Origin of the sequence: Planococcus koreensis, from assembly GCF_004761975.1 — a bacterium.
GTDB classification, from domain to species: Bacteria; Bacillota; Bacilli; order Bacillales_A; family Planococcaceae; genus Planococcus; species Planococcus koreensis.
The window spans coordinates 1-47,897 of record NZ_RQII01000067.1 but is presented as its reverse complement, the minus strand read 5'-3'; the positions used below and the strand labels follow the sequence as shown (position 1 = coordinate 47,897).

Here is a 47,897-nt window from a genome sequence, read left to right as displayed (position 1 = left end):
AGAAGTCGATCCGCTGCTTGGCATTTACGCAGCGGTAGCGAGAAGAAAAGCCGTACGAAACACACGAAGGCTATATGCCGCACGAAAAGCTCAGCCAGCTTCGAAGCGATTCAATTGTATACAAGCGGCAGTGCAGCGGCAATCTGCAAAAGAGCATGAACGCGGCCGGATCCCTGGTCGGTTTTTGACGACATAGACAGCGCTTGACTTAATTCACATTAAACGCTGGACTGAGCGCAGCGAGGGAAGCGGCTGAGGCCGTGCCCGCGGAAAGCGTCCGTCTGTCTCTGCATCGCCTCGCTAGCTTCGAGACAATAAAGTGCGCTGCAGCGAAATGAAAAAGATGGGGCAATATGGGTTGATGCTTTGGCTTTCTGGCAGTAAACTAAGAGGGATGGCAAATCCTGACTACAAAGTGGGTGTGCCGCTTTGTTTTACTGGCCTTCTAAAAAGGGTAAAGAATAGCTTACAAGGACTCTGCGCAAAACAGATAGGCCTGTTATGCCTGCAGATGTGCAAGGGACCTGATAATCGATTCAAGCGATGAAGGAGAAGTGATTTGCTTATGACAACGGAGCAGCAGTATTTTGAGAATGGCATTTCCATTGAAAGCTATATGGCGCAAATGGAGTCCAACCAAGAAAAGTCCTATTCGATTTATGAGAAATTCAATTTGCCTGAAGACCCGGAATTGACGGCGTTGCTGAAAGAAAAGCAGCCGCATATTCTGGTGATTACAGAAGACTGGTGCGGCGACGCGATGATGAACAACGCGATACTGCGGAAGATCGCAGAAGCTTCGGGCATCAAGGTCCGCTGCATTGCAAGAGATGAGAATTTGGAGTTGATGGACCGCTATTTGACGAATGGCGGCCGGTCGATTCCGAAATACTTGATCTTATCGCCGGATGGCGATGTGCTGGGAACGTGGGGCCCGAGAGCGCCGCAAGTCCAGGAGTTCGTGGACGAACAAAAAGCGAAGCTCCCGGAAAAAAGCGATCCGCAATACGAGATCCACACGAAAACGATTTACGGGGAAATTTCAGATGGCTTTACATGGAACAGCGATTTTTGGCAAATGGTATATGATGATTTACGGAAAGCGTTCATGGAAAGTTTGAAGTAAGGGAAGGCCGGCTCAATGTCGGTTTTTTTCTTGGCTGGAACTTTTTCGGGCGCAATGAATCCTATGGAGTATAAAGAACGTTGAGAAAGGCTGAATCTGGTATGAAACGTGCACGAATCATTTACAATCCGACTTCCGGGCGGGAACTTTTCCGCAAACATTTACCGGAAGTGCTTGAGAAAATGGAAAAGGCAGGGTATGAAACGTCTTGCCACGCTACAACAGCCGAAGGCGACGCCACAATTGCTGCTGCTGATGCAGTGAAACGGAAGTTTGATTTGATTGTCGCGGTGGGCGGCGATGGAACCTTGAACGAAGTGGTGTCAGGCGTATCCGGATTTGAAGAACGCCCGAAAATCGGCTTGATCCCGATGGGGACGACGAATGATTTTGCGCGTGCTGTCCATATCCCGCGGGATATCAACAAAGCGGTCGACATCATCATTGAAGGCAATTCGATTCCGGTGGATGTCGGGCTCATGAACGACCGCCATTTCATCAATATTGCCGGAGGCGGCAGGTTGACTGAATTGACGTATGAAGTGCCGAGCAAGCTGAAAACCGTGCTTGGGCAAATGGCGTATTATTTGAAAGGCATTGAAATGCTGCCTTCCATCCGTTCTTCGAAAGTCCGCATTGAATACGACGGGCATGTGTTCGATGACCATGCGATGATGTTCTTGATTGGTTTAACGAATTCGGTTGGCGGTTTTGAGAAATTGGCGCCTGATGCCAGCATCAACGATGGAAAATTCACCTTATTGATCTTGAAAGAATTGAATATGGCTGAATTTATCCGCGTCGCTTCACTGGCTTTGCGCGGGGAACATTTGTCTGATCCGCATGTCATTTACGCAAAAGCCAGCAAAATCTCGGTGTCCTCCGATGAGCGGGTCTTGTTGAATCTTGATGGCGAGTACGGTGGCTTGCTGCCGGCGACTTTTGAAAATTTGGGACGCCACATTGAAGTGATGGTGCCGATCGATTCCATCAATGAAAAAGACCGCAAATAAGAACTAGGCACACCAATTCTTGCGCCAATACGAAAAAAGCTGCACCAAAACGTCATTTTAAATGACCTTTTGGTGCAGCTTTTTCAATGGATTCTATAGTAATTCGATTGCAGCATCCTGTTCAGCCGCCAGTTTCGGCAGGTTGTCGATCGGCTCCCAGTGGAACTCGAACGTACGGCCATTGTCCCGGCCGTCGCTGACAATCGTATGTTCCCATGATTCGATCGGCTCGCCGGTATATTCAAAATGGAAGATGTTCCGCTCGTAAGCTTTGTCCTGATGTTCAGGATAATACGTATATTTGTGGATTTTCCCTTCGAATTCCAGCACCATACGAGGCAGTCCCGTTTCTTCCTGGACTTCGCGGTACAAGGCGTCAATGAGCATTTCGCCTTCTTCGATGGTTCCGCCGGGAACTTGCAGACCGGCTTCCGGTTCTCCTTTATGGGTGAAAACCAATAATTCTTTTTTCTCTTGCGGTCCCCGTGTAATGTAAGCAAATACTTTCCGTCTTGTTCTCATGCTGAATCACCCTTTAATTAGTTGTGTTACTAGAATACTAAATATTTAGAAATTTTTCAATCATTTCATTTTATTGTTTGTCACAAGTTATTCAAAGCTGGTGAAAATATCCTGCTGCAAAGGAGTTTAGAAATCGAGCGGCTGGGAGAGATAAGGTACAATAGGGTTATAGCAAAAGCACGGCAATCTTTCGGATTCTGAGAGGGGTAATACGAGATGGGTTTTGAAGACACGGCCTTATTAAGCCGGATTTTAACGTTAATGACACTTTCTTTCCATATTCTCTATGCGACAGTCGGCGTCGGGATTCCATTAATGATCATGATTGCACAATGGGTAGGGATCAAGAAAAACGATGAACATTATATTCTTCTGGCACGCCGCTGGGCACGCGGTTTTGTTATTACCGTAGCAGTCGGAGTTGTGACCGGGACGGCTATCGGCCTTCAATTATCGCTGTTGTGGCCAGAGTTCATGCAGCTCGCGGGCAACGTCATCGCGCTGCCGTTGTTCATGGAAGTATTCGCATTTTTCTTTGAAGCGATTTTCCTCGGCATCTACTTGTATACGTGGGACCGTTTTGAAGACCAGCGCAAGCATTTATTAATCCTTATTCCTGTTGCGCTGGGCGCAGCGGCATCATCGTTATTCATCACGATCGTCAATGCCTTCATGAATTCTCCGCAAGGGTTTGAAATCCTTAACGGCGAATTCGTCAATGTGCAGCCGCTGCTCGCCATCTTCAATCCGGCAGTGCCGACAAAAGTGGCACACGTCATGTCAACGGCTTTCATGACTTCGGCATTCGTGCTTGCGTCAATAGCAGCGCTGCGGATGATCGGCGGCTCTGACCACGTCTACCACAAAAAGGCGTTGTTCCTGACGATGAAAATCGGGTTGATTTTCTCGATTGCAACAGCCATCATCGGCGATTTTTCTGGGAAATACTTAGCTGAATACCAGCCTGAAAAATTAGCCGCTGCTGAATGGCATTTTGAAACGGAAGGGGATGCCGGGCTCATCTTGTTCGGCGTACTTGACGGCCAAGAGCCGAAATACGCCATCAAAATTCCGTATGCGTTAAGCATCCTGGCACACGGTACGCCGGGTGCGGAAGTAATTGGGCTCAACGAGTTCCCGGAAGATGAACGGCCGCCGCTGTGGATCCATTATCTATTCGATACAATGGTCGGCATCGGTATGTGGCTTGCGTTCTTCTCGATGGTCTATGTCGTCGGCGCTTGGCGCGGCTGGGCGATTGTCCGTGCAAAATGGTTCCGCTGGCTGCTGCTTGCAACAGGGCCGCTCGCATTAGTGGCCATTGAAGCCGGCTGGTGGTTCACGGAAGTGGGCCGGCAGCCTTGGATTCTCCGCGGCTACATGAAGACGGCAGATGCTGCAACCACGAGTGGCCAAGTTGATCTGATGATCATCTTGTTCGCAGGCTTGTACATCATTCTCGGAATCGGGACGGTTGTCGTCTTGACCCGTATGTATAAACGCAATCCGGTCGAAAAGGAATTGGCTGACCGTGAAGCGAAAAAAGGCGGTGTCCAAGAATGACGTTAGAAATTATCGGAATATCGGTGCTCTGGCTGTTCTTGTTCCTGTATGTCATTGTTGCTTCCATCGATTTCGGTGCAGGATTTTTCAACGCCTATAGCGCGTTCACCAATAAACAGCATATCCTGACCGGTATCATCCAACGCTATTTGTCGCCGGTGTGGGAAGTGACGAACGTCTTTTTCGTCTTCTTCTTCGTCGGCGTCATCGGGTTCTTCCCGCAGACAGCATTTTATTACGGTACGACCTTGCTTGTTCCGGCCAGCATCGCATTGATCCTGCTGTCGATCCGAGGCTCTTATTACGCCTTTGCGACTTACGGCGCTAAGATCAACCACCGCGGCTATATTTATATGTACGGCTTGTCCGGGCTATTGCTGCCAGCATCGCTATCGCCGGTGCTGGCAATGTCGGAAGGCGGCTTTATCAAAATGGACGGCGATTCTCCGTATCTCGATTATCTGGCGCTCTTCACCAGCCCGTTGACATGGAGCATCGTTGTCTTGAGCTTGGCGGCAGTGCTGTATATCTCGGCGGTGTTCCTGACTTGGTATGCGAGCAAAGCCGGCGACGCGAAAGCAACGCATCTCATGCGCAAATACGCTTTGCTTTGGGCAGGTCCGACAATCATCACCGCAACGGGGATCATTTTTGAACTGCGCAGCCACAATGCGGAACATTACAGCCGGCTGCTCGATCTTTGGTGGATTTTCGGCTTGTCGTTCCTGCTGTTTCTTGGAACGGTCTACCTGCTTTGGAAACGCCGCAACTACGGTTGGGCGTTCATCTTGCTGGTCGGCCAGTTCTTCACAGCCTTTTTCGCTTACGGCGTTTCCCATTACCCGTACCTGCTGTATCCGTACCTGACAATCTACGACAGTTTCACCAATGAAGCCATGGCCATTTCCTTGATCATCGCATTTATTGCAGGGCTCGGCTTATTGCTGCCTTCGCTGTATCTGTTGTTCCGGTTGTTCCTGTTCGATAAAGATTACGTCAAAGGGAAATCGGATTATCACGCATAAAGGAGGAAGCAGAGATGCAGGATTTTCTAATATTCTATGCGCCATTCATCGTTCTGGTCAGTGCCATTATCGGTGCTTTCTGGATTTCCCTGAAAGACGGGATTGTCACAAACGATAAAAAATAACAAGCGCGTGCGGGCGTTTCGCCTGCCGCGTTTTTTCTTTGGCTGCGCATCAGGAAATATGGATTCATTAGTGAATATTGCCTTGGCCCTATGTTATAATGACGGAATGTGAAATGGAGTGAACGAATTGAAACCAGTACAGAAAAATGACAGGCTGCTTGTCCACGTGGAAGACTTGACGCACGACGGCGCAGGCGTAGCGAAAGTGGACGGCTACCCGCTGTTCATCCAAGGCGCGCTGCCGGGTGAGGATGTGCGTGTGCACGTTCTCAAAACCTTGAAATCATACGGCTTTGCAAAATTGCTTGAAATAGAGAATGCCTCACCCCATCGAGTGGATGCACCATGTCCGGTATTCGATACGTGCGGCGGCTGCCAGATCCAGCATTTATCGTACGAAGGCCAAAAAGGGTTCAAACAGAAAATGGTGCGCGATGCGATTACACGCATCGGGAAATTGCCGGACGTTCCGGTGCACGCCGTAAAAGGCATGGAAGACCCGTGGCGCTATCGCAACAAATCACAGATTCCGTTCGGCATCCAAAACGGCCGCACGGTTGCCGGATTTTATGAAAGCCGCTCGCATAATATCGCGGATACGGATGTCTGCCTGATCCAGACCTTCGAAGCGGATGCGATCATGGTGGGTTTGAAAAAAAGCTTGCTTGAAATGGGCATCGAGCCGTTTGAAGAACAAACACATCGCGGCCAGCTGCGCCATGTTGTGGTCCGCAAAGCGCGTGCGACCGGTGAAATCATGGTTGTGCTCGTGACGAAGAAAAAGAAATTCCCTCAGGCAGAGCAGGCGATCGCGTTGATCCGCTCGCTTGTGCCGGACACCGTCTCAATCGTCCAAAACGTCAATCCCGAAAAGACCAACGTCATTTTCGGCAATGAAACCCTCGTATTATGGGGCAAGGAAGTCATCGAAGACCGCATCGGCGATGTGCGGTTCGAGATTTCCGCGCGTTCTTTCTACCAGATCAACCCGGTCCAAACCGAGGTGCTTTATGGGCAGGCGCTCGAGTACGCAGCGCTGACGGGCGAGGAAACGGTCATTGACGCTTATTGCGGAATCGGTACGATTTCGCTGTTCTTGGCGCAGCAAGCAAAATTCGTCATGGGTGTGGAAATCGTCCCGCAAGCGATTGAAGATGCCAAACGCAACGCGGAGCTGAACGGCTTCACGAATACGCTATTCGAAGCAGGACCTGCAGAACAAGTGATTCCGCGCTGGTATAAAGAAGGCAAGAAAGCGGACGTGCTGGTCGTCGATCCGCCGCGCAAAGGCTGTGACGAGCAATTGCTGCGGACTATCTTGCAGCAGCGGCCAGGACGCGTCGTCTATGTATCGTGCAATCCGGCGACATTAGCGCGCGATTTGAGAATCCTCGAAGACGGCGGATACCGCACGAAAGAAGTGCAGCCCGTTGATATGTTCCCGCAAACAACCCATTGCGAAGCGGTGGCTTGGCTCGAATTGGCTTAATGAACGATTAATTGAATGAAAAACCAGGATGCCGGGCGGCGAGCCCGGCATTTTTTTATTAAAAAAACTGCAATGGTGAATTTAAAAAGGCAAAAAAGCTCCAAAGCTAGACGAATGGTTGATTTTTCACTATATTTAGCGCATGGATACAAAACAGCGCCGTGTTTTTTTGAAAGATTATTTAATGCTCTATTTCTAAAATTTGTGGGAGATGCTGGGTGGAGTAGAGAGGGAAAAGCTTTTTTATTGGAGATTATCGACTTGTTTGATAAGCGAACTAAAGAGGTGGACATGCGATGATGTACTGGATTGTTTGTATCACGGCGCTGCTTGCTTCAGGACTGACGCTATTTTCGGGTTTTGGTTTAGGCACAATTTTAATGCCGGCATTCGCTCTATTTTTCCCTATAGAAATAGCCATAGCTATGACAGCAATCGTGCATCTGGCAAACAATGTTTTCAAATTGTTTCTGATTGGAAAAAAAGCGGACAAGCAAGTTTTGATCAAATTCACGCCCACCGCAATTATCGCTGCTTTTGCTGGGGCTTGGCTGCTGACATTATTGACTGGCATGCCTGCAATCGCAAGTTACATGGTTGGAGAACGGCAGTACCATATAACGATTGTGAAAGCGGTCATCGGACTGCTTATGATTGGTTTTGCATTTGTTGAACTGCTGCCGCGATTTGAAAAGATGGAATTTAATAAGAAATATTTGCCTGTGGGCGGCTTAATCAGTGGCTTTTTTGGAGGGTTATCAGGCCATCAAGGAGCGTTGCGTTCAGCATTTTTAAGCAAGGCAGGACTCGATAAAGAAGCGTTCATCGCCACGGGAGTGGTTACTGCCGCAATTGTTGATTTTACAAGATTGTCCGTCTATTTCAGCCATGCTGCCACCGCAGGGCTAGATGCCAATTGGACATTGATTTTAGCGGCGATATTGACTTCGTTTGCCGGTGCCTTTATAGGCTCACGACTAATAAAAAAAATCACTTTGAAAACCGTTCAGCTGATTGTCGGAATCATGCTGATGCTAATTGGTCTTTTCCTTTGTGTCGGATTGATCTGATGGGGAAGGCTGAATTTGATTACCAAGCGCGAACGGTTAATGAAGGCAACTTTATGATGGCGGGACTGGCATGAACAGACCCTAAAACCAGTTCAATAAAGAATGAGTATGCCGAGCGGCGAGCCCGGCATTTTTTTATTGTCCGGATATAAGCGAAAGCGAGCATGCCGAAAAGGTGGACAAAAGTGTGAATTTTCAATATATTTAGCATCAGGAGATAAATATGGCGTGAGGTATTAAGGGGATGGAGGAACAGGGGATGGACAGGGCCAAACTTCTTTACCGTCTAGGTATGCGCCGTGCAAAAGAGCGGATGCTGAATGACTTCGGGAATGGATTTTGGGAGGAATTCAAAGCGAACGCCGATGGCTGGATGCAAGAGATTCTGCCGAGAGTGCCCGATATTGGCAATAGTGTGTTCCGGACGAGCTACGATATGTGCCCATCCTATATTGCCTGGTACAAATCGTTGATGGCAATGGGCTTTTCAAGCGAAGAAGCGGGTGAAGAATTGTGGGTCATGTCGGAGGATCTGCTGAAGCTGATTCCAAAACGGTTGCTTAAGGTGCCGATGAAAGGATATATGGCCGGATTCCGGGATGATGCGGCGCTGCACGAACAGCGGGGCAAAGCAGGGAAGTTGCATCCATACGATTGGCAAATCGTCTTCACCGATCAGGATGACGACCATTTTGAGATTGATATAACGGAATGCGCGATGATGAAACTCAGCAAGGATTTTGATGCGCTCGGCATGTTTCCGGCCGTATGCCGAATCGATTTTCTGGCAGCCAATATTATGGAAAGCGGCTTTTCACGCACAAAGACGCTGGCAGATGGGGACGATTGCTGCAATTGCATGTACGAAGTCGGAGGAACCTGTGAATGGAACCCTGAGCGGGGATTTACAGATAGGAAATAAAAAGCGGAAGGGGCGGGGCATGATGAAAATCGGCATTATCATCCATTCCATGACCGGGCACACATTTAATGTAGCGGAGGAACTGAGCCAAAAGCTGATGGACAAAGGGCATACGGTGGAATTGAAAAAAGTGGTGCCAGTGGAAGAGCAGCCGAAAAATCCGAAAAACGTGCAGCTGAAGGAAATTCCGCCTGTCGAGCCTTACGAACTAGTCGTATTCGGGGCACCCGTCCATGGCATGGCAGTTTCCCCCACGATGCGCCTGTATTTGGAACAGCTTCCGGATCTGGGTGACAAAATGGTGGCGATTTTCGTCACGCAATCGTTCCCGTTTCCGTTCATGGGTGGCAGCCGCTCTGTGGGGCAGATGAAGAAAATCTGCGAATCGAAAGGTGCAGACGTCTATGAGACAGGTGTCATCAACTGGTCCCGCAAGACGCGGCAGGCAAAAATCGAAGACATGATTGATCGATTCTGCGACTTTTCCGATCGGCCTCTTAAGGCGCCGGCTGGCAAATAAGGCGGACAAAAATAATTGTTTTATTTCTGCAGTCGAAAGGTTTTAAGACCGTGTGTTCGAGGTAAAGAAAAGAGAGTAAATTGCTAAGGAGAGAACGGCCATTATGGAACACATACCAGAATCGAAATTCGAAGATAAACGCTCGATCATCATCGATCATTTAGTTGAACAGAATGTATTTAAAATAGATGGAAGACAGCTGTACGAATTGTCTCTGTATGAATTGATGAAAAGCTATACTGAAGAAGTTTAAGCCGGCCAATCCGGCTTTTTTCAATGGCGGGAAATAATAGAGTGGAATCAGCTGTACATCCGGAAATGGAGGGAACCTGATGCATCATAAAAAATTGGAACAATACCGGCTTGAACAATTGGATGAGAAAACAATTGCAGAACTTCAGCAGGAAATGGCTGAAGGGAAACTGACTTCGGAAGAACTTGTTTTAATGTACAAAGAGAATATTTCACTTTCGGGTGGAAGCCTCAATGCGGTGCTGGAACTCAATCCTCAAGCGGTGCAGATTGCACAGGCGATGGATTTTGAACGCCTGCATAAAGGCGTACGTTCGCCGCTGCACGGCATCCCGGTTTTGCTGAAGGACAATATAGACACAGGCGACATGATGCATACAAGCGCAGGTTCTCTTGCGTTGAAAGACCATTACGCACGATGTGATGCCAAAGTTGTTGAAATGCTTCGCCATGCCGGCGCCGTAATCATCGGCAAGACGAACATGACGGAATGGGCGAACTTTATGACAGATAAAATGGAAAACGGCTTTAGTTCGCGCGGCGGACAAGTGAAAAATCCTTATGGCGCTTTCGATGTCGGCGGCTCGAGTTCCGGTTCTGCTGCAGCAGTCGCAGCCAATTTAGCAGCTGCAGCAATCGGCACAGAAACGTCAGGCTCCATTATCGATCCGGCTGCCCGCAACAGCCTCGTCGGCATCAAGCCGACTGTCGGACTGATCAGCAGAAGCGGCATCATTCCAATAGCGTGGACACAAGACACCGCGGGGCCACTTGCCCGCACTGTCGAAGATGCGGTTACAGTTTTCGCCCAATTGATCGGGCAGGACCCGGAAGATGCCATAACGGCATTCGCCAAGCCTTTCGAATCCTACGACTGGAAGCAGCATTTCAATAAAGATGGCTTGGCGGGAACGAAATTGGGTGTGCCGAGAAATCTTTTTCAAGACAAGCTGTCCACTGAAGAATTGGAGTTGTTCGATGAATCGTTTGAAAGGCTGCGGCAATGCGGGGCAAAAATCATCGACGGCGTCGATTTAGGGGTCACGCAGGAAGATCTCGGATTTGCGGTGCTGCTCCATGAATTCAAAGCGGGCATCAACCACTACCTAGCGAAGACCAACCCGGAAAATCCAATCCGTTCGTTGGATGATGCCATCGCATTCAATCTTGCGCATGCAGAGGAAACATTGAAATTCGGGCAGAATCTTTTTGAACAAGCTGCCGGCACGAGCGGCAATTTAACTGAACGTGAATATGTTGAAGCACTGGAACGGAACCGGTTTTTGGCTGGCAAGCAAGACATCAGCGCGACCTTGGAAAAGACCGGCGTAGATGCCCTTGTTTTGCCGAAAGATTATGGCTGCAACATCGGAGCTGCGGCAGGATTTCCATCCATTACCGTCCCGTTCAGCTACAGCCGTGAAAATGAACCGTTCAATATAACATTCGCAGGCAAAGCTTTCAGTGAACCCGAGCTGATTGAATACGCCTATGCGTTTGAGCAAGCTGTTCAAGGGCGCCGAAAACCATAAAATGAAAAGGACAGAGCAAGAGCCATGAATTCGGCTTTCGCTCTGTCCTTTTGTGTTTAAAGCTTCGCTAGCTGTTTCCATACTTGTTCGAGCAAAGCCAGCAATTCGGCATCGTGTCCGGTTTTGTTGGCGACAGTGCCAAGAACGCTTTCAATCACAGCTTTGCGGGGCTTATTCGCTTGCAATTCGCTGCCGAGGAACGCCACGAGCTGAGCTGTTGCATCACCATCAGCCACTGATTTGCTATAACTTTCGAGCTGGGCGCCGAGTTCAGTTGGTGACAGGTTTTCAGCATGTTTTTTCGGATACAGCCCGCTTATTCGCATGAAGCGGTCTCCTGTAGCGATTTGATGGGCCATGGTCACTTCTAAACGCCTCACGACGAATGAAGCAAGTTCATCGGTCGGGAGCATCTCGTGAGATGTCACTTTCCATAGATGGAAAAGCTGCTGGATTGAGCCGTGCAGCGATGCCGCATTGTCGAGTGCATACGGTTTCGCTTCATTGCCGAAAACATCGACAATCCGGGAAGCAATCCAATCAAGTTCCTTCAGGTAAGTGAGCTTGGAAAACTCCTTCAGTTCCTGATCCTGTGAGTAAAAGATGCTCTCATAAAGTGAAAAGATATTTTTTTCCCGGTTTAATTTAATGCGGATGCTCAATTGTTCAGCGAGTACTTTGGGGTCGTTGACGGGCCTGCCGGCAGCTGCTGCCATCCGCAATTGGCTCAGTTCACTGCTGATCGATTCCATGATGGCGATGAGGCATTGCGTTTTGGAAGTGAAGTAATTATAAAATGTGCCTTTTGAGACGCCGGCTTCATCGAGAATGTCCTGGATCGACGAAGCGTTATAGCCTTTATTGATGAAAAGGGTGTAAGCGGCGTTGATGATGTTCTGTTTTTTTGGATTCATTTTTTTCACCTTTATACTTTCAGTCTAGTTACATAATAGCTTGAAAACCTTTTCAAATCAATTTTATTATACTGACAGTCTATTTCTCTTGATATAAATAGACTGGCGGTATAGAATAATGCAATGAAGTAATGGAGAAATAAAATAAAGAAGAAATTTACGGAGGAATCAACAGTATGACAGAACAGAAAAAACCGCCTTATGGCATAATAGCCATCCTTTTTACCGGAGCATTTGTGGCTATCTTCACGCAAACTTTATTGAATGTCGCTTTGCCTTCCATTATGGCCGATTTGAATATTAAAGATGCCTCGACTGTACAATGGCTTGTCACCGGATATATGCTGGTGAACGGCATCTTGATACCGGCTAGCGCATATTTCATTCAGCGCTATTCGAACCGCTCTATTTTCATCGTTGCGATGTCGCTTTTCTCTATAGGGACATTGATCGCAGCGTTATCACCGACATTCGGCGTCTTGCTTGCCGGCCGGATGATTCAGGCGTCGGGGTCGGCATTGATGATGCCGCTTCTGATGAATGTAATGCTCGCTGCTTTTCCAGTTGAGAAAAGAGGGTCAGCGATGGGATTCTTCGGATTGGTTATGGTTGTGGCACCGGCAATCGGTCCGACGCTTTCCGGCTTTATCGTAGAACATTATTCGTGGCGCGTCCTGTTCTGGATTGTCTTGCCTATTGCTTTGATTTCACTGGCGCTCGGCGCAGTGAAACTGAAAAACCTGACATTCCAAGACCGCGAAATCACGTTGGATAAAGCTTCTGTGATTTTATCCAGCATCGGGTTCGGCGGCGTTTTATACGGCTTCAGTTCTGCCGGCTCGATGGGATGGCAGACCCCGGCAGTCTACGGAACGATTTCAGTGGGGCTGTTGGCGCTGGCAATCTTTATCTGGCGCCAGCTGAAACTGGACAAACCTTTGCTTCAAGTCCGCATCTATAAATATCCGATGTTCGCTTTGTCTTCCGTGATATCAATTGCACTGGCGATGTCGATGTTTTCCGGCATGATTTTGATGCCGATCTATGTCCAGACCATCAAAGGGATATCACCCATTGAGTCTGGTCTGCTGATGCTGCCAGGGGCTTTGCTGATGGGAATCATGTCGCCGATCACCGGCCGACTGTTTGACCGTTTTGGCGCGAGGGTGTTGGCCATTCCTGGGCTGGCGATTGTCGTCATCACAACGTTCCTGTTCAGCCAATTATCGATGGAAACCAGCTTCCTTCAAATCATGGCAATTTATACATTCCGCATGTTCGGGATTTCAATGGTCATGATGCCTGTTATGACGAACGGGCTCAATACGCTGCCAATCAAGTCTTATCCGCACGGCACCGCGATCAATAATACATTGCAGCAGGTGTCAGGCGCTATCGGATCCGCGTTCCTTATCACATTGATGAACATGCGGACCGAATCAGTGGCGCAGGATTTGGCGGCTAGCGGGGCAGCGCCTGAGAGCATCATGAATTCAGCGCTCCTTGAAGGCATCACCTACGCGTTTGAAATATCGACGCTCATCGCAATAGCCGCATTGTTACTGGCGCTGTTCATTAAAAAACCAGCCCGTCCAGTCGAAGAAGCGGAAAAAGAAGAAGTTTACAAGCGCACGAAAGTTGCGGAATCACAATGAAATACCTCGGCTGCCTTCTTTTTCTGAAGGCAGCTTTTTCGTTTGAAAAAGGCGGAGCAGCGCCGGATATGTTACACTAGAGGCATCGAAAAGAAGGTGGAATAGGACATGAATTTTATAGAACAGTTAAGCCCGATTTGGCAAGAAAAATGGAAAAAAGCAGGATATGAAACGGCGATGCCGATTCAGGAACAAATGATTCCGGAAATGCTCGCAGGAAATGACATCGTTGCGGAATCTCCGACAGGAACAGGAAAAACATTGGCTTATTTATTGCCGATTTTGCAGCGCATCAACCCGGAGAAGCCGGCTATCCAAGCGATGATCATCGCCCCGTCGCAGGAGTTGTCGATGCAAATCGTCAATGTTGTGCGCGAATGGATTGAAGGCACCGATATTACGGTAACGCAATTGATCGGTGGAGCAAATATGCAGCGCCAGTTGGAAAAACTGAAGAAAAAGCCATCGATCGTTGTCGGAACGCCAGGGCGATTGAATGAGTTGGTGAAAAACAAGAAATTGAAAATGCATGAAATCCGTATGCTCGTACTTGATGAAGGCGATCAGCTGATGGCACGCGAACACCGCAATATCATGAAAGACTTGATTGAAAAAACCCAGCATGGCCGCCAGCTTATCCTGGTATCGGCGACGATCACTGAAGAAGTGGAGCTCGTAGCTGACCGTATGATGCAGCATCCGACACGCCTTAAGGTGAAAGCTGAAGATATGCCGATGCAAGGCAAAGTGACCCATTCGTTCATCAAAGTGGACGAACGGGAAAAAACTGAAATGCTGCGCAAGATTTCCAATCTGGAAAACGTCAAAGCACTGGCATTTGTCAATAACTTGGACCAATTGCTGATGAAAGAAAACAAATTGAAGTACCGCGATGCGAAAATTGTCGCACTGCATTCTGAAATGAAAAAAGACGAGCGCAAAAAAGCGCTTGACCAGTTCCGCAAGGGCGAAGTGTCTGTCCTGATTGCGACAGAGGTGGCTGCACGCGGCCTTGATATCGACCAGGTGACGCACGTCATCCACGTCGATGTACCGCAGACAATCGAACAATACCAGCACCGTTCAGGCAGAACCGGCCGCGCCGGAGCAGACGGGGAAGTCCTCACACTGCTTGCTTATGCAGATGAACGCCATTATAAAAAATTCACCAAAGAGCTTCCGTCAAAACCGGTCCAGAAGATTCTCCACGGAGGCCGTCTGGTTGAAGGGAACAGCAAAACAATTTCTGAAAAGGGGAGTAAAAGATGACTTTCCAACAAAAGCTGGAGCAGTATGCTGAACTGACTGTCCAAGTCGGCTTGAATGTCCAAGAAGGCCAGCTCGTCATGATCAATACAACGATTGACACGGTCGATTTCACGCGGCTGGTTGTAGAGAAAGCATATGCAGCGGGTGCGAAGCGGGTCCATGTCAATTACACAGATCCGCTTCAGACAAGAATCCATTTCGAAATGGCTCCAGACGAAGCGTTCAATGAATATCCACAATGGTCCGTCATGCAGCGTGATGAAATTATCGATACGGGGGGCTCATTCTTGTGGATCGATGCCGAAGACCCGGATTTGCTGACAGGCATTCCAGCCAAGCGATTATCCGATTCCCAGAAATCCGCCGGTAAAGCATTAGAACGCTACCGCCAAGCGGTGGGGACGGATAAGATTGCCTGGTCGATCGTTGCCATTCCGTCAAAAGGGTGGGCACAGAAAGTCTTTCCGGAACTTGATGAGGAAAAACAGCAGGAAGCGTTATGGGAAGCGATTTTCAAAACAGTGCGAATTGGCGAAGGCGATGCTGTGGACCAATGGAAACAGCATATCGGTTTGCTTGAACAGCGGGCTTCGCAATTGAACAGCAAAAAGTTCAGCAAGCTGCATTACCGTGCGCCGGGCACAGATTTGACGATTGGGCTGCCGGACAAACATATATGGATGACGGGCGCTGCAAAAACACCGCAGGGCAATCCGTTCATTGCAAATATGCCGACAGAAGAAGTTTATACGGTGCCGTTGAAATACGGCGTCGATGGTGTGGTTTCGAATACAAAACCTTTGGTTTACCAAGGCAATATCATCGACGGTTTCAAACTTGAATTCGCCAAAGGGAAAATTGTCAATGCGACAGCGGAGCAGGGACAGGAATTATTGGACGAAATGATCCGTTCGGACGTTGGAGCGGCCTATCTTGGCGAAGTGGCTTTGGTGCCGCATCATTCGCCGATTTCGGATTCAGGCATCCTGTTTTTTAACACATTGTTTGATGAAAATGCTTCGAACCACTTGGCAATCGGCGATTCTTATCCGACGTGTTTTGAAGGGGGCCGTGATTTGGAACGCACCCAGCTTGAATCGGTCGGTTTGAATACGTCCATCGTCCATGAGGACTTTATGATCGGCAGTGCGGAGATGGATATCGACGGAATCCATGAAGACGGCACGAGCGAACCGGTTTTCCGCAATGGAAACTGGGCATTTTAAGAGGTGGATAATGTGAAGAAGAGCTTGATGATGATGCTGATATTCATGCTATTGGCGAGCGGTGCCGCAACTTCACACGCGGCGGTTCGTGTGCCTGCAAGCTATGTGGCAATCGGCGACTCCTTAGCAGCTGGCCAGACGCCGAATTCAGAAATTGATGCAGGCTATGCAGACATGATTGCACAGGAATTGGCGCGGCAGCAACCCGTCGCTTTTTATACGAAAGATTTAGCGTTTCCCGGTTTTACGACACAAGATGTTCTTGACCGGATAACTTCCGAAGAAGCACAAGATGTATTGAAGAATGCGAACATCATTACGGTGTCAGCTGGCGCAAACGACTTGCTGAGGCTGGTGTCAGCTGACCCTGCGGAAGGATCATTGTCGTTCGGGCAGATCCAAGTGGATTTTGCGTTGAATGGCGCACGAGCGAATTTGGAAAAAATCCTTGCAGAGCTGGAGCAGCGCGCTCCGGAAGCGGACGTCTATGTTATGGGCTATTATTTCGCCTATCCGCATGCCCGGGAGTCCCAGAAGGCAGGGACTGCTTTGCAGCTCGACCGGCTTAATGAAATCCTGGAAACGACCGCACAGAAAAATGGTGCGGAGTTTGTGCCTGTGGCTGATGGATTCGGTGATGACGCAGTTGGCCAGGTTCCAAACGCAGCGGATGTTCATCCGAATTTGAACGGCTACCAGACAATGGCGAACGCTTTTTTCGATGTTTACCAAAAAGGCTGGACAGTGGAAGACTGGGAAGTGCCTGCCGCGGCTCCGGTTTCTTTTGAAGAAATCCAGGCTCAGCAGGATGAAGAGTCTTCTGGTGAAATGGAAGGAAGCTCAGCGGCCATGAATCCGTCGCGGCAGAATGCTGCTGGACTATTGGCGCTGAAAGAAGCCATTCCTTATAGTTGAATAGAAAAAAGAGTTGCAGCGAAATCGCTGCAGCTCTTTTTATTTTATCGTTTTGATTGTGGTGTTTTATATTGGCCGGCGTTGCTGGCTTTTTTTTTGTTCATAGCTTTGCGGATAATCGGGTAAGCGATTGGTGCGAATTTAATCGCAGTTTTCAATATACGTCCTAATGCCATTTAAATCTCTCCTGTCATCGGTAAGTTAGTTTATTATTCCCACTAGGTGCTTGCTTTAAACATTGGCAGGCGATAGGGCGAGTGCCAATAAGATATCTTTATACTGATGAACGCTTTCAATTTCTACATATTCCGCATTTCCATGCCAGTCATCGCCGGTCGGGCCGAACTCGATTGCCCCTTCGCCGCCATTGACCTCCGCATAATAGCGGGTGTCAGCTGCACCATGCTGCCCAAATAAGACAGGGGTGTCGCCGGTTGTATCTAAAATCGCTTTTTCCAAAGACTGGATGGAGCGGTTTTCTTTTGTGGTCGTCAACGCCGGCGTAGAGCCGCTGGCTTTGTATTCCATGTCGACGTTGAGGCGCTCTGCCAATTCTTTCATCTGGCGGACGATTTCCTCTTTGTCCTGTCCCGGCATGAAACGGATATCGTAAGACATTTCACAGATTTCCGGCACAACGTTGTAGCGGTCGCCGGCTTTGATGATCGGCAGATTGACCGACGGCTGCTCGTAATATTCCGTCGACTCTTTGCGGAATGGCAAGTCAGCCATCCCTGCGTGGAATTTCATTGCGGATTCAATTGCGTTGATGCCTTCCCACGGGCGGCTGCCATGCGCCGGTTTGCCTTTGAATGTCAGATCCATGCGCAGGATCCCTTTTGACTGCAGGCCGATTTTCAATCCGGTAGGTTCGCCGCAAATGACAAAGTCTCCCGTATAGCCTTGTTCAACGAGCCATTTCGACGTGTTGCGGCCTCCGATTTCCTCATCGGTAACGATGTGGAGCTGCACGATCCTGTTTAATTTGGAGGCGTCCAAATCGACGAACGCCTGCATCATCGCTGCGACTCCCGCTTTCATATCCGCAGACCCGCGCCCGTAAATGCGCCCGGCTTCTTCAATAGGCACATATTGTTCCGGATGCCCTGGCACCACATCGACGTGGCCATTCCAGACAAGGGTTTCCGAGCCTTGGCCTTTGATGGCTGTCAACATCTTATAACCATTATTGTCGTGGACCTGCACGTCCTGGCCATTCTTCTCTAGCCATCCCGCACAATATTCAAGCGCTTCATTGGCGCCTTCTTTCTTATCGCTTTGAATTTTAATCAATTCTTTCAAAAGCTCAATCATCATATATACAGCAGCAAATGTTCTTGCTGCCTCCACCACCTTTCTTGAATTTCTCGCTATATACCTGTTACCCTGCTGGGGCTGCTTAAAACAGGTTTGCATTCAAGAAAGCGCTTGTGTACAATAAAAGTGTAAGAAAATAATTGTATACACCACAAGGGGAGCTATTTGCTGAGAGTGAACGTATTGTTCTTACCCTTTGAACCTGTAAGTTAACACTTGCGCAGGGATGTGGATGGAAACCTGCCCTTACGCGGCGCCAGGATCTATCTTGGCGCCGCTTTTATATGGTTTTAATTCGCGGCCCTTCTGGTGATGTGCACAACACATAAGGAGGAAGCTATGAGAAATTTACGAGTGATTTTAATGGTGGAAATCGCGATTTTTGGTGCGTTGGGCTTTGTGCTCGACTTTATCGCATTCAAAATGCCGCAAGGGGGCTCGGTCAGTCTGGTGATGATTCCAATCGTCCTGATGGCTTTCCGCAGAGGCGTTCTTGCCGGCGTATTGACGGGCGTATTGGTCGGCCTGCTGCAAATAGTGACGGGAACGGTTTCCGTGACACCGTTGTCGTTCGGCTACGTCGTGCTGCAGGTTATCCTGGATTATCTGGCGGCTTACGGTGTCGTCGGATTGGCGGGGATCATGCGTGGAAGATACTTGCAAGCGGCTGAAAAAAAGCGCACTGGCCAAATGCTGTGGGCTGTCGTAGCCGGAGTTCTGATCGGTTCATTGCTGCGCTATGCCATGCACGTGGTAACAGGCATCCTGTTCTTCGGCATGTTTGCGGAAGGCAATGTGCTGGTGTATTCGGCAGTCTATAACGCAACTTATATGATTCCGGTATTCCTGCTGGCTGCATTTGTCTGTTCGGCACTATTCGCAGCCGCTCCGAAACTGGTACACGCAAATCAATAAGAAAAGAGGGGACTATTGTTGTGATAGTCCTCTTTTCTTATGGTATAATTTTTCATAGACAATTTGAAAGAAGGGTTATTCAATGATTGCTACTACAGAACAAGATATAGAAATGCTGAAAAAAGCCGGCCGTATGGTAGCCGAAATCCGCGAGGCGATGAAGGCAGCAACAAAACCAGGCGTGACGACAAAAGAAATCGACGAATTGGGCGGACGCCTGTTCGATGAACTGGGCGGCGTGTCCGGCCCGAAATCGGAATATGATTTCCCAGGTTTCACATGCATCAGTGTGAATGAAGAAGTGGCACATGGCATTCCAGGCAGCCGCGTTATCAAAGATGGCGATATGGTCAACATCGACGTATCAGGTTCTTATGAAGGATATTTTTCCGACACTGGCATCTCTTTTGTCGTCGGCGAAGGCCATGATGAAAAAGAGAAGCTTTGCGAAGCGGCTGCATCTGCATTCGATTTTGCGATGACGAAAGTCAAAGCGGGAGCGAAGCTGAACCAGATCGGCAAAGCGGTCGAGCGCGAGGCGAAGCAGCAGGGCTTGTTCGTCATCAAGAACTTGACGGGGCATGGCATCGGAAAATCGCTTCACGAAGCGCCTCAACACATCTTGAATTATTACGACGCTTGGGAAAAGACCATTCTCAAAGAAGGCATGGTCCTGGCAGTGGAACCGTTCATTTCCCAGAAAGCTGAGCACATCATTGAATCAGGCGATGGCTGGACTTTCATCACGCCTGACCAGTCGTTGGTGGCGCAGATCGAACACACAGTGCTTGTCACAAAAGGCGAGCCGATTTTACTCACTAAATTAGACTGAACGCCAAAACGCACCGGAATAGATTCCGGTGCGTTTTTATTGTGCAAAAAACCCGTATGGAACGGAGTCCACACGGGTTCATAGCTAGTCGGTTCAAGACCGTTTTTTGATCAATAGAATACCTGTGAAAATGACGCCGCTCAGAAACAGCGAAGCCGTCGTCACCAGGAGTTCTTCCGTACCATGCTTTACAGCGATGCCAATGAAGGCCCAGATGAAAACCACAGCATATGGAATGTCGTAATGGTGAAAGCGGATATGGAGCGCAAGAGCGGTTCCCACTGTCAGCATGATTACCACCCATAACTGGTCGCTGAGGCCCCAGCCGCCCCAATTATAGAAAGTGAGCACGTAGCTGACATTGGCGATGGTAGCGACACTGATCCAGCCCATATTGACGGATATCGGCAGGCGCCCGGTCCATGACCGGTCTTCGTTGCTGTACTGCAGATAAAGCGCAATGAGTGAAATCAGGTAGCCGGCCATTGCGGCAAGCGTCCACGCGAAAAACTCATAATGCCAGAGCAGCAGCCAAATGATATTGAAGGCGGCGCTTAAGGTGAAAAATAATGTGACTTTATATGAAGGCAGCTCGCCTTTTTTCCAACGTACCCAAAACCCGATGATCCAGGCAGCCAGCAAGATATAAATGACGGACCAAATAGAAAATACATAGCCGGCAGGCGTAAACAGGACGGGCAGCCGATTGGAAATATCGCCGGTGGTTTGTCCGTTCAGCGGCAGAATATTCGCCAAGGCATTAAGTGTGACGACAGCTAAGAATGCCAGTGTCATCAGCAATATTCGAACCATAAGAGATCCCTCCTCTCATTTAAGTATAACTGCCTGCGTTTCGTACAACAAACGGAATTTCCAAAAAAATCAATAAAACAAGCGCTTTGTGAAATGTTCGGACACTTTTTCGCACAAATTTCCAGTGGGTTCTGCTGGAAGAGATCCTTTGCCAATCGAATAATAATGGTATACTAATAAGTGTTTTTAGAAAATTTAGTTTACCAGGGGGAAAAATAATGACGGTGAAATTTCCGGAAGTGTGGGATTTGGATGTACTTTTCCCGGGCGGCAGCGATTCAGCAGAATTGCGCTCACATATCAACGAAGCAGAAGCGGAATTAGAGCGATTTGAAACGACGGCACAGCAATTCGAAGTGCCTTCTTCAGCAGCAGAGGCAGGGCGGATTTCCGCATTATTAGATGATGTGAAATCACTCATGCAGCAGCTCCGCCAATCGGGCGCTTTTATCGGCTGCTTGATGGCACAGAATACGGAAGACAAAAAAGCGGCCATCCTGCAGAGCGAGTCCGCTGCCTTGTCGGCGCGGTTCCAGTCTGCCTTACAGAAAATCCAGAAAGACTTGACGAAAACGGAAGCCCGCGTCTGGACGCAGCTGCTGGAAACTGAAGAGCTTCATGAATTCAGCTTTGTCTTGAACGAGTGGCTGGAAGAAGCGAATATGCTGCTTTCCGAAAAAGAAGAGAATCTCATTACAGCATTGAGCATGGATGGCTACCATGGCTGGAGCCAATTATACGACATGCTTGTTGGCGATATTAAAATCAAGATGGCAGTCGATGGGGAAGAAAAAACCTTGTCTGTTGGCCAGGCCAATAATCTGAGTTCGCACCAAGATCCGGCTGTGCGCCAGGAATCGTACGACAAACTTGAACAGGCATGGACGGAAAAAGAAGACTTTTTTGCGAAAGCATTAAACTCGATTGCCGGTTTCCGCCTGGAAGTTTATAAAAAACGCGGCTGGGACAATGTCCTTCAAGAACCGCTCCATATGAACCGCATGAAGCAAGAAACGCTGGATGCAATGTGGGGAGCGATTGCCGCACATAAACAGCCATTCGTCGAGTATTTAAACCGCAAAGCCGAGCTGCTTGGCAAAGATGGCCTTGACTGGTACGACGTCGATGCGCCGGTAACAGCAAGTACCCATCAATTCACCTACCAGGAAGGTGCAGAATTCATTCTAGAGCATTTCGGGAATTTCGGCCCTGAATTGCAAAAATTCGCCTTGAAAGCGTTTGAACAGGGATGGATCGAAGCGGAAGACCGTCCGAACAAACGGCCAGGCGGATTTTGTACCGGGCTGCCCATGACTGAAGAGTCCCGTATCTTCATGACCTACAGCGGCTCGATGTCGAACGTGGCTACGCTTGCCCATGAACTGGGACACGCATTCCATACACACGCGCTGCGGCCAGTGCACCCTTTGAACCGTTCTTACGCAATGAACGTCGCAGAGACGGCTTCAACGTTCGCTGAGATGATTGTAGCGGACGCGGCTGTTAAAAATGCACAGTCAAAAGATGAAAAAATCGCTTTGCTGGAAGATAAAGTCCAGCGCAGTGTCGCGTTTTTCATGAACATCCATTCGAGGTTCTTGTTTGAGACGCGCTTTTACGAAGAACGCAAAAAAGGCGTTGTTTCAGCGAGCCGCTTGAATAGCTTGATGGAAGAAGCTCAAAAAGAAGGGTTTGCCGGCGGATTGAAATCGACCCATCCGCATTTCTGGGCATCGAAGCTGCATTTCTATATCACGTATGTGCCATTCTACAACTTCCCCTACACGTTCGGCTATTTGTTCTCGTTGAGCATCTACGCAAAAGCACTGGAAGAAGGAGCGGATTTCGAAGAGAAATACATGGCATTGCTCCGGGATACGGCGATTATGACCGCTGAAGACCTGGCATTGAAGCACCTTGGCGAAGATATTACGCAGCCGGCATTCTGGGAAAAAGGGATTGCCCTGTGCGTGAAAGACGCTGAGGAATTCAACGCTCTGACTTCATCTGTGGATTGATATGAAGCTGAGATTCGAGGGACGCATTTGTTATATCCGGACCTTGGCAGTTGAAGACGCGGATGAAATTGTCCAGTTGCTGCTGCGCAACCGCGAATACTGGGCAATTTATGAACCGCGCCATCCGGACAGCTATTTCACGGCCATGGTGCAGCGCGAGAAGATCCGGGAATCCATATACCAGTCACGTGAAAACCGGGAGTACAGTTTTGGCATTTTTGAAGTGGCCACCAATAAAATGATCGGCCATATCTCCATCTATGGCATTAAGCGGTTGCCGTTCCTGAGTGCACTTGTCGGGTATTCAATAGATGAATCCGCAACGGGCAAGGGCATCGCTACTGAAGCGGTCGGGCTTGTGCTGACATTCGGCTTTGAAGAACTGCGCCTACACCGCATCGAGGCGTATGTCTCGCCGCGCAATGCCGGATCGGTACGGGTACTTGAAAAATCGCGTTTTCAGCGCGAAGGCCTGCTTAAAGAATTTTTGTATATCAATGGAGAATGGGAAGACCATTACCAATACGCTTTGCTTGAAAGGGAGTTTTGAAAGGGCAAGGCCGCCTATAAAAAGTGGCGGAACACACTTGCCCGCTGGTTCTGGGAATAGACAATACGAAAGGGAGGATTCGACATGGATCGAAACAAACTTTTTGCCTATCACCAATGGGCGACTGCTGAATGCCTGAAACATGTTCAATCGTGCGGTGAAGATCTCTATGCACGGCCAGGGGAGAATTCATTCGCTTCGATAGAAGAGACGACAAAGCATGTAATCGGCGTCGAGAAGCTTTGGCTGCAGCGCATGATGGGGAATCCGAAACCGGCTTTTGAGAATTTTGATGTCTCGACAGTCGAAAAAGCCATCGAAGCTTTTAGCTTACTGCACGCTGAAATGGACTTGTATTTTGCGTCGCTCAATGAAGAACAATGGCAAGAGACGCTGGACTTCCAGAATATGCGCGGCATCGATTTCAGCAATTCGCGGGAAGAAATGCTGTTCACGGTCATTAATCATGCATCTTACCATCGCGGACAAGTAACGTCGTTTCTGCGCCAATTCGGCTATAGTGGGATCCCGCTTGATTATATCTATTTTAAAAAATAAAATGACTGCACAAAACCGCTAAGGGAAGTTCCCTTAGCGGTTTTTTGATTTGAAAAACTAATGCAGTTTTATTTTTTATTGCCGTCTACAATCAAGTCCAATTTGCCGGTGGTTGGATCGATCACCAAGCCGTGGACCGGGACCGTGTTGTCCATCAACGGATGATTCGTGACCATTTGGACACTGTGGCGAACGCTTTCTGTTACATCGTCAAAGCCCCGGAACCATTCTTCAAGGTCCACTCCAGAATACTTCATCATTTCAATGGTCTCTTCTTCAATGCCCCGCGCCTTCATTTTGCTTAGAATCGATTGTGGGTCGATAGCGGACATGCCACAATCGTAATGTCCGATAATATAGATTTCGTCTGCATTCAATTCATAAACTGCTACGAAAAGGCTGCGCATAATTCCGCCGAAAGGGTGGTTGATAACAGCTCCAGCACTTTTGACGATTTTCACATCGCCATTTTTTAAGTTCATGGCTTTCGGCAGCATTTCAAATAGCCGGGTATCCATACAAGTCAAAATAACGATTTTCTTATCAGGGAATTTTGTCGTGATGTATTGTTCATATTCTTTCTTCTCAACGAACTCTTGATTGTATTCCAAAATCTGTTCAAGCATCGACATGGTATATTCCTCCTTAAAGCTCTTTTCTCCAGTTTAGAACAAATTTCTGAAAAAAACGACTAAAACTATGCTGGAAAAGTAAAAACATTTACGCCAATAAATTTTATCCCCCCTTAGAAACAATAAGTTAAGGGGCTTTTAAAGTTATCGAATAGATAAAAAAGCCCGGAAGCGATAAGCTTCCGGGCTGCATGTGTTTAGCGTGAAATTTTTTCAAGTTTGCTGAGCATGACAAGTGAACGGCCAGTACCGATTGCAACAGACTCAAGCGGTTGTGGTGCGATGTGCACAGGAACAGAAATTTCTTGTGACAGCCATTGCTGCATGCCTTTCAGCAATGCGCCGCCGCCTGAAATCACAACACCTTGGTCGACAATGTCGCCTGACAATTCAGCCGGGCAGTTTTCTAGTGTTGCACGGATGCATTCAAGAATGGAAAGAAGTGATTCTTTCAATGTTTCCTGAATCTCAGTGGAAGTCAGTGTAACCACTTTTGGAAGGCCCGTCATGACGTCGCGTCCGCGGATTTCCATGGTTTCTGATTTATGTGGAACTAGGGCATAGCCAATTTCTTTTTTGACATTCTCGGCAGTGCGCTCGCCAATCAACACGTTATAATGCTTGCGGACGTATTGGATAATGTCTTCGTCCATGCGATCGCCGGCAACTTTTACTGTGTTGGCAGATACGACGCCGCCGAAAGAGATGATGCCGACTTCTGTTGTGCCGCCGCCGATATCGACGATAACGCTGGCGATCGGCTCGCTGACAGGGAGGTCGGCGCCGATTGCTGCTGCTACTGGTTCTTCAATCAAATGAACGGTTTTCGCGCCGCTTTGTTTAACTGCATCATGTATAGCTCGGCGTTCTACTGAAGTAGCGCCGCACGGAGTACAAACCATCACATTCGGTTTGCGGAAAGAAGTGCCCATTTGTTTAGCCGCTTTTTGCATAACCATTTTCAATAATTCAGTAGTGACATCGAAATCTGCGATAACGCCATCTTTTAATGGGCGCACAACACGGATTGAACCTGGCGTTTTGCCGATCATGGCTTTTGCATCTTCGCCAATCGCGATAACGCGGCCAGTCTTTGTATCTAAAGCAACCACTGAAGGTTCATTTAAAATTATGCCTTTTGATTTTGTGTATACTAAAATATTCGCTGTTCCTAAGTCAATTCCAATATCTGTTGAAGAAAACATGCCTAAACTCCTCCTAATAATAAACAAGTACCATTTTGCATTTTACCACGTAAAAAATGCGGTAAAAAGAACGAAACAGGAAAATGATACATAAGAAAGGTCTTATGTTGGAAAAGAAGCCATTTTATAGGGTATAAAGGCATATATTGTCATCCTGCTGTAAAATAATTGATGTTGAACTGTAATAAATAAATTATATCGAAACAATAAAAAACACCGCTTTTTTAGGAAGAATTCGCTGTTTTTAGACAAACTTGAAATTGAAGTCGTCCTTTTCATTTCGCTTCAGACGGACGCTTTCCGCGGGCGAGCGCCGAGCCGCTTCGTCGCTTCGCTCCTGCAGAGTCTCGCCTGTCTCGCTATCCCGCTGGAGTCGCCGTCTTCCGCTTCATTCAAGGTGAATCTTAATATCTAATCATTTCTTATATGGGGTAAAATAAAAGAGAGAAGTATCTACACTTTGTTTATTATCACTAGATATGGAGTAAAACAGATCCGACTCCCAAGGGAGCAGTGAAGCGATGAAGTGGCGAAGTCCACTCGGGTTTAAGCACGAGTTAGTTCGGCGCAAGCCCGCAGGAAAGAAATTGGCCGAAGATAGTTCGGTCAATTCTTTGCGACGAAGCTAGCGCAGCGATGCAGGAGCATATGTTTTAGCGGGGCTGTTTTGCGAAATATCGACTATTTATAAATTTCAACTATATAAGCTGAAATTAAGAATTAGCACAAATATGCCGCTTCGGCGCTTTGGACAGAGCAAAGACGATTGCTCCTGCGCAAGCTCGTCGCAAAGTAAATGGTCCTAATTTCATTTGGCCATCTCCTTGGCTCCCGCAATAAGCCGAGAAAATCACTCGTCTTATTGCTTCGCCCAGTCCGAAGCCGCGCCGGCGCTAAGATAGTTTTCGATATGGAGCAAAACAGCGGAGACGCCTGCGGAATAGCGAGACTCTCGAGACCCCGCAGGAAGCGTAGCGACCGAGGAGGCTTGGGAGCGAGCCCGCGGCAAGCGAAGCTGTTTTGTGGAATATCGATAACCGGAATCATTAATTCAATTTATATAGTAGCTCATACTAATAAAAACACGCTTTCTCAGTGAGAAGCGGTGTTTTTTATTAATATTTTTTTTTCTGGAAGTGGATCAACGTGTTCTGCATCATGAGTATGAAGCTCTTTGCGCAAAAAGTACATCAAAGTGAAAAAGAACAGGAAGATTACAACCATAAACCCGAGGGTTACTGTAACGCCATATAACATAGTGATAACTCCTCTCTAAACTGTCATTATCAATATTTAGTATACATGATAAGCTGGGAAAAATTAAGTGTCGAATTAGCGATACTTAAAAAGCCCAGTTGCCTCCGCGGAAAACAGGCTCGCGCGTGCCGTCCTCTAGAATGCCGTCAATGTCCATTTTCTCAGAACCGACCATAAAGTCGACATGCGTGATGCTTTGGTTCAAGCCGTGCGCTGTTAGTTCATCCGGTGACATTGTTTTGCCGCCTTCCAGGCAGAATGCGTAGGCGCTGCCGATGGCAAAATGGTTAGAGGCATTTTCATCAAATAATGTGTTGTAGAACAAAATATTTGAATCGGAAATCGGTGAATGGTGGGGCACAAGCGCCACTTCGCCCAAATGGTGCGAACCTTCATCCGTGGCGACCAATTCCTTCAAAACTTCTTCGCCTTCGGCAGCTGTGACTTCAACGATGCGGCCGTCTTTGAATGTGATTTTGAAATCGTCGATGATGTTGCCGCCATAGCTCAATGGTTTTGTGCTGGACACAAAGCCGTTTACGCCTGTTTTTTCAGGAACGGAAAAGACTTCTTCAGTCGGCATATTTGCCATGAACTTGTCGCCTTTTTCATTGATCGAGCCGGCTCCGCACCATAAATGGCCTTTTGGAAGAGCGACTTCAAGGTCGGTGTTCGGTGATGTATAATGCAATTTCGCGTATTTTTTGCTGTTCAGGTAATCCACTTTGGTGTGGAGCAATTCATCGTGCTTGATCCATTCTTCCACAGGATTGTCGCGGTCAGCCCGCACTGCTTTGAAGATGGCATCCCATAAGGCATCGACTTGCTGTTCTTCCGGCAAATCGGAAAAGACTTTGGCAGCCCATGCTTTTGAAGGTGCTGCAAGAACGGTCCAGCTGATTTTATCGGATTGGACGTATTGGCGGTATTTGTTCAACGCCGTTCCTGTCGCTTTTTGGTTGGCTGCGATGCGTTTTGAATCGATGCCTTTCAAGAGGTCCGGACTTTGGGAAACGATGCTCATGAAAGCAGCGCCTCTTTCGGCAAGAATTTCGCGCTCCTGGACTTTCCAAGCAGGGTAATCGGAAAATGAATCTTCCGGCGCCAGTTCAAAGCGGACGCGTGTGATTTCATCGTCAAGCCAGTCGACATAAACTTGTTTAGCACCAGCCTCGTATGCTTTTTTCGTAACCACGCGGACAAATGGTGCTGCGTCCAATGCTGCAACTATGTATAATTCCTGATCCTTTTGGATATTAACCCCTACATTTACTGCGAGTTCTGCATAACGCGTCAATTTTTGTTCAAATGATGTCAATTGAATCTCCCCTTTCATCCTTCCCATTTTAGCAATTTTCAGATTGCCCTGGCAATGTTTTGGCAATAAAAGGCGGAAATAAATAACTTGCAAAATTCATTATAAAAGTTTATATTATAAACAAATGTTTGTTCGGGAGGTGGAAATGTGAATAAGAAGGAAATCGAAGTGCTGGAATTGATTCGGAAAAACCCGTATTTATCCCAACAGGAAATGGCGGAGCAATTGAGTGTTTCGAGGCCGACAGTGGCGAATCTGATTTCCGGATTGATCAAGCAAAGGAAAATTGCGGGACGGGCGTATATTCTGCCAGAAGAAGATACGGTGATTTGCATCGGCGGCGCGAACGTGGACCGCAAATTTCGTTTGGAGCATGCGGCGCAGATGGGAACTTCCAATCCGGCGAGCGTCAGCCGCAGCATTGGCGGTGTGGCGCGCAATATCGCAGAGAACCTTGGGCGCCTCGGCCATTCGGTGAAGCTCATGTCAATCGCCGGAAATGATCCGGAATGGAACTTGATAGAAGAAGCATCCAAATCATTTATGAACACGGAATTGACGAAAGTGGACGCTGCTTTGTCGACGGGCACCTATACGGCAGTACTGGAGCCCGGAGGTGAAATGGTCATCGCAATGGCGGACATGGCGATTTATGAAGCCATGACGCCCCAATACATCCGCCGCAGCGAAGCAGATCTGTTGTCAGCTAGTTTTATCGTGTCGGATTTGAATTGCCCGGCTGACACACTGGATGAAATCCATAAGCTGGCGAAATCCAAGAGGATCCCTTTTGCCGTCATTCCGGTTTCAGAACCGAAAATGAACCGCTTGGGCAAGGATTTGATTGGCATTACGTGGCTGATTTTAAATCGCGGAGAAGCTGGCCGCTTTTTGGATCGTTCTATTTCAACAGAGGAGCAATGGCGGCAAGCAGTTGAAGAGCTCATGCGCCTCGGTGCTGAACATGTCGTGGTCACAGGCGGCAAGGAAGGCGTAATGGCTGGAACAGGCGGGAATGTCCGCCATTATGCGGCGCACCCGGTACCCGCTATCGTAGAAGTGACAGGAGCGGGCGATGCTTTTTCCAGCGGAATCATCCACAGTTATCTGAACGGGCAGCCATTCAACAGCAATATTGAAGCAGGGCTTGCCAATGCGGCGAAAACCCTGCAAAGCGCATTGACTGTGCGCAGCGATTTATCCGCTGAACAATTACAGCGAGAACTGGAGGAACGAACATGACAAAATTAGCAGACATGATTACCTATTCAACTGAAGTACAACAGGCAATGGACAACAAGCAGCCGGTGGTGGCACTCGAATCCACGATTATTTCACACGGCATGCCGTATCCTCAAAACGTTGAAACAGCGCGAATCGTTGAAGCGATCATCCGCGACAACGGGGCAGTGCCAGCAACAATTGCCATCATGGACGGAAAAATCAAAATCGGTTTATCCGATGACGAATTGGAACTTTTGGGCAATAGCCCGGACGTGGCGAAAGTATCTCGCCGCGACATCGGCCAATTGATCGCGACGAAAAAATTGGGTGCCACTACAGTTGCAGCAACGATGATTTGTGCTGAGCTGGCAGGCATCCGTGTATTCGCAACTGGTGGAATCGGCGGCGTTCATCGCGGTGCCGAAACGACAATGGATATCTCAGCGGACCTTGAAGAATTGGCTTCAACGAGCGTAGCGGTTGTTTGTGCAGGCGCGAAATCGATTTTGGATATCGGGCTCACGCTCGAATACCTCGAAACGAAAGGTGTTCCGGTCATCGGCCACCAAACGGATAAAATGCCGGCTTTCTATACACGCGACAGCGGATTTGACTTGACGTTCCGTGCAGACGATGTGGCTACGATGGCTAATGTCCTCAAAGCGCAATGGGATCTTGGGCTTGAAGGCGGAGCGGTTATCGCCAATCCGATACCTGAAGAGCATGCGCTGGAAGAGTCTTTCATTTCCGGGATTATCGAACAGGCAATGGCGGAAGCCAAGGCGCAAGGCATAGCAGGCAAAGAAGTGACGCCATTCCTGCTTGGCAAAGTGAAAGAACTGACGGGCGGATCGAGCCTGGTTGCAAACATTGAATTGGTAAAATACAACGCTCAAGTCGGCGCGCAATTAGCTGTAGAACTAAATAGGCTATAGGAATCGATTTACGGGAAGCCCTCCAAAAGAGGGCTTCTTTTTGCATAAACAGAGGGTTTTAGTGTTTTCATTGGATGGCTTAACGGGTACAGAAAAACAAGGAGCTGAAATGCATGAAAACAGATGTATTTATCAGTGGCGGCGGAGTGGGAGGTTTAACACTTGCCCTGAAGCTTGTCCAAAGGGGCGTAGATGTCGTAGTGGCTGAGCGGCTGACGAATAAGACCCCGGTATATAAAGGTGAATTATTGCAGCCAAAGAGCATGCAGATTTTCGACCGCCTTGGCCTGTTCGATGCTATCCATTCAAGCGCCAATGAAATCAAAGTGCTCGATATGCTGGAATTATCAAGTTCCCTTAAAGTAAGGGACCAATCATATATGGATTACAGCGTGCTGCCCGGCAAATACGATGCGGCTTATATGATTCACCATGAAGAGTTGAAAAAAGTCCTGCGGGATGCCGCAGCAGAATACGGAAATTTCCATTATTACAGCGGCACCGCCTGCAAAGGGTTTACGGAAAAAGCGGCGATTTTGCAAAAAGGCGATGACAAGTTCGAAGTCGAGGCCGATTATTTCATCGGCGCAGAAGGGCGCACATCGGTAACACGCAAAGATATGGGCATTGAAGTGAAGCAGACGCTCTACAACCATCATTTCCTGACAGTCACTTTTCCGAGAGCGGAAACCTTCAAGGATGGCAAAATCATCTCCACGTACAATCGGTTCCTCGGTCTCTTTCCATTGCCCGACCAGCAAGTGCGCAGCGTTTATCTGATCCCTGAAGGCGATTACCAGGAGCTGAAAAAAAAGCCCATCAGCCATTTTCATAAACTTTATACAGATTTGGCGCCAGCCGTGGACGGTTATGTCCAGCAATTGAAAGACTGGAAGAAAATCCAGCTGATGATACCTGTGATGTACCACGCGCCTTCGTATGTAAAAGGCAATAAAGTGATTATCGGAGACGCTGCCCATGCGGTTCATCCCATGGCAGGGGAAGGGATGAATATGGCGATCCAGGATGCGGATGTCTTAGGAGAGCTATTGGCCGACATGCTTGAACAGGGTGATGCTTCTGATGACAATCTGACATGGTACGAGAAAGTCAGGTACCGGCGAGCTGAACACGTGATCCAGCTCAGCCACTTGGCGGCGCTCGCCTATTCATTTCCCTTCAAGACGGTAAGCTATTTCCGCCAAAAGACGTTTGAGCGTATGGAAGAAGATTCTGTACTCCACTTTAAACAAATGCTGAATGTTTCCGGCCTTGGGATGTGGAAAGAGAATTTCCGCGACCGGATTATCCAAGGCGGGTTCATGCCGGTCCGAACCACTGATTTGAAGCCCGATATGAAAGAATTGAAATACTACACCAAGAATGATGATTATCCGTGGAAAGTGGAGGGACTTAAATGATAGATGTGATGAAAATGATTACAGCAAGAATGTATATGAAGCGGAACGAGCCATTCTTATCGAGCTGGCACGCCTATGTCGGCTACGAGCTGGATTTGTTCAAAGCTTTCGGGCGGCCGATGAGCAAATTCGATGTGGCGGATGCCCTGCAGCTGGATGAAGATTTGCTGGAACAATGGATCATGGTGGGTTTGTCGATCGGCCATTTGAAAGAAGCGGGAAGAGGACGCTACAAAATCGCGAATGCCTGGAAGCTGCCTAAGCCAAAAGGCAATAACTCGTCGGGCGTTCTATTGAAAGAAATGATGGAATTGCATATTCCGACGCTGCTCCAATACCCGGAAATGATGCGGGAGAAAAGCCGAAGCCATTTTGACGAAGAAAAGCATGCACCGACAGTCGCTGAAACGAGCAGGCTGCTGGAAGTCCTGGCAATGCCGAAAATGTCGAAAAAGATTCGGGACAATGAATTTAAACAAGTGCTGGATATCGGCTGCGGGGAAGCGGGCTATATCAAGAAGCTTGCCAAACGTTTTCCTGATACCCATTTTACGGGCATTGAAATCAGTCCGGCAGTTGCAGAGAAAGCCGAGCAGCTGACCCAGGATGATGCCAATATCGAAATCGTCAATGCAGATTTATGGCATTATCAACCGGAGCGGCAATACGATATGGTGATGCTGAATAACGTCATCCATTACATTGACCTGGAAAAACGCGAGGCGCTATTTACGGAATTGGCAAGCTGGCTTGAAGAAGGCGGGATATTCTCGGTCGTTACGCCAATCGCCGGCAGCGTCGACGATCCGCCATTTGCCAACGTCTTCAACAGCTTTTTCTCATCCTTTGATAACCTGTACCGCCTGCCGACACGCGAAGAGCTTGCCGAGTGGGGGGAGACAGCGGGATTGAAGCTTCTCGGCATTCACACGGTCATTAAAGAAGGCAGCTGGTACATCGTCCAGTATTCAAAATAAAAAATCCCTTGCTTTCCAAGTGCTTCTTGGATAACAAGGGATTTTTTTATTTGCGCAACGAACCAAGTTCTTTGGCGATGGCCTGCATTTCGTTCGGCGTGATGTTTTCACGGCTCGCGACCATTTCGTATAATTCTTTCAAGTCTTCGTACTGGGAAGCGTTGAAATGTTCAGGCTTCATCGCATCGACGTTGACCATGCGCAATTTCGTTTTTATCTCTTCAATCATGTACGAAACATTTTCGTTGGATTGTTTTGAAAGATCCATGATGGGTTCCTGCCTTTCGATAAGGTATAACCCATCATTTCACTGTTCAAAAAAAATGTCAATTGCCAGATTGCGCTGCTGCTTTTTCTTCTTTGATTTTTGCGACAATGCGTTTTGTTTCCAAAGCGATGACGCCGGACAAACCAAGCAATCCGATTAAGTTAGGAAGTGCCATTAACCCGTTCATGATATCCGAGAACATCCAGATTACATCAAGTGATACGGTCGCGCCGACGAATACCATTGCGATGAAAGCAATGCGGTAAACGATTAACAGCGATGGGTTTTTAAAGAGATACTGGAAGCATTTCTCGCCGTAATACGACCATCCGATAATCGTTGAAGAAGCGAAGAAAATCAATCCGACTGCTACGATGATCGGTCCGACCGGTCCGAGGAATTGTTCGAAAGCGGCTGTCGTCAATGCAGAACCTTCATAGGCATCATCCATGTACAAGCCGGACATGACGATGGTAACGCCTGTAATCGAACAGATGATCAACGTGTCGATAAATACTTGCGTCATCGACACGAGAGCCTGGCGGCCAGGCATATCCGTTTTCGCAGCCGCAGCCGCGATTGGTGCAGATCCGAGGCCCGCTTCGTTGGAGAAGACGCCGCGCGCAACGCCGTAGCGGATAGCGGCACCGATTGCTCCGCCGACAGCCGCTTCGCCTGTGAAGGCTGCGCTGAAGATCGTCGCAAATGCCGGGCCGATCAATTCAAGGTTCATGACCATGATGGCCATACCAGCGATAATATAGAAAAGTGCCATGAATGGAACAAAATAAGAAGTGACTTTACCGATTGTTTTGATGCCGCCCAAAATGACTGCGCCGGCAAAGACCGTTAAAATAAGTCCAGTGATCCAAGTAGGGACGCTGAATGTATCGCGCACAACGGCAGCTACAGAGTTCGACTGAGTGCCGTTGCCGATGCCGAATGCGGCAATCGCGCCGAAAATAGCGAATAAGACGCCGAGCCATTTTTGTTTCAGCCCGTGCTCAAGGTAATACATCGGTCCGCCGGCCATTTGGCCATTGGCGTCGGTGACGCGGTATTTGACGGCTAATACTGCTTCGCCGTATTTCGTGGCCATTCCGAAGAATGCAGATAGCCACATCCAGAACACAGCTCCCGGTCCGCCAAGTACAACAGCTGTTGCAACACCGACGATATTACCGGTACCGACAGTTGCAGCCAAGGCGGTGGAGAGGGCCTGGAAATGCGTGATGTCGCCGACGGATTCCTTGTCCTGGTTCTTTGTGAAAACCAGTTTCAGTGCGTAAGGCAGCAAGCGCACTTGCAGCAGCCCAAGGCGGATGGTCAAGTAAATTCCGGTTCCCACCAATAAAATCAAAAGCGGGGGACCCCACACAAAACCGCTGACTTCTCCTAAAAATAATTCTAATTGTTCCATTGAATCTTCCCCCTTATGTAGTTAAGTCGTATCGTGGACAGTCGAATGCTCACCACCTTTAGAGTTAATATTCCGAAATATTAAACGAAGAGTCAAGCTTTTTCTGAAAAATAAACAGACATGAAAGTTTAGTTTTCAGATGAAGAGGGAAAAAACCACAATAGACGCAAGTACTACAATTACACTAGGAGGAATACACAATGAGCCAAAACAAATTATTGCAAGGATTATTAGTAGGAGCAGCACTAGGAGTTATCGTATCGTTATTCGATCGCAACACGAGAAATGATGTCATGAACAAATCGAAAAACCTTTCGAGCAACGCGAAATATTATGCGCAAAATCGTGAAGAGTTGGTTTCCACAGCGAAACAGCAAGCTGAAAAAGTACAGAACTTATACTCGCGCATTTCAGAAGATGCATCTTACGTAGGCGAAAAAGTGAATGAACTAAAAGGGCTGACTCCACAAGTAAAAGAAATGGCGCTTGAAACGAAGCAAGCTTTCACTGAAACAAAAGACGCTATCGTTGAAACGAAAGATGATGTAGCTTCTGCTTTAAAAGAAGATAACCCATCGCCGACAACTTCTCTTGGGAATGATAACAGCTCGTCAAGCACAACAGGAACTGGAAATTCTTCTAACAGCTTTAATTCATCGACCAATTCTTCAAAAAAGGCTTAAGTCAAATCGAGCCTGAAAATATGGAAAACGACACGAAAGCAACCAAAGAACGTTTAAATAACCTCGATGCCAAGTACGATGTTACCACTGGCAAAGGATTCTTGAAAGAACTGAAAAAACGGGTTGCCGATATGGATGTTTTAGGATTGGGAGCGCAATTAGCGTTCTTTTTCCTGTTATCCATTTTTCCGCTGCTTATCTTTCTGATTACGTTGTTGCCCTATTTGAACTTGAAAAAAGATCAGGTCTATCAATTCCTGACTCAAGTAGTGCCGGATGAAATCTATATCTTGATTGAAGAGACGCTCAACGAGATACTGACCAACCAAAACAGCGGCTTGCTGTCATTCGGTCTGATTGCGACCATCTGGTCGGCCAGCCTCGGTATGGATTCATTGATTAAATCCTTGAACCAGTCTTACGGAGTGGGAGAAAAACGCTCGTTATTGGTGACGCGCGGCATGTCGATTTTGTTGACCATCCTGATGATTTTCATTTTGATTGTCGCATTAGTGCTGCCGATTTTTGGGCGCCAAGTAGGGCTTCTCATTTTCAGCTATTTGGGACTGGAAGCAGGTTTTCTGGAATTATGGGGAGTTATTCGATACACTATTCCATTCCTAATCATTTTCCTTGTCTGTTCGGTCATTTACTGGATTGCACCGAGCGTCAAATTGGACGTCCGGAGTGTACTGGCCGGTGCTGCCTTTACGACGGTTGGCTGGCTTATTATTTCATTCGGATTTTCAACTTATATCAATAATTTCGGGAATTTTTCAGCTACCTACGGCAGCATCGGGGGGATTATCCTCATGATGCTGTGGCTGTATATTTCCGCGATGCTGCTTTTGATCGGCGGCCAGATCAATGCTGTCATGCAAGGCAGGCGCGATAAATTCTCAGCCATACGAAAAACCCGCGAAACCTAAAAGGTTCGCGGTTTTTTTGCGTGTTCAGACATTTCGGTTCAACATCCGCAAGCCATTCAAGATGACCAGGATGGTGCTCCCCTCATGGCCAAGCACACCAAACGGCAGTGTGATGGCTTGAAAGAAATTAGAGATGATCAGTACGATGATGACACCGATGGAAAAATAAATGTTTTGTTTGACAATGCGCTGCATTTTTTTTGCCAGACGGATCGAGTAGGCGATACGCGATAAATCGTTTTTCATCAAGATGATATCCGCTGTTTCCAGGGCAACATCTGTGCCTTCTCCCATCGCAATTCCGACTGTGGAAGTGGCAAGTGCAGGGGCATCATTGATGCCGTCTCCGACCATGCCGACGGTGCCATAATTGTCCAGCATATTTTTGATGTAGGTGACTTTGTCGCCTGGCAGGCATTCCGCGATATAATCGTCGACTCCGGTTTCGCTGGCAATGACTTTTGCGGTTTTTTCGTTATCGCCTGTAAGCATAAGACAGTGGATGTCTTTGCTTTTCAGCTCACGGATGGTTGTTTTAACGATTTCACGAACCGTATCTTTCAATGCCATCGCGGCGACGATGCCTTTGCTGTCGCGCACAAACGTGACAGTCTTGCCTTGGTTGGCCAGAGTTTCCAAGAGGCCGCCTTCAAAAGCTTCCGCGTCGCTGGAGCCGACAAATCCCGGTTTGCCGACCAGCAATTGTTCTGCAGCGATGAACGCTTTCAGCCCATATCCGGGCACATCTTCGATTTGGACATTGGGAAGAGGTTCAATTCCTTGCTGGATAATGTAGTCTGTAATTGCTTTTGCTAAAGGATGGTTCGATTGGGATTCAATCCCGGCTACTTTTGCCATAATTTCCTCGCGGTCGACGCCTTCGCGGATAACAAAGTCTGTGACTTCCGGCCTGCCGCGTGTCAGCGTACCCGTTTTGTCGAATGCGATAGCCTTTACTTGGCTTAAATTCTCCAGGTGCATGCCGCCTTTAAAGATGATGCCGCTTTTTGCGCCATTTGAAATCGCTGCCAACGTGGCTGGCATGATGGACGCCACGACAGCGCAAGGGGAGGCCACGGTCAGCAGCACCATCGCCCGGTAGAAAGTGGTCGTCCAGTCCCATCCGAGTATGTAATGCGGGAGAAACAGCATCAGTACGAATACCACCAGCACCACTTTTACATAGGGGCCTTCAACTCGTTCGATATACTGCTGGGAAGGAGATTTCTCGCTTTCCGCTGACTGAACCAGATCAATGATTTTTTGAAACAGTGTTTCGGAACTCGGCTTCGTCATCACCATTGTGATGGCGCCGGTCAAGTTGACGGTGCCTGCAAACAAGGTGTCTTGCTCGTATTTCGAAGCAGGAATCGATTCGCCGTTGATGGCGGATTCATCGACCGCGGTCTGCCCGGAGAGGATTTCGCCATCAACCGGAATGCGTTCGCCAGGTTTGACTGCGACGACGTCGCCAGTATTCAATTCTTTTACCGAAACCCGCTCAGTTTTGCCATCTTTCAACAGCCACGCTTCCTCGGGCTGAAGGTCCATCAACGCGGAAATTTCCTTCCGGCTTTTGTTCATCGTATACGTTTCAAGTGCACCGCTCAGCGAGAAAATGAAAATCAAAATCGCACCTTCAGTCCAATAGCCGATAATGGATGCGCCGACAGCTGCAAGAATCATTAGAATTTCCACATTGAGATCTTTGTTTTCAATGGTTTTCTTGATGCCGTATTTCGCTTTAGCATAGCCGCCGATGCCGAATGCCAGCAAATAAGCGACGATATAATACGGGCTAAGTTCCTGTGTTTCCAAATAATACGCAACGAGAATTAAAATTCCTGATGCAATGGCAGCGATCAATTCGATATTGGTACGGATAAAAGCCATCTCTGCGCCTCCTTCTTGGAGCTGTGACTATTTTAAATTGCAAAGACCCAACAATAAGTCCTTTTTCTTCATATTACCATATAGTTATCCGAATTTTTCATCTATTCAACTGCGCGATGGCAATAAAAAAACCACTGCCTGTGAAGGCAGTGGCTGTTGGATACATTATTGATCTTCAGTTGGGCGGGATTTGAATTGCTGCATTTTGTCCTCAAGGTCGTCGACCATGGCAATCAGGCGGTCGATGTCTTCAAGTTCCGTGTTTTCCGGTTCGATGGTATCCAATACTTGCAGGAAGATATTCAAGCGCTGCTTCATATAATCGACTTGCTGTTCTTTATTCGTGATGGATTTTCCCATTTGGTACACCTCTTTCCATCCCTAATAATAGCGGAAACACCGCTATTTTTCAATGAAATCTGGATAAGTAGAATTAATGAATACCAATTCTCGATATTCCGCAAAACAGCCTCGCTTGCCGCGGGCAAGACATGGGCCGAAGCTAGCGCAGCGATGAAGAGACAGGGGCAGAGGTTTTCAGGCGTCTCTGCTGTTTTGCTCCATATCGAAAGATATCCAAGCGACCCGAGCGATTTTCATTCTGCTGCTTCTTTGATGTAACTTATATAGGTAATAAGAGCGATTTAGCCTCTTTCAATGTTTTGAATATTTACTTAATTGTTTTGCTGTGTTAGATTAAGAATAATAACAGCGAGGGGAGGCCGAAGGGAAATCGACGAAACCAATCGTGTTAGAACACTAAGGAGGGGGTTCGTACATTTCGCCGGCAGCTTAGCCGAAGAAATAAGAGCTATGAAAAACCAAGAGGATATTGAAGAAATGTAAAGGCTCAGCCGCGATCTGAAATTCAGACACGGACTGAGCCTTATTTGTTATTTGATAAGTTCGTAGGTTTCAACCACTTCAATGCTGTCTTCCACTGAACGGACCATGGAGCAGTTTTTTTGGGTCAATTCCAAGACGCGGTCCATTTTGGAATCGTCGATATCGCCTTTGATCACAAAGTGGATATGGACTTTCTCAATGCGCCCGGCTTCTTCATCGATCCGAACGACTTCTTTCACTTCGACTTGAATGTCGTCTGCCGGCATCCGTTTTTTCTCCAATACCTTCCGCACAATTCCTGCACTGCAGATGGCCAATGACGCGACCATCAATTGGTACGGGCGGAATCCCAATTCCTCGTTGGTGGAAACGTTCAATGCGCCGAACGGCAAATCTCCGGAAAACCCATTTTCTGTCATGGTAAATTTCATCTAAAATCTCCTCCTTGTGTTAAAATTGTAGCTGAATTCTTTTTAAAATCAAAAGAACGTGCTTACTATAGGAGGAAATATGAAAGATTTATTGAAAAGCGGGCAGGGCAGGTTCTGGATTTTGGTGGCGATCGTCTCCATTTCAGGATTTTCCCAAGGCATGCTATTGCCGCTGATAGCAGTTATTTTCGAGCAAGATGGTGTGTCTTCGGCTTTGAATGGACTTAGTGCCACTGGCCTTTATATTGGTACTTTAGTGATTGCACCATTCATGGAACCCCAATTGCGCCGTTTCGGCTATAAACCTCTGTTATTAGTAGGCGGGGGAATGGTGATTGTTTCGCTCCTGCTGTTCCCATTGTGGAAGAGCGTCTTTTTCTGGTTTTTCCTGCGGATTCTCATCGGTGTAGGCGATCAGGCGCTGCATTTTTCGACGCAGACGTGGATTACCAGTTTTTCTCCCCAACACCGGCTTGGGCGCAATATCGCGATTTATGGCATGTCTTTCAGCATCGGCTTTGGATCAGGGCCGCTTTTTGTTCCGCTGATTGAAGTTTTTGAAGCATTGCCGTTTATCATTTCCGGTTTGCTGTGCTTGGCGGCATGGTCGCTGGTGTTTTTTCTGGACAATGATTTTCCGGAGGTTTCAGTCGGAGCAATGGCGAAGAAAGGGACGCTCGGCCGTTTCAAAGCGGCCCTTGTGCTTGCCTGGGTGGCATTTTTGCCGCCGCTTGGCTACGGATTTCTCGAAGCTTCCATTCATGCCATTTATCCGGTCTATGCGCTTCGCCAGTCGATCGAAGTGGGAATGGTCTCCATCATGCTGGCTGCTTTTTCAGTAGGTGCGATTGCGACACAATTGCCGCTTGGCGCATTGAGCGACCGGATCGGCCGGCGAAATGTCCTGTTGTTCGGCTTGCTGGGCGGCACTTTGGCATTTGGTGCGGCCAGCTTTTTTGAAGCGCAAGCTTGGCTGACAGTGGCCTTTTTCGCTGCTGCCGGCATGTGCGTCGGCTCGATGTTTTCGCTCGGCATTTCCTTTATGGCCGATTTGCTGCCTAAAGAATTGTTGCCGACCGGCAATCTGCTTTGCGGCATTGCATTCAGCATCGGCAGTTTATCCGGGCCATTCCTGGGCGGGCTGTTTATCGAACACGCTGGCGGATTGAGCTTCCTGCTGCTGATTTCGGTGATGCTGCTGCTTTTATTCTTATTGATCCTGACACGCGGCGGACGCCAATCGGAACAAGCTGCGCTGCAAAAATGAAGTTGAAAATGAAAAAGGGGCACGGACAGCCTAATGGCTTCCATGCCCCTTTTTGCGTTGCAGCAATTAAAAGCTGTTTATTTTTTTCTTTCTAGCAATGTGACGGCTTCGACTTGCGCAGTTTGCGGGAACATATCGACCGGCTGGATATACTTGATATCGTAGACTTTCGATAATTGCTGCAAATCTTTCGCCAATGTCGAAGGGTTGCACGAAGTATAGACAAAGCGCTTCGGCTGGACCTTCAAAATCGTTTTCAGTAAGGAATCAGCCAAACCGGTGCGTGGCGGGTCGACTGTCAGCACGTCAGGCACAAAACCTTCGTTCGCCCACAGTTCGAGCCACTTCTCCGCAGTACCAGTGACGTATTTCGCTGTAACGCCTTGTTTTTTCGCATTTGCCTTGGCATCGACGACACTTTCGTGGATAACGTCCATGCCGCGGATTTCTTTCGCGCCATCTGCCAGCCACAAGCCGATGGTGCCGACGCCGCAATAAGCATCGACGATCGATTCGTTGCCGGTCAATTGCGCGGCGCGTTTGATTTCATTGTATAATGCCACGGTCTGGCTCGGGTTCAATTGGAAGAACGCGCGTGCCGACAAGTCGAATGCCAGCTCGCCCAATTCTTCATGGATTGTATCTTTGCCGTAGAGCGTGATGGTTTCATCACCGAATATCAACGATGTTTTTTCTTTATTGATGTTCTGGACGATTGATACAAGGTTGGTATCAATCTTTTGGAGTTTTTCCAGCAAAAGTTCTTTTTGCGGCAATTTCGCGCGCGTAGTGACTAAGACAAGCTGGATTTCGCCGGTTTGGACACCGGTTCGGACAACGATGGTCCGGATGATGCCTTTCATCGTTTTGCCATCGTAAATCGGCATTTTCAATTCTTCCAGAATGCGTTTGACTGCATTCGTAATGACAGTGGTATCGGGATGCTGCACGATGCATTGTTCGATATCCAGCAATTGATGAGAGCCTTCGGCGAATAGGCCGGCAATGACTTTCGTGCCTTTCAAGCGGGTCTGGAACTGGCTCTTATTGCGGTAGCGCCAAGGATCTTCCATGCCGATCGTGTTTTCAACTTTTACATTGGCGCCTTTCAAATAACGCTCCAAAGCCTGCATGACAAGATCGCGTTTTTCAACCAGCTGCTGGCTGTATTCCAGATGCTGCAATTGGCAGCCGCCGCACGCGTCGTAAATCGGACAAGGCGGCGTCTGGCGATGAGGGGACGCTGTGCGCATTTTTAAAATGCGGGCTTCCGCGAAATTGCGTTTGACAGTCGTGATTTGTGCGGTGATTTCTTCGCCTGGCAATGCACCGGGCACGAATACGACATTCCGTTTGTAATAGCCGATCCCTTCACCGTTGATGCCAAGCCGTTTGATCGTCAAAGGGAATTTCATCCCTTCTTCGATAATAGGTGTTTCGTTCATTCGGTCACGTCCTTCATATTATGCATCCGTCCATTATAGTCTTATTTATAGATATCAGCCAGTGCTGACGGCAAATCCGGAAAATTGAATTTGAAGCCATGCTGTTCGAGCACTGTCGGCAAGGCGCGCTGGCCAGTTAACACGAGCCGGCTTTTGTCGCCGAGCGCAAGTTTTAAAGCGATGCCAGGAACCGGGATCAAATGCGGGCGGTGCAGGGCATGGCCGATTTCTTTGCCGAACTCTTTCATTCGCTGAGGCTGCGGCGCTGTAACGTTGAAAGCTCCTTCAAGCTCTTTCGTTTGCAGCGCGAATTGAATCGCACGCGCGGCATCGGTGACATGAACCCACGAAACCCATTGCTGGCCTGAGCCGACAGTGCCACCGACAAACAATTTATAAGGCAATGCCATAAGCGGCAGCGCCCCCGCATTTTTTCCGAGCAGGATGCCGAAGCGTCCATAGGCGACGCGTACGCCATGGACTTTCGCATGGTCTGCGAGTTTTTCCCAGTCGACGACTGTGCGCGCCAGGAAGTCTGTGCCGGTTTCCGAAGAAGTTTCCGTATAAGTGGCAGTTTCAGAAGCGGGATAAATGCCGATGGCACTGGCATTGATCAACGTCTGCGGTTTATGGATCAGCTTGCCGATAATCCGCAGCACTTCTTCTGTCGCTTCCATACGGCTATTGTAGATTTCCCGTTTCTGCTGTTCGCTCCAGCGGCCATCATTAATCGATGAACCCGCCAAGTTGACGATGGCATCAATGCCCTCGAGCTGCCGTTCCGGTGCAGCTCCTTCTGTCAGCCATTGGACGTATTTTGTGTTGGGCGTCGATTCTTTCGGGCTTCTTGTTAAAATGTATACAATATGGCCGTTAGTGTGGAAAAGACGTGTTAATTCTTTGCCTAAAAAGCCTGTTCCGCCAGTAATTGCAATCTTCATTCTCATCGCCTCCGTTTCTTCTAATAGTACCCTGAATCGATGCATTTAAGCACTTGAAAGGGTATAATGGATAAGGAAGAGAGGTGCCGGCAGATGCCGATTATTTCTAAAATAACCCGTGGCAAGAACAATCCGGAAAGATACAATATCTATCTTGAGGAAAAGTTCGCCTTCAGTGTTGATGAAGCAGTGCTGATCCGGTATCAGCTGACCAAAGGCAAAGAAGTCGACCAATGGACGCTCGAAGAAATCAATTTCGAAGACGAAGTCCGCAAAGCCTATAATAAAGCCCTATATTACTTGGGGTTCCGGATGCGCAGCGAAGGCGAAGTGCGCACCAAACTGAAAGAAAAAGAATTTGGCGACGCTGTTATCGATGAGGCTGTCAAAAAACTATATACATTCAATTTTTTGGACGACCGCGCATTTTCAGAAGCACTCATGCGGACGCAAGTGAAATCCAGCAAAAAAGGCCCTAAGGCCATCCAGCAGGATATGCAAAAGAGAGGGATTGATAAACAAGTGCAAAAAGACGTCTTGGATTCCTATTCTGAAGAACAGCAATTGGAAGTCGCCAAAGGGCTGGCAGAAAAAATCGCCGCTAAAGAAAGTGCGAAGACGCCAAACCAAATCAAGCAAAAAATAAACGATTCGCTGATGCGCAAAGGCTATTCCTACACGCTCATCAAGCAGGCAATTGCTGACCTGGACTTGGAGAAAGATGAAGACCAATGGACAGAAAGCGTCACTGAACAAGGCGATAAATTATGGAATAAGCACAGCAAGAAGCTGTCGGGCCGTGATTTAGTATCGAAAGTGAAACAGGGGCTTTATCAAAAAGGCTTCCCAGGCGAAGTTATCAGCGAGTATGTTGAGAAAAAGGAGCAAGAAGATGACTGAAGAAAAACGTTACAGCGACATGAATGAACACGAACTGCGTGCGGAGATCGGGCGTTTGAAAGAAAAAGCACGAAAAGCGGAACAGCTTGGCATCGTCAACGAATTTGCAGTGCTGGAACGGAAAGCGGTCATGGCCGCTGCGTATTTGCTGGATCCGGAGGATTTCAAAAAAGGCGAGGTTTACCGCATTGAAGGCGACCCCAACGTCTATTTCCAGATTGATTATTTAAAAGGGCGTTTCGCTTGGGGCTATCGCCTCGGCGGAGAAAAATACACAGAAGCGCTGCCGATTTCAATGCTGCGCCCGCTGAAAGAAGGGAAGTAAACGGATGAACGAGACAATCGAAGAATTGACTGCTGAATTATTAGAGAAGAATCCGAAGCTGTCGGACGAAAAAGCCCGCACCTGGATAGAGCTTCTTGTGTCGGATTTTGAAGCTTCATATGCAAAAGCAGGATATGATTATCAAGGGACGGCTGTTGTGGAGAAAGTGATCCGCCAATGGATCGAAAGCTACGGCGACAAGATCCACGAATTTGCCGGCACCAACCCGAAATATGCACATTTGATAAATGACTCAGTGAATTAAAAAAACGCACACGGCTGTGTGCGTTTTTTCGTGTATTCAGTTGTGGCTGAAATCGAGTTTTTTCCTGAGCTTGTCTTCACTGAAAATCCAGCCGGTGTACGAATTGACCACTTTGTAATTTTCATCGAGATGGGCAACCGCGACAAAGGGATAATAATCATTGCTGCGGTAGCGCAGGTCAATCAGCCGCACTTCATAAATCTTGCCGTATTCGTTAATTTCCCAGCGGTAAAGAGGGGAGAACGACACGAAAGCGGAAAGGTTCTTGTCTTTCAAAGCGGTTTGGAACAAGTGATTGGATTCCGGCAGCGCCAATTTCTCGAACTTGTCGTAGATATTGATGGAACGGCCGTAAGCCCGTCCGACGTAATGGTGCCGATCCGTATCAGCAGCAACGCGCCATTCAAAAAAACGGATGGTCGGAGCAACGATGATGTTCGTCGTGCCAGGAATCGTATTGCGTACTGCATGCTTGACGGCACCTTGCACCGCGAAACGCACGACATAGTAGAAGACCAGCACGAGGTATAGGATTGTCATCGTCCAAACCGGGTTGGAGCCGAATGCCCAGAACATTAACGCCACTAGATGGAGTCCGAAAATAATCGGGTCAAACGTATTGATGACGCCAAGTGCGACCCATCGGTTCGATATGGGCCTAAGCGCCTGTGTCCCGTATGAATTGAAAATATCGACGAAGACATGCAGGAACACCGCGAGGAATGTCCACATCCATAGATGCAGCAGATCGGCAGAAGGAAATGCGAATCCGATAGCAGCGGTCAACAGGATTGGCCATAACAGCACGGCAGGAATCGAATGCGTGGCGCCTCGGTGATGCCGTATATAAATCGCATTGCTGCGAAGTTTCAGGACAGTATCGATATCCGGAATCTGGGAGCCGATGATGGTGCCCGCGATGACAGCAGTCGCTGTCGCCGGGTGGCTGGCTACAACCGGATCCGCCATTGCAAGTCCGCCAAGGGCGATGCCCATAACAATATGTGTACCTGTATCCATTGCCTCATCCCCTTTCATAGGCGGTGAAATTTGGTTGTCGGGCATTGATTTTGATAAAATGAATGTATTCCCTGTATAAAATCTATACCCCGGAATCAGGGCGTATAATCTAAGCGAATGGAGGCAATACCAATAGAATTCGATAGCAAGAAATTCCAAGAAGATTTAATCAGCTGGTTTGCCGAAGAAAAACGCGACTTACCGTGGCGGCGGACTGCAGACCCATATCAGATATGGATATCCGAAATCATGCTGCAGCAAACGCGGGTTGATACGGTTATCCCTTATTATAAACGCTTTGTCGAGAAATTCCCTACTTTGAATGACTTGGCGAATGCCGAAGAGGAAGTTTTGCTTAAGCAATGGGAAGGCCTTGGGTATTATTCCCGGGCACGCAACCTCCAGGCTGGTGTAAAAGAAGTAGCTGAAAAGTATAATGGCATCGTGCCGTCAACCCGTAAAGAAATCTCTTCGTTGAAAGGTGTCGGGCCTTATACAGCAGGAGCTGTGCTAAGTATTGCCTATGGAGTTCCTGAACACGCCGTAGACGGCAATGTCATGCGTGTGCTGTCTCGGATCCTGCTTGTTGAGGAAGATATCGCAAAGCCGAAAACCCGTAAGACATTCGAAGACGCAGTGATGGAGATCATCAGCCATGAAAATCCGTCTTTCTTCAATCAAGGATTGATGGAGCTGGGGGCGTTGATTTGTACGCCGACGTCGCCTAAATGCCTGCTTTGCCCCGTCCGCGAACAATGCGGAGCGTTCCACGAAGGGCGCCAGCATGAGTTGCCAGTAAAAACAAAAGCGAAAAAGAGCAAAGAGCTGCATTATGCGATGCTCGCCATCCGCAGCGGCGAGACCGTATTGATGGAAAAACGGCCGGAATCTGGACTGCTTGCAAATATGTGGCAATTCCCGATGGTTGAAATGGGCGGGGCCGTGTTGCCAGAAGGCCTCGATGAACACCTTTCCGAAAATTTCAAAGGAACGGTGGAAAATACAGAGCAAATTACTTCTTTCAAACATGTCTTTTCTCATTTAACATGGAATGTGGATGGATTTATTGCGCAAGGCGATGGCCTCACCGTACCTTCCCATATGAAATGGGTGACGGCTGAAGAGCTCGAATTGCTGCCGGTCGCAGGGCCGGTCCGAAAGATGAAAGAAGCTTTACGACAAAGAGGAGATGTTTGAATATGGCAGCACAAAAAGTGGCATTGGTGACAGGAAGCAGCAGAGGGCTGGGCAAAGCATTGGCGATTGCTCTTGCGGAACAAGGATATGACATCGTAGTCAATTACGCGCGCAGCAAAACGGCGGCACTTGATACGGTTAAAGAAATCGAAGCCAGAGGGCAAAAAGCGCTGCTCGTTCGCGCGAATGTCGGCGACGTTGAAAAATTGCGCGGCATGTTCGAAACAATCAAAGAAGAATTCGGCCGGCTGGACGTCTTTGTGTCGAATGCGGCATCCGGCGTACTTCGGCCAGTGATGGAATTGGAAGAATCGCATTGGGACTGGACGATGAACATCAATGCGAAAGCGATGTTGTTCGGTGCACAGGAAGCGGCGAAACTGATGGATAATGGCGGTAAAATCATCGGTATCAGCTCATTGGGGTCCATCCGATATTTGGAAAATTATACCACTATCGGAGTTTCCAAAGCTGCAGTCGAATCAATTACGCGCTATTTGGCAGTCGAACTCGCTCCAAAAGGGATTTCGGTCAATACGGTTTCTGGCGGCGCGATTGATACTGAAGCATTGACGCATTTCCCGAACCGCGAAGAATTATTGAACGATGCGCGTGTCAATACGCCGGCAGGCCGAATGGTTGAGATCGATGATATGGTCAAAGCCGCGCTATTCCTGATTTCTGACAATGCGGATATGATTCGCGGGCAGACGATCATCGTCGATGGCGGCCGTTCAATCGTCATGTGATCCTTCTATACTTAAGCCTTTCTGCCTTTTCGCTGTATGTTTTCAGAATTGATTGATATAATTGTCAAGACGATGAAAATATATACGGTTAGGCGAAAAGGTGGGATGGACATGGCGATTCCCGTGGAGGGAGAAACGATACAAATCCACAGCTACAAACACAACGGCCGAATCCACCGTGTCTGGCAGGAAACTACAGTATTGAAAG

At 48.1% G+C, this 47,897-nt stretch carries 49 protein-coding genes and 1 riboswitch; of the genes, 33 read left to right on the top strand and 16 right to left on the bottom strand.

Going from position 1 to position 47,897, the window contains the following annotated elements:
* Positions 1 to 565 precede the first annotated feature (565 nt).
* Complete coding sequence (locus tag EGV91_RS15390; protein WP_135505232.1) at positions 566 to 1,126, top strand: thioredoxin family protein; 561 nt, start codon at positions 566 to 568, stop codon at positions 1,124 to 1,126.
* 101 nt (positions 1,127 to 1,227) lie between these two features.
* Entirely contained in the window at positions 1,228 to 2,139 is a 912-nt protein-coding gene (locus EGV91_RS15385) for a diacylglycerol kinase (protein WP_135505228.1), read from the top strand.
* 93 nt (positions 2,140 to 2,232) lie between these two features.
* Here the strand turns inward: EGV91_RS15385 and EGV91_RS15380 are convergent, their stop codons facing one another.
* On the bottom strand, positions 2,233 to 2,661 hold the full coding sequence (locus EGV91_RS15380) for an NUDIX hydrolase (protein WP_135505226.1): 429 nt from the start codon (positions 2,659 to 2,661) through the stop codon (positions 2,233 to 2,235).
* Positions 2,662 to 2,877: 216 nt separating this feature from the next.
* Between EGV91_RS15380 and EGV91_RS15375 the strand changes: the two genes are divergently transcribed.
* The 10 genes from EGV91_RS15375 (at position 2,878) to EGV91_RS15335 (ending at position 11,159) form a co-directional block, all read left to right on the top strand.
* The gene (locus EGV91_RS15375; RefSeq protein WP_135505224.1) at positions 2,878 to 4,224 is read left to right on the top strand and encodes a cytochrome ubiquinol oxidase subunit I; all 1,347 of its coding nucleotides are present in this window, start codon (positions 2,878 to 2,880) and stop codon (positions 4,222 to 4,224) included.
* Positions 4,221 to 5,249, top strand: a complete 1,029-nt coding sequence (locus EGV91_RS15370; protein ID WP_135505222.1) for a cytochrome d ubiquinol oxidase subunit II — start codon at positions 4,221 to 4,223, stop codon at positions 5,247 to 5,249. The genes EGV91_RS15375 and EGV91_RS15370 overlap by 4 nt, the downstream gene beginning before the upstream one ends.
* 14 nt (positions 5,250 to 5,263) lie before the next feature.
* Positions 5,264 to 5,374 carry a cytochrome bd oxidase small subunit CydS family protein gene (gene cydS, locus EGV91_RS17550; protein WP_421958253.1) on the top strand — a complete coding sequence of 37 codons (111 nt, stop codon included), beginning with the start codon at positions 5,264 to 5,266 and terminating at the stop codon, positions 5,372 to 5,374.
* A gap of 127 nt (positions 5,375 to 5,501) precedes the next feature.
* Positions 5,502 to 6,863, top strand: a complete 1,362-nt coding sequence (rlmD, locus tag EGV91_RS15365) for a 23S rRNA (uracil(1939)-C(5))-methyltransferase RlmD (RefSeq protein ID WP_135505220.1) — start codon at positions 5,502 to 5,504, stop codon at positions 6,861 to 6,863.
* 15 nt (positions 6,864 to 6,878) lie between these two features.
* A complete protein-coding gene (locus EGV91_RS15360; RefSeq protein WP_135505217.1) occupies positions 6,879 to 7,163 on the top strand; it encodes a hypothetical protein in 285 nt (94 codons plus the stop codon).
* Positions 7,160 to 7,933, top strand: coding sequence for a sulfite exporter TauE/SafE family protein (locus EGV91_RS15355; protein ID WP_135505215.1), 774 nt, complete (start codon positions 7,160 to 7,162; stop codon positions 7,931 to 7,933). The genes EGV91_RS15360 and EGV91_RS15355 overlap by 4 nt, the downstream gene beginning before the upstream one ends.
* Before the next feature lie 259 nt (positions 7,934 to 8,192).
* Positions 8,193 to 8,855 carry an L-2-amino-thiazoline-4-carboxylic acid hydrolase gene (locus EGV91_RS15350; RefSeq protein WP_158290629.1) on the top strand — a complete coding sequence of 221 codons (663 nt, stop codon included), beginning with the start codon at positions 8,193 to 8,195 and terminating at the stop codon, positions 8,853 to 8,855.
* 19 nt (positions 8,856 to 8,874) lie between these two features.
* Positions 8,875 to 9,375, top strand: a complete 501-nt coding sequence (locus EGV91_RS15345) for a flavodoxin family protein (protein ID WP_158290628.1) — start codon at positions 8,875 to 8,877, stop codon at positions 9,373 to 9,375.
* Between the two features lie 103 nt (positions 9,376 to 9,478).
* Complete coding sequence (locus EGV91_RS15340) at positions 9,479 to 9,628, top strand: Fur-regulated basic protein FbpA (RefSeq protein ID WP_135505209.1); 150 nt, start codon at positions 9,479 to 9,481, stop codon at positions 9,626 to 9,628.
* Positions 9,629 to 9,707: 79 nt separating this feature from the next.
* A complete protein-coding gene (locus EGV91_RS15335; RefSeq protein ID WP_135505207.1) occupies positions 9,708 to 11,159 on the top strand; it encodes an amidase family protein in 1,452 nt (483 codons plus the stop codon).
* Between the two features lie 56 nt (positions 11,160 to 11,215).
* On the opposite strand, the gene EGV91_RS15330 is transcribed toward EGV91_RS15335, so the two are convergent.
* Positions 11,216 to 12,073 carry a TetR/AcrR family transcriptional regulator gene (locus EGV91_RS15330; RefSeq protein WP_135505205.1) on the bottom strand — a complete coding sequence of 286 codons (858 nt, stop codon included), beginning with the start codon at positions 12,071 to 12,073 and terminating at the stop codon, positions 11,216 to 11,218.
* 176 nt (positions 12,074 to 12,249) lie between these two features.
* Here EGV91_RS15330 and EGV91_RS15325 point away from each other — a divergent pair, with 176 nt between their 5' ends.
* The 4 genes from EGV91_RS15325 (at position 12,250) to EGV91_RS15310 (ending at position 17,138) form a co-directional block, all read left to right on the top strand.
* Positions 12,250 to 13,728 (top strand): MDR family MFS transporter, encoded by a 1,479-nt coding sequence (locus tag EGV91_RS15325; RefSeq protein ID WP_135505203.1) that lies wholly within the window; start codon positions 12,250 to 12,252, stop codon positions 13,726 to 13,728.
* Between the two features lie 108 nt (positions 13,729 to 13,836).
* On the top strand, positions 13,837 to 14,997 hold the full coding sequence (locus tag EGV91_RS15320) for a DEAD/DEAH box helicase (RefSeq protein WP_135505201.1): 1,161 nt from the start codon (positions 13,837 to 13,839) through the stop codon (positions 14,995 to 14,997).
* Positions 14,994 to 16,223 (top strand): aminopeptidase, encoded by a 1,230-nt coding sequence (locus tag EGV91_RS15315; RefSeq protein WP_135505199.1) that lies wholly within the window; start codon positions 14,994 to 14,996, stop codon positions 16,221 to 16,223. The genes EGV91_RS15320 and EGV91_RS15315 overlap by 4 nt, the downstream gene beginning before the upstream one ends.
* A gap of 12 nt (positions 16,224 to 16,235) precedes the next feature.
* On the top strand, positions 16,236 to 17,138 hold the full coding sequence (locus tag EGV91_RS15310; RefSeq protein WP_338325061.1) for an SGNH/GDSL hydrolase family protein: 903 nt from the start codon (positions 16,236 to 16,238) through the stop codon (positions 17,136 to 17,138).
* A gap of 44 nt (positions 17,139 to 17,182) precedes the next feature.
* Here EGV91_RS15310 and EGV91_RS17420 read toward each other — a convergent pair whose 3' ends face one another.
* Both EGV91_RS17420 and EGV91_RS15305 read right to left on the bottom strand, forming a co-directional pair.
* Positions 17,183 to 17,314 carry a hypothetical protein gene (locus EGV91_RS17420; protein WP_241666202.1) on the bottom strand — a complete coding sequence of 44 codons (132 nt, stop codon included), beginning with the start codon at positions 17,312 to 17,314 and terminating at the stop codon, positions 17,183 to 17,185.
* 55 nt (positions 17,315 to 17,369) lie between these two features.
* Complete coding sequence (locus EGV91_RS15305) at positions 17,370 to 18,452, bottom strand: M20 family metallopeptidase (RefSeq protein WP_175580327.1); 1,083 nt, start codon at positions 18,450 to 18,452, stop codon at positions 17,370 to 17,372.
* 147 nt (positions 18,453 to 18,599) lie between these two features.
* A riboswitch (TPP riboswitch) is annotated at positions 18,600 to 18,699 on the top strand.
* A 95-nt stretch (positions 18,700 to 18,794) separates the two neighbouring features.
* On the opposite strand from EGV91_RS15305, the gene thiT reads away from it, so the two are divergent.
* Both thiT and map read left to right on the top strand, forming a co-directional pair.
* Positions 18,795 to 19,370: an energy-coupled thiamine transporter ThiT gene (gene thiT, locus EGV91_RS15300; protein WP_135505195.1), complete on the top strand. Its 576-nt coding sequence runs from the start codon at positions 18,795 to 18,797 to the stop codon at positions 19,368 to 19,370.
* A gap of 82 nt (positions 19,371 to 19,452) precedes the next feature.
* Positions 19,453 to 20,202, top strand: a complete 750-nt coding sequence (gene map / locus EGV91_RS15295) for a type I methionyl aminopeptidase (protein WP_135505193.1) — start codon at positions 19,453 to 19,455, stop codon at positions 20,200 to 20,202.
* 93 nt (positions 20,203 to 20,295) lie between these two features.
* Here map and EGV91_RS15290 read toward each other — a convergent pair whose 3' ends face one another.
* Complete coding sequence (locus tag EGV91_RS15290; RefSeq protein WP_135505191.1) at positions 20,296 to 21,015, bottom strand: tryptophan-rich sensory protein; 720 nt, start codon at positions 21,013 to 21,015, stop codon at positions 20,296 to 20,298.
* A gap of 218 nt (positions 21,016 to 21,233) precedes the next feature.
* On the opposite strand from EGV91_RS15290, the gene EGV91_RS15285 reads away from it, so the two are divergent.
* From EGV91_RS15285 to EGV91_RS15275, 3 genes are all read left to right on the top strand, one after another.
* Positions 21,234 to 23,033 carry a M3 family oligoendopeptidase gene (locus EGV91_RS15285; protein ID WP_135505189.1) on the top strand — a complete coding sequence of 600 codons (1,800 nt, stop codon included), beginning with the start codon at positions 21,234 to 21,236 and terminating at the stop codon, positions 23,031 to 23,033.
* Between the two features lies 1 nt (position 23,034).
* Positions 23,035 to 23,583 (top strand): GNAT family N-acetyltransferase, encoded by a 549-nt coding sequence (locus EGV91_RS15280; protein WP_135505187.1) that lies wholly within the window; start codon positions 23,035 to 23,037, stop codon positions 23,581 to 23,583.
* Between the two features lie 84 nt (positions 23,584 to 23,667).
* A complete protein-coding gene (locus EGV91_RS15275) occupies positions 23,668 to 24,141 on the top strand; it encodes a DinB family protein (RefSeq protein ID WP_135505185.1) in 474 nt (157 codons plus the stop codon).
* A gap of 68 nt (positions 24,142 to 24,209) precedes the next feature.
* Here EGV91_RS15275 and EGV91_RS15270 read toward each other — a convergent pair whose 3' ends face one another.
* The 3 genes from EGV91_RS15270 to EGV91_RS15260 all read right to left on the bottom strand — a co-directional run bounded on the left by EGV91_RS15270 (position 24,210) and on the right by EGV91_RS15260 (position 28,553).
* On the bottom strand, positions 24,210 to 24,773 hold the full coding sequence (locus EGV91_RS15270) for a beta-class carbonic anhydrase (protein WP_135505183.1): 564 nt from the start codon (positions 24,771 to 24,773) through the stop codon (positions 24,210 to 24,212).
* Positions 24,774 to 24,970: 197 nt separating this feature from the next.
* Complete coding sequence (gene mreBH / locus EGV91_RS15265; RefSeq protein ID WP_135505181.1) at positions 24,971 to 25,978, bottom strand: rod-share determining protein MreBH; 1,008 nt, start codon at positions 25,976 to 25,978, stop codon at positions 24,971 to 24,973.
* Positions 25,979 to 27,320: 1,342 nt separating this feature from the next.
* The gene (locus EGV91_RS15260; protein WP_135505179.1) at positions 27,321 to 28,553 is read right to left on the bottom strand and encodes an aminopeptidase; all 1,233 of its coding nucleotides are present in this window, start codon (positions 28,551 to 28,553) and stop codon (positions 27,321 to 27,323) included.
* Between the two features lie 147 nt (positions 28,554 to 28,700).
* Here EGV91_RS15260 and EGV91_RS15255 point away from each other — a divergent pair, with 147 nt between their 5' ends.
* The 4 genes from EGV91_RS15255 (at position 28,701) to EGV91_RS15240 (ending at position 33,110) form a co-directional block, all read left to right on the top strand.
* Positions 28,701 to 29,795 carry a carbohydrate kinase gene (locus EGV91_RS15255; RefSeq protein WP_135505177.1) on the top strand — a complete coding sequence of 365 codons (1,095 nt, stop codon included), beginning with the start codon at positions 28,701 to 28,703 and terminating at the stop codon, positions 29,793 to 29,795.
* A gap of 14 nt (positions 29,796 to 29,809) precedes the next feature.
* Entirely contained in the window at positions 29,810 to 30,712 is a 903-nt protein-coding gene (locus EGV91_RS15250; protein ID WP_277751550.1) for a pseudouridine-5'-phosphate glycosidase, read from the top strand.
* Positions 30,713 to 30,825: 113 nt separating this feature from the next.
* Positions 30,826 to 32,133 carry an FAD-dependent oxidoreductase gene (locus EGV91_RS15245; protein WP_135505173.1) on the top strand — a complete coding sequence of 436 codons (1,308 nt, stop codon included), beginning with the start codon at positions 30,826 to 30,828 and terminating at the stop codon, positions 32,131 to 32,133.
* A complete protein-coding gene (locus EGV91_RS15240) occupies positions 32,130 to 33,110 on the top strand; it encodes a class I SAM-dependent methyltransferase (RefSeq protein WP_135505171.1) in 981 nt (326 codons plus the stop codon). The genes EGV91_RS15245 and EGV91_RS15240 overlap by 4 nt, the downstream gene beginning before the upstream one ends.
* Positions 33,111 to 33,156: 46 nt before the next feature.
* Here EGV91_RS15240 and EGV91_RS15235 read toward each other — a convergent pair whose 3' ends face one another.
* Positions 33,157 to 33,378 carry a DUF1128 domain-containing protein gene (locus tag EGV91_RS15235; protein ID WP_135505169.1) on the bottom strand — a complete coding sequence of 74 codons (222 nt, stop codon included), beginning with the start codon at positions 33,376 to 33,378 and terminating at the stop codon, positions 33,157 to 33,159.
* Positions 33,379 to 33,436: 58 nt separating this feature from the next.
* Entirely contained in the window at positions 33,437 to 34,798 is a 1,362-nt protein-coding gene (locus EGV91_RS15230; RefSeq protein WP_135505167.1) for an alanine/glycine:cation symporter family protein, read from the bottom strand.
* 200 nt (positions 34,799 to 34,998) lie between these two features.
* On the opposite strand from EGV91_RS15230, the gene EGV91_RS15225 reads away from it, so the two are divergent.
* Positions 34,999 to 35,481, top strand: coding sequence for a YtxH domain-containing protein (locus tag EGV91_RS15225; RefSeq protein WP_135505165.1), 483 nt, complete (start codon positions 34,999 to 35,001; stop codon positions 35,479 to 35,481).
* 20 nt (positions 35,482 to 35,501) lie between these two features.
* Positions 35,502 to 36,410, top strand: coding sequence for a YihY/virulence factor BrkB family protein (locus EGV91_RS15220; protein ID WP_135505163.1), 909 nt, complete (start codon positions 35,502 to 35,504; stop codon positions 36,408 to 36,410).
* A gap of 24 nt (positions 36,411 to 36,434) precedes the next feature.
* Here the strand turns inward: EGV91_RS15220 and EGV91_RS15215 are convergent, their stop codons facing one another.
* From EGV91_RS15215 to EGV91_RS15205, 3 genes are all read right to left on the bottom strand, one after another.
* Positions 36,435 to 38,303: a heavy metal translocating P-type ATPase gene (locus tag EGV91_RS15215; RefSeq protein ID WP_135505161.1), complete on the bottom strand. Its 1,869-nt coding sequence runs from the start codon at positions 38,301 to 38,303 to the stop codon at positions 36,435 to 36,437.
* A 165-nt stretch (positions 38,304 to 38,468) separates the two neighbouring features.
* Positions 38,469 to 38,663: an SE1561 family protein gene (locus EGV91_RS15210; protein WP_135505159.1), complete on the bottom strand. Its 195-nt coding sequence runs from the start codon at positions 38,661 to 38,663 to the stop codon at positions 38,469 to 38,471.
* A 533-nt stretch (positions 38,664 to 39,196) separates the two neighbouring features.
* A complete protein-coding gene (locus EGV91_RS15205) occupies positions 39,197 to 39,580 on the bottom strand; it encodes an OsmC family protein (protein ID WP_135505157.1) in 384 nt (127 codons plus the stop codon).
* Positions 39,581 to 39,659: 79 nt separating this feature from the next.
* On the opposite strand from EGV91_RS15205, the gene EGV91_RS15200 reads away from it, so the two are divergent.
* A complete protein-coding gene (locus EGV91_RS15200; RefSeq protein WP_135505155.1) occupies positions 39,660 to 40,847 on the top strand; it encodes an MFS transporter in 1,188 nt (395 codons plus the stop codon).
* A 77-nt stretch (positions 40,848 to 40,924) separates the two neighbouring features.
* Here EGV91_RS15200 and rlmD (EGV91_RS15195) read toward each other — a convergent pair whose 3' ends face one another.
* Together rlmD (EGV91_RS15195) and EGV91_RS15190 are read right to left on the bottom strand one after the other, a co-directional pair.
* Positions 40,925 to 42,292, bottom strand: a complete 1,368-nt coding sequence (rlmD, locus tag EGV91_RS15195) for a 23S rRNA (uracil(1939)-C(5))-methyltransferase RlmD (protein ID WP_135505153.1) — start codon at positions 42,290 to 42,292, stop codon at positions 40,925 to 40,927.
* A gap of 41 nt (positions 42,293 to 42,333) precedes the next feature.
* Entirely contained in the window at positions 42,334 to 43,233 is a 900-nt protein-coding gene (locus EGV91_RS15190; protein WP_135505151.1) for a TIGR01777 family oxidoreductase, read from the bottom strand.
* Positions 43,234 to 43,326: 93 nt separating this feature from the next.
* On the opposite strand from EGV91_RS15190, the gene recX reads away from it, so the two are divergent.
* The 3 genes from recX to EGV91_RS15175 are packed head-to-tail and all read left to right on the top strand — an operon-like array spanning position 43,327 to position 44,723.
* Positions 43,327 to 44,133 (top strand): recombination regulator RecX, encoded by an 807-nt coding sequence (gene recX / locus EGV91_RS15185; RefSeq protein ID WP_135505149.1) that lies wholly within the window; start codon positions 43,327 to 43,329, stop codon positions 44,131 to 44,133.
* Positions 44,126 to 44,458: a YfhH family protein gene (locus EGV91_RS15180; RefSeq protein ID WP_135505147.1), complete on the top strand. Its 333-nt coding sequence runs from the start codon at positions 44,126 to 44,128 to the stop codon at positions 44,456 to 44,458. The genes recX and EGV91_RS15180 overlap by 8 nt, the downstream gene beginning before the upstream one ends.
* A 4-nt stretch (positions 44,459 to 44,462) precedes the next feature.
* Complete coding sequence (locus EGV91_RS15175) at positions 44,463 to 44,723, top strand: YfhJ family protein (RefSeq protein WP_135505145.1); 261 nt, start codon at positions 44,463 to 44,465, stop codon at positions 44,721 to 44,723.
* Between the two features lie 36 nt (positions 44,724 to 44,759).
* Here the strand turns inward: EGV91_RS15175 and EGV91_RS15170 are convergent, their stop codons facing one another.
* A complete protein-coding gene (locus EGV91_RS15170; protein ID WP_135505143.1) occupies positions 44,760 to 45,743 on the bottom strand; it encodes a metal-dependent hydrolase in 984 nt (327 codons plus the stop codon).
* A gap of 117 nt (positions 45,744 to 45,860) precedes the next feature.
* Here EGV91_RS15170 and mutY point away from each other — a divergent pair, with 117 nt between their 5' ends.
* Entirely contained in the window at positions 45,861 to 46,940 is a 1,080-nt protein-coding gene (gene mutY, locus EGV91_RS15165) for an A/G-specific adenine glycosylase (protein ID WP_135505141.1), read from the top strand.
* A 2-nt stretch (positions 46,941 to 46,942) separates the two neighbouring features.
* Complete coding sequence (gene fabL, locus EGV91_RS15160) at positions 46,943 to 47,689, top strand: enoyl-[acyl-carrier-protein] reductase FabL (protein ID WP_135505139.1); 747 nt, start codon at positions 46,943 to 46,945, stop codon at positions 47,687 to 47,689.
* Positions 47,690 to 47,897 lie beyond the last annotated feature (208 nt).

Bases quoted from the DNA above. Each gene is read 5' to 3' on its own strand.
- EGV91_RS15390 (WP_135505232.1), top strand. From the start codon at position 566: ATGACAACGGAGCAGCAGTATTTTGAGAATGGCATTTCCATTGAAAGC.
- EGV91_RS15385 (WP_135505228.1), top strand. From the start codon at position 1,228: ATGAAACGTGCACGAATCATTTACAATCCGACTTCCGGGCGGGAACTT.
- EGV91_RS15380 (WP_135505226.1), bottom strand. From the start codon at position 2,661: ATGAGAACAAGACGGAAAGTATTTGCTTACATTACACGGGGACCGCAA.
- EGV91_RS15375 (WP_135505224.1), top strand. From the start codon at position 2,878: ATGGGTTTTGAAGACACGGCCTTATTAAGCCGGATTTTAACGTTAATG.
- EGV91_RS15370 (WP_135505222.1), top strand. From the start codon at position 4,221: ATGACGTTAGAAATTATCGGAATATCGGTGCTCTGGCTGTTCTTGTTC.
- cydS (WP_421958253.1), top strand. From the start codon at position 5,264: ATGCAGGATTTTCTAATATTCTATGCGCCATTCATCGTTCTGGTCAGT.
- EGV91_RS15360 (WP_135505217.1), top strand. From the start codon at position 6,879: ATGAAAAACCAGGATGCCGGGCGGCGAGCCCGGCATTTTTTTATTAAA.
- EGV91_RS15355 (WP_135505215.1), top strand. From the start codon at position 7,160: ATGATGTACTGGATTGTTTGTATCACGGCGCTGCTTGCTTCAGGACTG.
- EGV91_RS15350 (WP_158290629.1), top strand. From the start codon at position 8,193: ATGGACAGGGCCAAACTTCTTTACCGTCTAGGTATGCGCCGTGCAAAA.
- EGV91_RS15345 (WP_158290628.1), top strand. From the start codon at position 8,875: ATGATGAAAATCGGCATTATCATCCATTCCATGACCGGGCACACATTT.
- EGV91_RS15340 (WP_135505209.1), top strand. From the start codon at position 9,479: ATGGAACACATACCAGAATCGAAATTCGAAGATAAACGCTCGATCATC.
- EGV91_RS15335 (WP_135505207.1), top strand. From the start codon at position 9,708: ATGCATCATAAAAAATTGGAACAATACCGGCTTGAACAATTGGATGAG.
- EGV91_RS15330 (WP_135505205.1), bottom strand. From the start codon at position 12,073: ATGAATCCAAAAAAACAGAACATCATCAACGCCGCTTACACCCTTTTC.
- EGV91_RS15325 (WP_135505203.1), top strand. From the start codon at position 12,250: ATGACAGAACAGAAAAAACCGCCTTATGGCATAATAGCCATCCTTTTT.
- EGV91_RS15320 (WP_135505201.1), top strand. From the start codon at position 13,837: ATGAATTTTATAGAACAGTTAAGCCCGATTTGGCAAGAAAAATGGAAA.
- EGV91_RS15315 (WP_135505199.1), top strand. From the start codon at position 14,994: ATGACTTTCCAACAAAAGCTGGAGCAGTATGCTGAACTGACTGTCCAA.
- EGV91_RS17420 (WP_241666202.1), bottom strand. From the start codon at position 17,314: ATGGCATTAGGACGTATATTGAAAACTGCGATTAAATTCGCACCAATC.
- EGV91_RS15305 (WP_175580327.1), bottom strand. From the start codon at position 18,452: ATGATTGAGCTTTTGAAAGAATTGATTAAAATTCAAAGCGATAAGAAA.
- thiT (WP_135505195.1), top strand. From the start codon at position 18,795: ATGAGAAATTTACGAGTGATTTTAATGGTGGAAATCGCGATTTTTGGT.
- map (WP_135505193.1), top strand. From the start codon at position 19,453: ATGATTGCTACTACAGAACAAGATATAGAAATGCTGAAAAAAGCCGGC.
- EGV91_RS15290 (WP_135505191.1), bottom strand. From the start codon at position 21,015: ATGGTTCGAATATTGCTGATGACACTGGCATTCTTAGCTGTCGTCACA.
- EGV91_RS15285 (WP_135505189.1), top strand. From the start codon at position 21,234: ATGACGGTGAAATTTCCGGAAGTGTGGGATTTGGATGTACTTTTCCCG.
- EGV91_RS15280 (WP_135505187.1), top strand. From the start codon at position 23,035: ATGAAGCTGAGATTCGAGGGACGCATTTGTTATATCCGGACCTTGGCA.
- EGV91_RS15275 (WP_135505185.1), top strand. From the start codon at position 23,668: ATGGATCGAAACAAACTTTTTGCCTATCACCAATGGGCGACTGCTGAA.
- EGV91_RS15270 (WP_135505183.1), bottom strand. From the start codon at position 24,773: ATGTCGATGCTTGAACAGATTTTGGAATACAATCAAGAGTTCGTTGAG.
- mreBH (WP_135505181.1), bottom strand. From the start codon at position 25,978: ATGTTTTCTTCAACAGATATTGGAATTGACTTAGGAACAGCGAATATT.
- EGV91_RS15250 (WP_277751550.1), top strand. From the start codon at position 29,810: ATGATTACCTATTCAACTGAAGTACAACAGGCAATGGACAACAAGCAG.
- EGV91_RS15245 (WP_135505173.1), top strand. From the start codon at position 30,826: ATGAAAACAGATGTATTTATCAGTGGCGGCGGAGTGGGAGGTTTAACA.
- EGV91_RS15240 (WP_135505171.1), top strand. From the start codon at position 32,130: ATGATAGATGTGATGAAAATGATTACAGCAAGAATGTATATGAAGCGG.
- EGV91_RS15235 (WP_135505169.1), bottom strand. From the start codon at position 33,378: ATGGATCTTTCAAAACAATCCAACGAAAATGTTTCGTACATGATTGAA.
- EGV91_RS15230 (WP_135505167.1), bottom strand. From the start codon at position 34,798: ATGGAACAATTAGAATTATTTTTAGGAGAAGTCAGCGGTTTTGTGTGG.
- EGV91_RS15225 (WP_135505165.1), top strand. From the start codon at position 34,999: ATGAGCCAAAACAAATTATTGCAAGGATTATTAGTAGGAGCAGCACTA.
- EGV91_RS15220 (WP_135505163.1), top strand. From the start codon at position 35,502: ATGGAAAACGACACGAAAGCAACCAAAGAACGTTTAAATAACCTCGAT.
- EGV91_RS15215 (WP_135505161.1), bottom strand. From the start codon at position 38,303: ATGGCTTTTATCCGTACCAATATCGAATTGATCGCTGCCATTGCATCA.
- EGV91_RS15210 (WP_135505159.1), bottom strand. From the start codon at position 38,663: ATGGGAAAATCCATCACGAATAAAGAACAGCAAGTCGATTATATGAAG.
- EGV91_RS15205 (WP_135505157.1), bottom strand. From the start codon at position 39,580: ATGAAATTTACCATGACAGAAAATGGGTTTTCCGGAGATTTGCCGTTC.
- EGV91_RS15200 (WP_135505155.1), top strand. From the start codon at position 39,660: ATGAAAGATTTATTGAAAAGCGGGCAGGGCAGGTTCTGGATTTTGGTG.
- rlmD (WP_135505153.1), bottom strand. From the start codon at position 42,292: ATGAACGAAACACCTATTATCGAAGAAGGGATGAAATTCCCTTTGACG.
- EGV91_RS15190 (WP_135505151.1), bottom strand. From the start codon at position 43,233: ATGAAGATTGCAATTACTGGCGGAACAGGCTTTTTAGGCAAAGAATTA.
- recX (WP_135505149.1), top strand. From the start codon at position 43,327: ATGCCGATTATTTCTAAAATAACCCGTGGCAAGAACAATCCGGAAAGA.
- EGV91_RS15180 (WP_135505147.1), top strand. From the start codon at position 44,126: ATGACTGAAGAAAAACGTTACAGCGACATGAATGAACACGAACTGCGT.
- EGV91_RS15175 (WP_135505145.1), top strand. From the start codon at position 44,463: ATGAACGAGACAATCGAAGAATTGACTGCTGAATTATTAGAGAAGAAT.
- EGV91_RS15170 (WP_135505143.1), bottom strand. From the start codon at position 45,743: ATGGATACAGGTACACATATTGTTATGGGCATCGCCCTTGGCGGACTT.
- mutY (WP_135505141.1), top strand. From the start codon at position 45,861: ATGGAGGCAATACCAATAGAATTCGATAGCAAGAAATTCCAAGAAGAT.
- fabL (WP_135505139.1), top strand. From the start codon at position 46,943: ATGGCAGCACAAAAAGTGGCATTGGTGACAGGAAGCAGCAGAGGGCTG.